General features: G+C 66.9%; 51 protein-coding genes (1 of these 51 only partly in view). 29 read left to right on the top strand and 22 right to left on the bottom strand.

Annotated features, from left to right (window positions below):
• The first annotated feature begins 373 nt into the window (after positions 1–373).
• From LMI96_RS11520 to LMI96_RS11505, 4 genes are all read left to right on the top strand, one after another.
• Complete coding sequence (locus LMI96_RS11520; RefSeq protein WP_228361568.1) at positions 374–955, top strand: hypothetical protein; 582 nt, start codon at positions 374–376, stop codon at positions 953–955.
• Between the two features lie 275 nt (positions 956–1230).
• A complete protein-coding gene (locus LMI96_RS11515) occupies positions 1231–1632 on the top strand; it encodes a hypothetical protein (RefSeq protein WP_228361567.1) in 402 nt (133 codons plus the stop codon).
• A gap of 46 nt (positions 1633–1678) precedes the next feature.
• Positions 1679–3979 (top strand): efflux RND transporter permease subunit, encoded by a 2301-nt coding sequence (locus LMI96_RS11510; RefSeq protein WP_228361566.1) that lies wholly within the window; start codon positions 1679–1681, stop codon positions 3977–3979.
• A complete protein-coding gene (locus tag LMI96_RS11505) occupies positions 3976–4554 on the top strand; it encodes an isochorismatase family protein (RefSeq protein ID WP_228361565.1) in 579 nt (192 codons plus the stop codon). The genes LMI96_RS11510 and LMI96_RS11505 overlap by 4 nt, the downstream gene beginning before the upstream one ends.
• Before the next feature lie 9 nt (positions 4555–4563).
• Here the strand turns inward: LMI96_RS11505 and nhaA are convergent, their stop codons facing one another.
• From nhaA to LMI96_RS11490, 3 genes are read right to left on the bottom strand one after another with little or no spacing between them, the layout of a single operon-like run.
• Entirely contained in the window at positions 4564–6378 is a 1815-nt protein-coding gene (gene nhaA, locus LMI96_RS11500; protein ID WP_223722867.1) for a Na+/H+ antiporter NhaA, read from the bottom strand.
• 45 nt (positions 6379–6423) lie between these two features.
• Positions 6424–7227, bottom strand: a complete 804-nt coding sequence (locus LMI96_RS16350; protein ID WP_228361564.1) for an MOSC domain-containing protein — start codon at positions 7225–7227, stop codon at positions 6424–6426.
• Between the two features lie 21 nt (positions 7228–7248).
• Positions 7249–7440 (bottom strand): hypothetical protein, encoded by a 192-nt coding sequence (locus tag LMI96_RS11490; protein ID WP_228361563.1) that lies wholly within the window; start codon positions 7438–7440, stop codon positions 7249–7251.
• 198 nt (positions 7441–7638) lie between these two features.
• Between LMI96_RS11490 and LMI96_RS11485 the strand changes: the two genes are divergently transcribed.
• From LMI96_RS11485 to LMI96_RS11470, 4 genes are all read left to right on the top strand, one after another.
• Positions 7639–9309 (top strand): MFS transporter, encoded by a 1671-nt coding sequence (locus LMI96_RS11485; protein ID WP_228361562.1) that lies wholly within the window; start codon positions 7639–7641, stop codon positions 9307–9309.
• A gap of 122 nt (positions 9310–9431) precedes the next feature.
• A complete protein-coding gene (locus LMI96_RS11480) occupies positions 9432–10403 on the top strand; it encodes a Dyp-type peroxidase (protein WP_228361561.1) in 972 nt (323 codons plus the stop codon).
• A complete protein-coding gene (locus tag LMI96_RS11475; RefSeq protein WP_228361560.1) occupies positions 10400–11611 on the top strand; it encodes an MFS transporter in 1212 nt (403 codons plus the stop codon). Before LMI96_RS11480 ends, LMI96_RS11475 begins: the two co-directional genes overlap by 4 nt.
• Positions 11608–11961: a UBP-type zinc finger domain-containing protein gene (locus LMI96_RS11470; protein ID WP_228361559.1), complete on the top strand. Its 354-nt coding sequence runs from the start codon at positions 11608–11610 to the stop codon at positions 11959–11961. Before LMI96_RS11475 ends, LMI96_RS11470 begins: the two co-directional genes overlap by 4 nt.
• Before the next feature lie 625 nt (positions 11962–12586).
• Here LMI96_RS11470 and LMI96_RS11465 read toward each other — a convergent pair.
• From LMI96_RS11465 to LMI96_RS11455, 3 genes are all read right to left on the bottom strand, one after another.
• Positions 12587–13795, bottom strand: coding sequence for an alpha/beta fold hydrolase (locus tag LMI96_RS11465; RefSeq protein WP_228361558.1), 1209 nt, complete (start codon positions 13793–13795; stop codon positions 12587–12589).
• Positions 13796–13946: 151 nt separating this feature from the next.
• Positions 13947–14651, bottom strand: a complete 705-nt coding sequence (deoD, locus tag LMI96_RS11460; RefSeq protein WP_223722875.1) for a purine-nucleoside phosphorylase — start codon at positions 14649–14651, stop codon at positions 13947–13949.
• Positions 14648–15403, bottom strand: a complete 756-nt coding sequence (locus tag LMI96_RS11455; RefSeq protein WP_228361557.1) for a glutamine amidotransferase — start codon at positions 15401–15403, stop codon at positions 14648–14650. The genes deoD and LMI96_RS11455 overlap by 4 nt, the downstream gene beginning before the upstream one ends.
• 134 nt (positions 15404–15537) lie before the next feature.
• Here LMI96_RS11455 and LMI96_RS11450 point away from each other — a divergent pair, with 134 nt between their 5' ends.
• Complete coding sequence (locus LMI96_RS11450; RefSeq protein ID WP_228361556.1) at positions 15538–16530, top strand: nucleoside hydrolase; 993 nt, start codon at positions 15538–15540, stop codon at positions 16528–16530.
• 51 nt (positions 16531–16581) lie between these two features.
• Here LMI96_RS11450 and LMI96_RS11445 read toward each other — a convergent pair whose 3' ends face one another.
• Complete coding sequence (locus tag LMI96_RS11445; protein ID WP_228361555.1) at positions 16582–17451, bottom strand: nucleoside hydrolase; 870 nt, start codon at positions 17449–17451, stop codon at positions 16582–16584.
• 33 nt (positions 17452–17484) lie between these two features.
• Between LMI96_RS11445 and LMI96_RS11440 the strand changes: the two genes are divergently transcribed.
• From LMI96_RS11440 to LMI96_RS11430, 3 genes are read left to right on the top strand one after another with little or no spacing between them, the layout of a single operon-like run.
• Positions 17485–18507, top strand: coding sequence for an ADP-ribosylglycohydrolase family protein (locus LMI96_RS11440; RefSeq protein ID WP_223722879.1), 1023 nt, complete (start codon positions 17485–17487; stop codon positions 18505–18507).
• Positions 18497–19582, top strand: a complete 1086-nt coding sequence (locus tag LMI96_RS11435) for an ADP-ribosylglycohydrolase family protein (protein WP_228361554.1) — start codon at positions 18497–18499, stop codon at positions 19580–19582. The genes LMI96_RS11440 and LMI96_RS11435 overlap by 11 nt, the downstream gene beginning before the upstream one ends.
• Positions 19579–20718, top strand: a complete 1140-nt coding sequence (locus LMI96_RS11430; RefSeq protein WP_228361553.1) for an adenosine deaminase family protein — start codon at positions 19579–19581, stop codon at positions 20716–20718. The genes LMI96_RS11435 and LMI96_RS11430 overlap by 4 nt, the downstream gene beginning before the upstream one ends.
• Before the next feature lie 33 nt (positions 20719–20751).
• Here LMI96_RS11430 and LMI96_RS11425 read toward each other — a convergent pair whose 3' ends face one another.
• The 6 genes from LMI96_RS11425 to LMI96_RS11400 form a co-directional block, all read right to left on the bottom strand.
• The gene (locus LMI96_RS11425) at positions 20752–21333 is read right to left on the bottom strand and encodes a hypothetical protein (protein ID WP_223722882.1); all 582 of its coding nucleotides are present in this window, start codon (positions 21331–21333) and stop codon (positions 20752–20754) included.
• A gap of 61 nt (positions 21334–21394) precedes the next feature.
• Positions 21395–22714 (bottom strand): amidohydrolase family protein, encoded by a 1320-nt coding sequence (locus LMI96_RS11420; RefSeq protein WP_228361552.1) that lies wholly within the window; start codon positions 22712–22714, stop codon positions 21395–21397.
• Positions 22711–24282, bottom strand: a complete 1572-nt coding sequence (locus LMI96_RS11415) for an ABC transporter ATP-binding protein (RefSeq protein ID WP_223722884.1) — start codon at positions 24280–24282, stop codon at positions 22711–22713. Before LMI96_RS11415 ends, LMI96_RS11420 begins: the two co-directional genes overlap by 4 nt.
• Positions 24283–24357: 75 nt before the next feature.
• Positions 24358–25440 (bottom strand): BMP family ABC transporter substrate-binding protein, encoded by a 1083-nt coding sequence (locus tag LMI96_RS11410; RefSeq protein ID WP_223722885.1) that lies wholly within the window; start codon positions 25438–25440, stop codon positions 24358–24360.
• Between the two features lie 65 nt (positions 25441–25505).
• Positions 25506–26456 (bottom strand): ABC transporter permease, encoded by a 951-nt coding sequence (locus LMI96_RS11405; protein ID WP_228361551.1) that lies wholly within the window; start codon positions 26454–26456, stop codon positions 25506–25508.
• Positions 26456–27640, bottom strand: coding sequence for an ABC transporter permease (locus LMI96_RS11400; RefSeq protein WP_228361550.1), 1185 nt, complete (start codon positions 27638–27640; stop codon positions 26456–26458). Before LMI96_RS11400 ends, LMI96_RS11405 begins: the two co-directional genes overlap by 1 nt.
• A gap of 72 nt (positions 27641–27712) precedes the next feature.
• On the opposite strand from LMI96_RS11400, the gene LMI96_RS11395 reads away from it, so the two are divergent.
• Together LMI96_RS11395 and LMI96_RS11390 are read left to right on the top strand one after the other, a co-directional pair.
• Positions 27713–28876 carry a LacI family DNA-binding transcriptional regulator gene (locus LMI96_RS11395; protein ID WP_308015766.1) on the top strand — a complete coding sequence of 388 codons (1164 nt, stop codon included), beginning with the start codon at positions 27713–27715 and terminating at the stop codon, positions 28874–28876.
• 106 nt (positions 28877–28982) lie between these two features.
• On the top strand, positions 28983–29576 hold the full coding sequence (locus tag LMI96_RS11390; protein ID WP_228361548.1) for a helix-turn-helix domain-containing protein: 594 nt from the start codon (positions 28983–28985) through the stop codon (positions 29574–29576).
• Here the strand turns inward: LMI96_RS11390 and LMI96_RS11385 are convergent.
• Positions 29557–30225 (bottom strand): DUF1028 domain-containing protein, encoded by a 669-nt coding sequence (locus tag LMI96_RS11385; protein ID WP_228361547.1) that lies wholly within the window; start codon positions 30223–30225, stop codon positions 29557–29559. The two genes, LMI96_RS11390 and LMI96_RS11385, sit on opposite strands and share 20 nt — an antisense overlap.
• Before the next feature lie 164 nt (positions 30226–30389).
• Between LMI96_RS11385 and LMI96_RS11380 the strand changes: the two genes are divergently transcribed.
• The 9 genes from LMI96_RS11380 to LMI96_RS11340 all read left to right on the top strand — a co-directional run bounded on the left by LMI96_RS11380 (position 30390) and on the right by LMI96_RS11340 (position 39961).
• Positions 30390–31919, top strand: a complete 1530-nt coding sequence (locus tag LMI96_RS11380) for an ABC transporter substrate-binding protein (RefSeq protein WP_228361546.1) — start codon at positions 30390–30392, stop codon at positions 31917–31919.
• 26 nt (positions 31920–31945) lie between these two features.
• Complete coding sequence (locus LMI96_RS11375; RefSeq protein ID WP_228361545.1) at positions 31946–32911, top strand: ABC transporter permease; 966 nt, start codon at positions 31946–31948, stop codon at positions 32909–32911.
• A gap of 7 nt (positions 32912–32918) precedes the next feature.
• Positions 32919–33821 carry an ABC transporter permease gene (locus tag LMI96_RS11370; protein WP_228361544.1) on the top strand — a complete coding sequence of 301 codons (903 nt, stop codon included), beginning with the start codon at positions 32919–32921 and terminating at the stop codon, positions 33819–33821.
• Entirely contained in the window at positions 33818–35434 is a 1617-nt protein-coding gene (locus tag LMI96_RS11365) for an ABC transporter ATP-binding protein (RefSeq protein WP_228361543.1), read from the top strand. Before LMI96_RS11370 ends, LMI96_RS11365 begins: the two co-directional genes overlap by 4 nt.
• A gap of 265 nt (positions 35435–35699) precedes the next feature.
• Positions 35700–37004, top strand: coding sequence for an N-methyl-L-tryptophan oxidase (solA, locus tag LMI96_RS11360; protein ID WP_228361542.1), 1305 nt, complete (start codon positions 35700–35702; stop codon positions 37002–37004).
• 2 nt (positions 37005–37006) lie between these two features.
• Positions 37007–37780, top strand: coding sequence for an amino acid ABC transporter ATP-binding protein (locus LMI96_RS11355; RefSeq protein ID WP_308015765.1), 774 nt, complete (start codon positions 37007–37009; stop codon positions 37778–37780).
• Positions 37777–38418, top strand: a complete 642-nt coding sequence (locus LMI96_RS11350; RefSeq protein WP_228361541.1) for an amino acid ABC transporter permease — start codon at positions 37777–37779, stop codon at positions 38416–38418. Before LMI96_RS11355 ends, LMI96_RS11350 begins: the two co-directional genes overlap by 4 nt.
• The gene (locus tag LMI96_RS11345; RefSeq protein WP_228361540.1) at positions 38418–39062 is read left to right on the top strand and encodes an amino acid ABC transporter permease; all 645 of its coding nucleotides are present in this window, start codon (positions 38418–38420) and stop codon (positions 39060–39062) included. The genes LMI96_RS11350 and LMI96_RS11345 overlap by 1 nt, the downstream gene beginning before the upstream one ends.
• A gap of 50 nt (positions 39063–39112) precedes the next feature.
• A complete protein-coding gene (locus tag LMI96_RS11340; protein ID WP_228361539.1) occupies positions 39113–39961 on the top strand; it encodes an ABC transporter substrate-binding protein in 849 nt (282 codons plus the stop codon).
• A gap of 198 nt (positions 39962–40159) precedes the next feature.
• On the opposite strand, the gene LMI96_RS11335 is transcribed toward LMI96_RS11340, so the two are convergent.
• The 3 genes from LMI96_RS11335 to LMI96_RS11325 form a co-directional block, all read right to left on the bottom strand.
• Positions 40160–40810 carry a hypothetical protein gene (locus LMI96_RS11335; RefSeq protein ID WP_228361538.1) on the bottom strand — a complete coding sequence of 217 codons (651 nt, stop codon included), beginning with the start codon at positions 40808–40810 and terminating at the stop codon, positions 40160–40162.
• Positions 40811–40891: 81 nt separating this feature from the next.
• A complete protein-coding gene (pdxA, locus tag LMI96_RS11330) occupies positions 40892–41881 on the bottom strand; it encodes a 4-hydroxythreonine-4-phosphate dehydrogenase PdxA (protein ID WP_228361537.1) in 990 nt (329 codons plus the stop codon).
• Between the two features lie 55 nt (positions 41882–41936).
• Entirely contained in the window at positions 41937–43190 is a 1254-nt protein-coding gene (locus LMI96_RS11325; RefSeq protein ID WP_228361536.1) for a four-carbon acid sugar kinase family protein, read from the bottom strand.
• 33 nt (positions 43191–43223) lie between these two features.
• Between LMI96_RS11325 and LMI96_RS11320 the strand changes: the two genes are divergently transcribed.
• Entirely contained in the window at positions 43224–44186 is a 963-nt protein-coding gene (locus tag LMI96_RS11320; RefSeq protein ID WP_228361535.1) for a LysR family transcriptional regulator, read from the top strand.
• On the opposite strand, the gene LMI96_RS11315 is transcribed toward LMI96_RS11320, so the two are convergent.
• Positions 44183–45397 (bottom strand): CdaR family transcriptional regulator, encoded by a 1215-nt coding sequence (locus LMI96_RS11315; RefSeq protein WP_228361534.1) that lies wholly within the window; start codon positions 45395–45397, stop codon positions 44183–44185. The genes LMI96_RS11320 and LMI96_RS11315 overlap by 4 nt on opposite strands.
• Positions 45398–45499: 102 nt before the next feature.
• Between LMI96_RS11315 and solA (LMI96_RS11310) the strand changes: the two genes are divergently transcribed.
• The gene (gene solA, locus LMI96_RS11310) at positions 45500–46780 is read left to right on the top strand and encodes an N-methyl-L-tryptophan oxidase (protein WP_228361533.1); all 1281 of its coding nucleotides are present in this window, start codon (positions 45500–45502) and stop codon (positions 46778–46780) included.
• A 49-nt stretch (positions 46781–46829) separates the two neighbouring features.
• A complete protein-coding gene (locus LMI96_RS11305; RefSeq protein WP_228361532.1) occupies positions 46830–47273 on the top strand; it encodes an Lrp/AsnC family transcriptional regulator in 444 nt (147 codons plus the stop codon).
• 29 nt (positions 47274–47302) lie between these two features.
• Here the strand turns inward: LMI96_RS11305 and LMI96_RS11300 are convergent, their stop codons facing one another.
• Both LMI96_RS11300 and LMI96_RS11295 read right to left on the bottom strand, forming a co-directional pair.
• On the bottom strand, positions 47303–48706 hold the full coding sequence (locus LMI96_RS11300) for an aldehyde dehydrogenase family protein (RefSeq protein WP_228361531.1): 1404 nt from the start codon (positions 48704–48706) through the stop codon (positions 47303–47305).
• The gene (locus LMI96_RS11295; protein ID WP_228361530.1) at positions 48699–49745 is read right to left on the bottom strand and encodes a homoserine dehydrogenase; all 1047 of its coding nucleotides are present in this window, start codon (positions 49743–49745) and stop codon (positions 48699–48701) included. The genes LMI96_RS11300 and LMI96_RS11295 overlap by 8 nt, the downstream gene beginning before the upstream one ends.
• A gap of 379 nt (positions 49746–50124) precedes the next feature.
• Between LMI96_RS11295 and LMI96_RS11290 the strand changes: the two genes are divergently transcribed.
• Both LMI96_RS11290 and LMI96_RS11285 read left to right on the top strand, forming a co-directional pair.
• Positions 50125–51042: a hypothetical protein gene (locus LMI96_RS11290; protein WP_228361529.1), complete on the top strand. Its 918-nt coding sequence runs from the start codon at positions 50125–50127 to the stop codon at positions 51040–51042.
• Entirely contained in the window at positions 51042–51392 is a 351-nt protein-coding gene (locus LMI96_RS11285) for a GntR family transcriptional regulator (RefSeq protein ID WP_228361528.1), read from the top strand. The genes LMI96_RS11290 and LMI96_RS11285 overlap by 1 nt, the downstream gene beginning before the upstream one ends.
• A 1574-nt stretch (positions 51393–52966) precedes the next feature.
• Here the strand turns inward: LMI96_RS11285 and LMI96_RS11280 are convergent.
• Positions 52967–53488, bottom strand: coding sequence for a DUF2087 domain-containing protein (locus LMI96_RS11280; protein WP_228361527.1), 522 nt, complete (start codon positions 53486–53488; stop codon positions 52967–52969).
• A gap of 186 nt (positions 53489–53674) precedes the next feature.
• Between LMI96_RS11280 and LMI96_RS11275 the strand changes: the two genes are divergently transcribed.
• Positions 53675–54265: a hypothetical protein gene (locus LMI96_RS11275; protein WP_228361526.1), complete on the top strand. Its 591-nt coding sequence runs from the start codon at positions 53675–53677 to the stop codon at positions 54263–54265.
• Between the two features lie 806 nt (positions 54266–55071).
• Here LMI96_RS11275 and LMI96_RS11270 read toward each other — a convergent pair.
• Positions 55072–57671 carry the 3' portion of a lipopolysaccharide assembly protein LapB gene (locus tag LMI96_RS11270; protein WP_228361525.1) on the bottom strand. Its footprint extends 907 nt past the window's final position, so only the last 2600 of its 3507 coding nucleotides appear in the window; its start codon lies off the right edge, out of view — the gene reads right to left on this strand; its stop codon occupies positions 55072–55074.

Raw genomic sequence — 57671 nt, 5'->3', positions numbered from 1 at the left:
CCTCGGTGTCCCCTCGCTGACTTATACGGATGCGTCACGTTTGTGGCCCCGCTCGATCACTCTAAAGGGCGCACCGCTCGTGCCATGCTTCCGATTCCGGATAGTCGTCCACCGGGCATGACGCGCACGCGGCGTCGTCATCGATGCACCGTTCTAGCTGGCCGAACCCCGCTGTGTTCCACGAGGCAGCGCGACCTCTAGGAGGGTTTGTGAAGCACAGCGGCGAGATTGAGAGCTGCCGCCCGTCGTGTAGGAAGCTTCCAGCGCGCATTGTGTATCTAAGACTGCTGCTGCTCTCCACCACGCCGGGGCGTGCTCCTGTAGAGCGGCGCGCCGCGATGCACTGTCGTCCATCCGCTGGTAACGATGGACCATGCGTAGGGGGATGCAAGTGATATTCGGCGGTCTGCTGATGCTGGCAATCGTTGCAGGGGCGGCATGGGGAGTCTGGGCGCTGGTCTCGTGGTTTCTGACGCTTCCCAGCGGGACTCAGACCGCGACCGCAGCCCTTATAGGTGTGGTGTCTGTACCGCTCATCACGTACTTCACGTCGCGAGCACTGGAGCGGAGGCGATCCCGTGAGACAGCCATTCGAGAGAAGAAGACAGAGTTGTACGACGGCATGATCGTCGGCTTCATGAGGATGCTCAACCTCCAGCGACAGCAGGGCGGAGCGATGCCCGCAGCGGAGATGTTGACATTCTTCGCTGACCTGACTCCGAAGCTACTCACGTACGGCGACCGGCGCGTGATCTTGGCGTGGACAAAGTTCCGTCGAATCAGCGGGACCCCGAACGTGGACCCCCTCACCAGCATCCTGGCGTTCGATGACATGCTCAAAGCTGTGCGGGGTGACCTCGGCCATCCCACACTGATGGCAGGAAAGGGCGAACTGGTACGGACATTCGTCATAGACCTGGACGTCATGATGCAGAAGCGCAACCCCCAGAAGTGAGACATCCCGTGTCCCTGACGTGTCCCCGCAGTTTGAAAATCCGGCAATCTGTGAGGACCCTGCGACGAGTGGGACGCGAGAAGCCGTACCCCGCCATAGCCTGGTGGCACTCGTAATGAATAGGTCAAGGGTTCGATTCCCTTAGGTGGCTCCGAACGAAGAGGCCCGGTTTTCCGGGCCTCTTCTGTTTTCCCCGACGCGCCTCGGTGCCCGGGAGTTTGAGGCGGACCGGAGCGGTAGGGGATACTGCAGGGGAGGCTGCGAGGGGCGGACGAATGGGAAGCACTCTCGAGATCCTGTTCGAGACGTTCACGTGGATCGGCCTGGCCGCGGGCGTTCTGCTCGCGCTCGTCGCCCTCATCCTGACTCTCGCCGACGGTACGTGGCTCTCGGCATCCGCGGTGCTGGAACCGTCCGATCACGGTCGGATCGCGCGCTGGTTCACCCATGACGGGGGAGTGGGCGTGGCGGTGCTCTCGCCCCACGATGACGCGCACGCGGGACCGGGCGACACCGTCGAGCTGTTCTACCGCCGCGGATCGAACCGCGTTCGCCTCACCGCGCACTGGCCCCTCGCGAGACTCGCCTGGTGGCTCGCGGCCGGCTTTTTCGCGCTGGGTGTGCTGTCTTTTCTCGTGCCGCTCGTGATGATGCTGGCGGGGGAATCGCCCGGGTGATCAAACTCGGGATGCGGAAACGGAGATAGCTAGATAATCTAGCTACATGGCTTCGTCTTCTCCGAGCGATTCCGCTCCCTCGCGCTGGTTGCGTCTCGGCATCCCGGTGCTGCTCGTGTTGATCTGGGTCGCAGGCGGCTCGATCGGCGGCCCGTACTTCGGCAAGGTCGACGAGGTCTCCACGAACGACCAGTCCTCGTTCCTGCCGCAGAGCGCTGCGGCCACGCAGGTGAACGAGCGGCTGACCGACTTCCTCGGTGATGACAGCATCCCGGCGGTCGTGGTCATCGAGGGCGGTGCGGCGCTCGATGACACGCAGCTCGCCGACCTGCAGACCGTGGCCGACGACATCGCGAGCCTCGGCGGAGTGCTCGACGGCGTGTCCCCGCCGATCGCCTCCGACGACGGCGACGCCGCGCAGATCTTCGTGCCGGTGGACAGCTCCGGCGAAGTACGGGAGATCGTGGAGTCGATCCGGGAGATTCTGCGGAGCGACCTGCCGGCCGGGCTCGAGGGGTGGGTGACGGGTCCCGCGGGCTTCACCGCGGACCTGACTGAGGGGTTCCTCGGGATCGACGGGCTTCTGCTCCTGGTGGCGCTCGGAGCGGTCTTCGTGATTCTGATCATCGTCTACCGGTCGCCGCTTCTGCCGGTGCTCGTGCTGATGACCTCGCTGTTCGCGCTGTGCGTCGCGCTTCTGACGGTGTGGTGGCTCGCGAAGGCCGAGATCTTCGTGCTGAACGGACAGGTGCAGGGCATCCTGTTCATCCTCGTGATCGGTGCCGCGACGGACTACGCGCTGCTCTACGTGGCCCGATATCGGGAGGCGATCGCGGCCGGTGCGCGGCGATGGGAGGCGACCGTGCGCTCGTGGCGCGGCGCTTTCGAGCCGATCCTCGCCTCCGGTGGCACCGTGATCGCGGGTCTGCTCTGCCTGCTCCTGTCGGACCTCGCGAGCAACCGCGCGCTCGGCCCGATCGCCGCCATCGGCATCGCCTTCGCGATGCTCTCGGCGCTGACATTCCTGCCGGCGCTTCTCGCCCTCGTCGGGCGCGCGGCATTCTGGCCCTTCATCCCGAAGGCGCCGGCCGCGGAGGTCTCCGATGATGCGGACCGGCCCGTGCGCGGACTCTGGCCGCGCGTGGCGCGCTTCGTCGCGCGCCACGCCCGACCGGTGTGGATCATCAGCACGATCGTGCTGCTCGTCGGCACCGCCGGGATCACGCAGCTCAAGGCCGACGGCGTTCCCTCGAGCGACCTGGTGCTCGGGGCGTCGGAGGCGCGTGACGGACAGGACGTGCTCGCTGCCCACTTCCCCGCCGGGTCCGGGAGCCCGGTCTACGTGCTGGTCAAGGAGGCGGACGTCGCTGATGCGGCGACCGTGCTGACGGATGCGGACGGCATCGACAGTGTGTCGGTCGCTTCCGGTGATGCGCCGAGCGGCCAGGCGACCGTGACCGTGACGGATGGTGCTCTCGTGCTCGCCGCCGCGGGCCCGCCGGGAACGCCCGCCCCGACGCCGACCGTCTCGAACGGCGACGTGTTGCTGACTGCGACGTTGACGGACGCCGCAGATTCGCTGGCGGCCGAAGACAGCATCCGGGACCTCCGGGCGACGCTCGACGCGGACCTCGGCGCCGGCACCGCGCTGGTCGGCGGGCAGACTGCCATCGACCTCGACACGAACGACACGTCGATCCGTGACCGCACGGTCATCATCCCGACGATCCTCGCGGTGGTGCTGATCATTCTCATGCTGCTGCTGCGGTCCGTGCTGGCGCCGGTGCTGCTCATCGTCAGCACCGTGGTCTCTTTCGGTACCGCGATGGGAGTCAGCGCGCTCGTCTTCAACAACGTGTTCGGTTTCCCCGGCGCTGACCCGGCGGTGCCGCTCTACGGCTTCGTGTTCCTCGTGGCGCTCGGCATCGACTACAACATCTTCCTGATGTCGCGGGTGCGCGAGGAGTCGCTGCGACACGGCACGCGGATCGGCATCCGGCGCGGTCTGGTCTCGACGGGTGGAGTCATCACGTCGGCGGGTCTCGTGCTGGCAGCGACGTTCGCCGCGCTCGGCGTCATCCCGATCCTGTTCCTCGCGCAGCTCGCGTTCATCGTGGCGTTCGGTGTGCTGCTCGACACGTTCATCGTGCGCTCGCTGCTCGTACCCGCGCTCGCCTACGACATCGGTCGTGCCATCTGGTGGCCCTCGAAACTGTGGCGCGCGGGCCCCGAGGTCGACGGATACCGCGGTCCCGGCGGGCCGCAGAGCGAGGGCGCTGACGCGGACGCCGATTCGTCGGGGGCGACAGTGACCCGGGCGGAGTACCGGCGTACGCTCGAACCATGAGCAAAGCGCTGTTCATCGTCGACGTCCAGAACGATTTCACCGAACGCGGAGCCCTCGCGGTGACCGGTGGCGACGCCGTGGCCGAGCGCATCTCGCAGTACGTGAGCGATCACGCGGCCGACTACGCGATCATCGTGGCCTCGCGCGACTGGCACGACGGCGAGAACGACAACGGCGGGCACTTCGCGGCCGAACCCGACTTCGTCGACACCTGGCCCGTGCACTGCGTCGGGGGCACCTTCGGCGCGGAGTACGACGAGGTCTTCGACACCTCGCGGGTGACGCACCACCTGAAGAAGGGGCAGGGCAAGCCCGCGTACTCGCTGTTCGAGGGAACATCGGACGACGGGCGGACCGCGCCCCAGATCCTCGCCGAGCACGGCATCCTCGACATCGACGTGGTCGGCATCGCCACGGACTACTGCGTTCGCGCGTCGGCTCTCGATGCGATCGCCGCCGGCCGGCACGTGCGCGTCTTCACGGATCTCATCGCCGGCGTGCATCCCGACTCGAGCGAGAAGGCGCTCGCCGAGATCGCGCACGCGGGCGCCGAGTTGCGCCCCTCCACCCTCTGACGCGCGCGCTCAGCGGGGCGCGGGGGAGGGCGACGGGGCGGACGCCTCCAGGGCGCGGATGAGGTTCGCGGAGTCCCAGGGCCCGCGGTGACGGTGGCTGCCGATGAAGAACGTCGGCGTCGAATGCAGATCCATCAGTTCGGCGTCCAGCCGGTCGTCCTGGATGCGGCGCAGCGTCTGGGGTGAGCGGAAGTCCTCGGCGAACCGGTCCATGTCGAGCCCGATCTCCTCCGCGTAACGGAACAGGTCGTCCGTCTCCAGGTCAAGCTGGTGCGCGAAGAGCTTCCTCGACATGTCGATGAAGCGCCCCTGGCGGGAGGCGGCTTCGTAAGCCTGCGCCGCCTGCTGGGCGTGCGGGTGCGGCTGATCGAGCGGAAGGTGCCGCCAGACCCACCTCAGCCGCGTGCCGAAGTACGCGAAGACCTCGTCGATCGACCCCGTCGCGCGCCCGCAGTAGGGGCATTCGAAGTCGCCGTACTCGACGATCGTGAACTCCGCATCCACGGGCCCCTTGATGTGGTCGCGGGTCGGATCGACCGGGCGATTCAGGGTGGCCCCGACGGCCATCGGGGGGCGGATGCGGTCGCCGATGGCGATGATCGCCCAGCCCAGGCCGAACGCGAGCACCGAGGCTACCAGGATGCCGACACGCGCCAGGTCCTGAGTCTCCTCATCCGGGATCGCGATGGGCACGAGGAAGAGAGCGATCGTGAAACCGATGCCCGAGAGGGCGGCGCCGCCGGCGATCCGCTGCATCCCGAGCCCCGGGGCGAGTTGGCCCTTGCCGGCCGCTCGGAGAGCCCAGGTCGCGCCGGTGATCCCGATGAACTTGCCCGCGACGAGGGCGATGATGACGCCCCAGGTGACGGGACTCGAGATCGCGGTCGCGAGTGTCGCCGGGTCGAGGTGCACGCCGGCATTCGCGAGCGCGAAGATCGGCAGCACGCCGAACGAGATGTAGGGGCGCCAGGCGGCGTCGATCCGTTCGTTGATGGACAGCGACTCGCGAAGGCTGCGTGACACCGCCGCGGCGTAGACCGTGTTGGGTGATTCGCGGAAGGCGCGGGAGAGCTCGGCGGTGCGCTCGACGTCGGCGCGCCGCGGCGGGAAGACGGGGATGAGGAGGGCGATCGCCACGCCGGCGAGGGTCGGGTGGATTCCCGACAGCAGGGTCGCGACCCAGAGCGCGATGCCGAGAACGCCGTAGGAGAAGCCTCGGCCGAACGGCAGGAAGCGGACGGCCGCGATGGCCGCCATGAGCAGGATCGCCACGATGAACGGTGTCGGGTCGATGCCGCTGCTGTAGAAGAGGCCGATGGCGAGGAGCGCGCCGATGTCATCGACGACCGCGAGGGTCAGCAGGAACGTGCGAAGGCGCGCCGGGAACTTCGGCCCGATGATGGCGAGCGCGCCGATGAGGAACGCCGTGTCGGTGGAGATCACGACACCCCACGCCTGGGCGTTGCCGGAGGAAGCGGTGATGAGCGCGAAGATCGCCGCGGGCACGATGAGCCCGGCGATCGCCGCGGTGATGGGCACGAGTGCGCGGGTGCGGTCGGTGAGCTCCCCGATCGTGAGCTCGCGTTTCACCTCGAGTCCGACCAGGAAGAAGAAGAGCGTCATCAAGCCGTCGTTGACCAGCGAATGCAGCGTCGAGTGCAGCTGCATGTCGCCGATGCCGATCGTGACCGGCATGGACCACAGGTGCTCGTAGCCGTCTCCCCAGGGAGAGTTCGCCCACACGATCGCCAGCACGGTCGCGGCGAGCATGAGCGCCGCCGCGCGCCGGTCGGGATCCGCGAGTCCTCGTTTAGGGGTGCCCATGGGTCCATCCTGGCCCGGAAATCGGGCGGGCGGACGCCCGTGTCGTCAGGAGGCGACGATCGCGACCTCGTCGCCGACCCGGATGCTGCCCGCCGACCCGCCCGCGGGCAGCAGCAGAATGCCCAGAGTCGGCTCCGCCTGCGCGAACGTGCTCGTGAGCACGCGCAGAAGCCGCGCGTCGCGTTCGCCCGAGTCGGGGTTCGCCATGATCGCGGCGCACCGGCCGATCGGCCGCTGCACCTCGAACACCACATCGCCGACCTTCACGCGCCCGGCCCAGCGCAGTTCCGCCCAGGCCTCCGTTCCGGAGATGACGATGTTCGAGCGGAAGCGGCGGTCATCGACGGGTGCGTCGACCGCCGCGTCGACCGCGGCGACGGATGCGGCGCCGTGCAACGAGACGTAGCCTCGGGGCCGATCCTGGAACCGCGACGTGCGTCCATCGCCGACGAGTCGGAGCGGCAGCTTTCCGGAGCCTTCGAGCCGCCGCGAATCGCTCGTGCCCGCGAGGAACGTGGCCGCCACCTCTTCGAGAGCGCGGCGGCCCGCATCATCCAGGCCAGCCTCGATCAGGGTGCGCCCGCCATCCGACAGGCGAACCGTGCCGGTCGCGTCGTCGAATGCCATCCGGAGACGCGCGAGCGTCGGAAAATCCATCAGCGAGAGCCCGTGGCTCTTCGGCCAGTAATCGTCGCCGTCGCGCTCCTGTGGCTCGGCCGCATCCGCGAATCGGAACGCCAGCACCCGGTCGCCCTCGATCCGGCCGTCGGCCTGCACGACGAGCTCGTCACGGGGCTCGGGCGTGAAGCCCTTGATCGGGTAGCGGAAGAGCGCGGCGACGTGAGGCACGCCTCATCCTCGCATCACGGATCAGTAGTCGGTGCGGGCCTCGATGCCGATGTCGAGCGTCGTCTCGTCGCCGGCCCACGCGTTGAGCGCGGCGATGAGCTGCCGGTGCAACCAATCTGCCGGCAGAGGGACGGTGAGCGCCGCGAGCTGCGCGCGGCGTTCGTCCGCGGTTCCGACGAGGTCGTCGGGGGTCGGGGGGAGCGAATCGGTCATCGCGGGTCCTTTCGAGGGCGACCGTGCGGCACGCGTCCGTGTCGAGGTGTGCCGGGAACACTAAGTGCGCCCGGCGAGATCGGTGTCCGACACGAGTCGAGACAACCGGCGCGGGGAGGTCACCGTGCGGCCGTCTCGACGTTCGTCCGTCGCGCGGTCGCCGCTGCCGCACTAACGTTGCGCGCGGAGGCGATGCCGATGACCGTCCCCGTACCGGCCACGCACGATCCGGCCGCGCAGGATTCGAGCGTGACGCGTTCGCGGGCGACCGCGTTCGCGCCGTTCACGGTGCGCATCTTCCGCATCCTGTGGCTCGCATCTCTCGTCAGCAACATCGGCGGGTGGATGCAGTCCGTCGGTGCGCAGTGGTTCCTCATCGAGGGTGACAGCTCGCCGGCCCTGGTCGCGCTGGTCCAGACGGCGGCAGCTGCCCCGGTCATTCTGCTGGCGATCCCCGCGGGCGTTCTCGGTGAGCTGTTGAACCGGCGCCGGGTGCTGATCGCGACGCAGCTCGTGCAGGTGGGAGTGGTCGCGGTGCTGGTCGGGCTCACCTGGCAAGACGCGCTCACCCCCGGGTCGCTGCTCGCCGCCACACTGGCGCTCGGGGTGGTGTCGGCCATCCAACTGCCGGCGTACGAGGCGATCGTTCCCGACATCGTGCCGAAGCCGATGATCGCGGATGCGGCGGCACTCTCGTCGACCGGGATCAACCTGGCTAGAGCCGTGGGTCCCGCACTCGCCGGTCTCGTCGCTGCCCAGGTCGGATTGGCGGCCGTGTTCGCACTCAACGCCCTGTCGTTCGTGTTCTTTCTGATCGTGCTGGTCGCCTGGCGCGGCTACCGCCCGCCGCCGGTGCGAGCCGAACCGTTCCTCGATGCGAGCCGCGCGGGACTCCGTTACGTTCGTCATTCCGCGATCGTCCGGAAGATCCTGGTGCGGTTCTGCTTGTTCCTGCTCCCCGCGAACGCGCTCTGGGCACTGCTGCCCGTCGTCGCTGCCGGCACCCTGGGGCTGTCGGCCGCCGGCTACGGTCTGCTGCTGGGCGCGCTCGGCGTCGGTTCGCTGCTCGGTGCGACGGTTCTCGGGAAGGCGCGCGCGCGGCTCGGCGTCAACGGAACGGTGATGTGGGGGAGTGCGGCATACGGCGCGGGGCTCATCCTCGTCGTCGTCTGGCCGACGCTCTGGGTCACGATTCCCGTTCTGCTCGTGACGGGTGCTGCCTGGATCGCGGTTGTCGCGACCGTCAACGGCACGATCCAGGCATTCCTCCCGGTGTGGGTGCGCACTCGCGGTCTCTCCATCTACCAGCTCGCCTTCTACGGACCGACCGCCGTGAGTGCCGTCGTGTTGGGCGTGCTCGCGGATCGCTGGGGGAGCGAGGCCGTGATGGTCGTCGCCGGCGGCCTGACCGTGCTCCTCGCCGTATCGCAGGTGATCTGGCGGCTCCCCGAGACGCAGGGCATCGGTCGGGAGATCGTCCCTATCCCCGGCGAGACGATCGAGCACCTCAGCGACGAGGATGACGCCGTCCTGGTGCTCGTGCATTACACGGTGGCGCCGACGGACCGCGCGGAGTTCGTGCGGACGATGGCGTGGGTCGAGCAGGCCCGCCTGCGTACCGGCGCACGCGCCTGGCGGCTCTACCGCGACCCCGCGCGCGACGACCGACTGGTCGAGGCGTTCACGGTGGGAAGCTGGCGCGAGCACCTGAGTCAGCACGAGGCGCGCACCACCGAATACGACGGCGATTTGCTGGACCGCGCACGGGCGCTGAGCGTGGGTGTGCCGACCGTCGATCACCTCGTCGTCATGCCCCGCCCGCACCATCCTCGACACCCGTCGAACCCCACCGACCGGCCGCCGCTCTAGATTTGTGAACGCTCCCAGACATCGGAGGACACCATGACGTTGCGCTCGCGTTCGCTCTGCCCGACGCTTCTCGGGAGGAGCGGCCCCGCCCGAATCGCTGCGGCGCTCGCTCCGGGGGCGTCATGACTTCCGCATCCGGTGCACGCGTGCCCATCGAGCCGCAGAGCGTGGATGCGCCGCTCACCGGCTCGGCGGTCTTCCTCGTGCTCACGGTTCGTGAGGGCGCCGAAGCGATCGATACGGTTCGTCAGACGCTCGGCGCGCTGGGCGAGGTCGTCAAGAACGTCGCCTTCCGCGATCTGACCGCCGCTCTGGCGTGCACGGTCGGCATCGGCGCCGCGGTGTGGCCCGCCCTGACGGAGAGCCCGCTGCCCGCGGAGCTCCATCCGTTCCCGCCCGTCGTCGGCGCTCATCACACCGCGATCTCGACCCCGGGCGACCTCTTGTTCCATATCCGATCGGACCGGCGCGACCTCTGCTTCGAACTCGAACGCCAACTCCTCGACCTCCTCGCCGGCAGCGTCGACGTCGTCGATGAGACCGTCGGGTTCCGCTACTTCGACATCCGCGATCTCCTCGGATTCGTCGACGGCACGGCGAACCCGGTCGGCCCGGCCCTCCCCGACGACACGCTCGTGGGCGACGAGGACCCGGCCTACGCGGGCGGAAGCTACGTCGTCGTGCAGAAGTACACGCATCCGATCGACAAATGGCATGCGCTCACAACCGAGCAGCAGGAAGCCATCATGGGCCGCACGAAGGCCGACAATATCGAGCTCGATGATGCCGACTCCGGACAGAAGTCGCACAAGACGCTGTCGACGATCGTGGTCGACGGGGTGGAGCACGACATCCTTCGCGACAACATGCCCTTCGGCAGTCCCGGCAGCGGCACGTTCGGCACGCACTTCATCGGATACTCGCGGCACCTGTGGGTCATCGAGAAGATGCTCGAGCGCATGTTCATCGGCGACCCGCCGGGCCTGCACGATCGTTTGCTCGACTTCTCCACCCCGCTCACCGGCTCGACCTACTTCGTGCCGGCGGCGCCGTTCCTGGACGGCCTCGCCGACCTCGGCGGCGACGATCAATGACGGCGACCTCGGCGGTGGGTCGTTCGGGCATCTCGCACGGTGCCGGATTCTGGGTGGTCGCGGGGACCTTCCTGCTGGTCATGGCCTACTCGACGGTGCCGACACCGCTCTATCCGCTTTATCAGGAGCGCGACGGGTTCCCCGTCTGGATGATCACCGTCATCTTCGCGGCCTACGCGGTGGGCGTCGTGTTCAGCCTGTTCTTCGTCGGGCACATCAGCGACTGGGCGGGGCGGAGACGGATGCTGCTCATCGCGGTGCTGATCTCCGTCCTGTCGGCTGTCCTGTTCCTGGTGTGGACCACGCCCGAGGGGTTGATCGTCGCGCGTCTCGTGAACGGCGTCAGCGTGGGCGTCCTCACCGCGACGGCCACGGCGCACCTCGGTGAGCTGCGGGCGGCGGCGCGCCCGGACGAGAACACCATCCTGGCCGCATCCGTCGCCGGTGCCGCGAATCTCGGCGGGCTCGCGATCGGTCCGCTGGCCGGCGGACTGTTCGCCGAGTTCCTGCCCGATCCGCTCGTGCTCCCGCACGTGGTGTTCCTGATCGTTCTCGTCATCGCGGGGATCGCGGTGACCGCCGTGCCGGAGACGGTGACACCACCCGCGACGGTGCGCTACCGGCCGCAGCGACTCGCCGTGCCGCCCGCGTCGCGGGGCGCATTCGTCGCCGCCGGATTCGGGGCCTTCGCCGCGTTCGCCCTACTGGGATTGTTCACCTCGCTCGCACCGACCATCCTCGGCTCCACGTTCGGGGTGACCGACCACCTCGTCGCCGGCGCGACCACGTTCGGCGTGTTCGGGGCGGCGGCCGCCGGGCAGGTGCTGCTCGCGAGAGTGGCGCTGCGCCGTCAGCTCATCGTGGCGACCCTCAGCTGCGGCATCGGACTCGTCGCCGTCGCGACCGGCGCGCTCGCCCCTCAGCTCGCCGTTTTCATCCTCGGCGGAATCGTCGCCGGCCTCGGCGTCGGCGTGCTCTTCAAATCATCGATCGCGACCGCGGCAGGACTGTCGGACCCCGCGCGGCGCGGCGAGACCCTCGCCTTCATCTTCCTGATCGCCTACTGCGGGCTGGCGCTCCCGGTGCTTGTGGTCGGGGCTGCGCTCACCGTGATCCCCGAGAACGTCGTGCTCGTGGTGTTCGTGGCATTCGTGCTCACCTGCACCGTCTCGGCCGGCATCGTCATGACGCGAAAGGCGAAGAAATGACCACCATCGCTGACAGCATCTGCCCCGATGTTCCCCCGTCCGGTCCGGGATGCGTCGAATGCGACGCCACGGGCAGTTGGTGGCTGCACCTCCGGCGTTGCGCCTTCTGCGGGCACATCGGATGCTGCGACGACTCGGTCGACAAGCACTCCACCGCGCACGCGCAGGCGACCGGACACGACGTGATCCAGAGTTACGAGCCGGGGGAGGACTGGTTCTGGAGCTTCTCCGCCGCGAGCTACGTGGAAGACGGCCCCGAGCTCGCTCCGCCGCGTAGTCACCCGCGCGGTCAGACGACCCCCGGGCCCGCCGGGCGCGTGCCCGCGAACTGGCGCGACCTGATCGGGTAGGGGTTCGGGGGTGCGGGCCGGGCGTGGGGTGCGGGGGTTGTGCCGCATCCCCCCCCCGGATGGTGTGACGTGGCGGGTATGAGGCGGCGTAGAGCCTGCCGAGGTGAGGGCGATCAGCCCAGACGAGGATGATTCGGCTCCAAATCCCCTCGGCTCGGCGGATGATCCTTGTCTCGGCAGGGTGGAGCTGGGCGGGGTGGGTGAGACCTGCCCAGCGGCCAGGCGCATCGCGCGGGGTTTGTGCCGCATCCGCCCCCCGGGTGGTGTGGCGTGGCAGGTGTGAGGCGGCGGGGAACCTGCCGAGATGAGGGTGTTCAGCCCAGGTGAGGGTGATTTGGTTTCAGATCCCCTCGTCTCGGCAGATGGTCCTCGTTTCGGTGGGGCGGAGCGGAGCTTGGCCGCATCCGCTCCTCGGATGGTGTGAGGCGGCGGGGGAGCCCTGCCGAGATGAGGGTGATCAGCCCAGGTGAGGGTGATTCGGCTTCAGATCCCCTCGTCTGGGCGGATGGTCCTCGTCTCGGCGGGCCGGGTAGACCATCCCCGTTCGGCGGATCGACCGACACCACGCGCGGATGCGGGTGCAGACACCAGGCCCGGATGCGGGTGGATGGTGCACGCCGCAGAGTCAGCAGTTGTTCGGGCGTTGCCCGGCCTCGACCTCCGCGAACCACTCGAGAACTGCGGGCAGCGACGCGTAGGCCGCCAGAGCGTGCGTGACATCGGGGAAGGTGTGGAAGGTCACGTCGGTCTGCTGCGCGCAGAGCAGTCGCACGTACCCCTCGGTCGCGGACGGGATGACGAGCGTGTCAGCGAGTCCCTGCCCGACGAAGACGGGCACCGTAAGGGGTTGCCCACCGGCACTGTTCTCGTGCAGCAGGGTCTGCCACGGTTCGGTCGTCGCCGGGTCCGATGAGACGTAGGCGCCCACGAGCGGATCGGCGATGCCGTGGATCTCCTTCGCCTGCGTGAGGCAGAGGGCGGCCATCTCGGGGGTCGCCTTCGCGCCGGCGGGTGTCAGGATGGCGGTGATCTCGCCCCCCGGATAGCGGTCGGCGTACGCCGCTTCGTACGCGGGGATGGCGAAAGACGCGATCGTGGTTCCCGACAGGTTGACGATGTCATCGGTCATGAGAGCGGCGAGGTCGGCCGCCGGCGCAGCCACGGCGACACCCTCGAGCGTCAGTTCGGGGGCGTACGCGGCCGCACGCTCGGCCGCGAAGAGGGCTGCCTGGCCGCCCTGCGAATGTCCCCACAGCAGCAGCCGGTCTCCGATGTGCGCCTCGTCGATGGAGCGAGCGGCCCGCGCGGCGTCGAGGACGCGATGGGCAGCAGGAACGCCGAGGAGGTACGACGAGTCGATCGCGACACCGAGCCCCGGGTAGTCGGTCGCCACGATCGCGTAGCCGGCGGCGAGGAGTTCGTGCAGGCCCTCGATCAGCTGGAACGGGTCGACGGCGAGCGAGGGAGCGCACGGCGGTGCCGCTCCCGTCGTGGGATGCGCCCACGACACGATCGTCCGGCCGCCTGGGGGAGCCGCGCCGTCGGGCACGATCAGCACGCCGGAGACGGGGATGTCCGCTCCCGCGAGATCCTGCGAGTGGTACAGCAGCCGCCACGCGGTGGTCCCCGCGGGTGCGCTCGCGATGGGCTCGCTGCGGATCACCGTGCCGGGGGCCGCCGTCGGCATGGGCGAGGGCGGCGCGTAGAACGCTGCATCCGTCGCCTTCTCGGCTTCGCCCTCGGTCACTCGGCGGATGGCGTCAGCGGCAATCAGCACGACCAGGATGGCGGCCGCGGCGCCGAGGGCGAGAGTGACCGGGTGTCTGGATCGCACAGCGCTCCTCACCGCCGGAAGAGGGAGCGGCGGCAGTGGCTTCACCGTAGCGTCGCGACACCGGTGCGTCTACGGCGATGCCCCGCGCCGCGACACCGGGTGGCGTGCCTGCCGGCCGCGACACCCGGCGATGCCCCGCCCGCCGCGAGAATCAGCGCAGGGCCGCCAACGCCAGCTCGAGCGCGGCATCGAACGACGTCTCGCGTTCGTGCGACGAGAGCGAGACCCCGGTCGCCGGCACGTCGGTGACCGTCAGTACGGTCAGGGTTCGCACGTGCTCGGCGGCGCCGACCGCGTAGAGTCCCGCGGCCTCCATCTCGACCGCGAGAGCGCCGTGGGCGGCCAGGCGGTCGAACATCCCTTCCGGGGTGGCGTAGAAGTGATCGGAGGTGAACACGGCCCCCGTGTGGACGGTCGCCTCGACGCTCTCCGATGCGCCGACCGCGGCGCTCGCGAGCGTGAAGTCGGGCACGTGGCTGAACACGATTCCCGGGATTCGGGAGGCGCTCATCGCCGAGTCGGTGTGCGCGGCCGTGGCGATGACGATGTCGCGCACCTCGACCGAGGGATGGATGCCGCCGGCCGTGCCGACGCGCACGATGTCGCGCACGCCGTAGAACCGGGCGAGCTCGGTCGCGTAGATCGTCATCGACGGCGATCCCATGCCCGACGCCATCACCGTGAGCGGCTCGCCGCGGTAGGTACCCGTGTACCCGAGAATGCCGCGAACATCGGTGACGAGCGTCGGGTCGTCGAGGCGCGTTTCGGCGATGCGCCGCGCACGATAGGGGTCGCCGGGCATGATCACTTTCGGGGCGATCTGCCCGGGCAGGGCGGCGATGTGTGCAGTGCTCATGCGAGTTCCTCCTGTGAGAGCCACCGGACGAGCCGGTCGAACAACTCGCCGTAGCCGGGCCAGGCGAGAAACGCGGGCGTGGCCCAGTGCGGGGCCAGGTCGGAGCTGAACGCCGCGGTGCGCCCCGCCCCATGGGTGCCGACGACGAGGAGCGGATGCTCCCCCGCGGTCGCGAGCACGTCTGCATCCGGCTTCGCGATGAGTTCGTTCAGCCCGAGGAGCAGCGGCCAGCGCGGGTCGAGCGGATCGACGATCGGATGCGGCTGCGAGACGAGCGGGTCGACGCCCGAGGGAAGCTCGATCCGGTCGTCGCGGTCGAGGATTCGAACCGGCAGCACGTCGGCCAGCGCGGTTCGTCCCCATCGTGCCTTCGCGTCGATCCCGGAGAAGCTCAGGTAGCCGCCGATCATCACGAGGCCGCCGCCCGCGGCGGTGAACTCCGTGAGCGCGCCGATGGCGTCGTCGACGGGACGGGAGTGCGAGAAGACGGCGGGCGGCAACTGGAACGTGTTCGCCCCGACGTCGGAGATGACGATGACATCGGCGAGGCCGGCCAGCTCTGCGGCGCTCGCCGGCAGGTCGAACTCGATCCGGTGCGAGGGGATGCGGGTGACGTCGTGGCCCCGCTCTTCGAGCGCCGCGACGAACTCCGCGCCGCCTTCTTCGTACTCGGACGACGTGAACGTGTCGAAGCCCTTCTGATGGATCGAGTGCACGAACCAGGACTCTCCGACGAGCAGAACGCGTGACATGTATGCCATGCAAATGCATTTGCAACATCCGCGCCAGCCTCTCCGGTTACGTGCGCGTAAAATCTGCCGCACGGGGCCGCTCCACGGTGCGCCGAACGCCTTCGCCCCACGGCGCGCTCGGATAGTCTCGCCCGATGATTCCTCTCGTTGTCGACACCGACACCGCCGCCGACGACTGCTTCGCTCTGCTGGTCGCCCTGCTCGATCCGCGCGCCGATCTGAAGGCCGTGACCATGGTCGCCGGCAACGTCGGGTTCGCCCAGCAGGTGCACAACGCGCTCCTGACGATCGCCCTCGCGGGGCGTGCCGGAGAGGTGCCCGTGCATCTGGGCGCTGACCGCCCGCTCCTTCGCGACTGGGTCGACGCGGTCGACGTGCACGGCGATGGTGTCGGCGGCATCCGTCGCCCCGCGGACGGCCAGGCCACGTCGCCCGAGCACGCGGCGCAGGCGCTCATTCGGCTCTCCCGCGAGTACGAGGGCCGGCTGCGGATCGTCGCGATCGGGCCTCTCACGAACATCGCGCTCGCGGTGCGACTGGACTCCGGGTTCGCCGCGCGCATCGACCGGCTCACCGTCATGGGCGGATCGATCAACGGCCGCGGCAACATCACCCCGGCTGCGGAGTTCAACATCTACGTCGACCCGGAAGCGGCAGAGATCACCGCGCGTGCCGGGTTCGGTGACCTTCGTTTCCTCACCTGGGATCCGGTGACCCTCCGCGATGCGGTGTTCGACCAGGCGCGCGTCGACGAGATCGCCGCTCTCGGCACGCCGCTTTCCCGCTTCTTCGTGCGGGCCAATCAGGCGACGTTCGACTTCGACATCCGCGCGGGGATCAACGGGTCGACGCACCCCGACTCGCTGTCGGTCGCCCTCTCGCTCGACGAAGACATCGTGCTCGAGTCGGCACCCTTCGAGGTCACGGTCGAGACCGCCGGGCACTCGACGCGTGGCGCCACCGTCTTCGACTGGCGGTCCAGCACCCCCAACGCGACCGCGCCGACCCGCATCGACGGCGACCGCTTCTTCGCCTATCTCGCGGGCATTCTCGCCCTCGCCCCGCCGACACCGGATGCGGTCGTCGCCGCGGTCGACGCTCTGCCCGCCGCGCCTGCGGAGCGGTAGGCGCCGGGGTTCGTGCTCGCGCCGCTCCGCCCCGGGCCCGCCCCGCGCCGCTCAGCCCTGCGCCGCGACCACGCCGTCCACGATCGCGCGGGCCACGGCGCCCTCCTCGAGCTCGACGATCCACCGGGTGGTGCCGGCCGCATCCGGGACGAAGGTCGAGACGCCGGATGCGGACACCGTCACGTTCCCCGGCGCGGACAGCGTGAACAACTCGGGCCGGGTGAGCGCGAGCACCGTCACCGGGTCGTGCGGCACGTTCCACGTCTCGTTCCAGAACGCCCACCACTGGTGGATGTCGCGCTGCAGCGCGGTGCCGAGCGGCCCGCTACCGGCGATCTCGTCTATCTGTTCGGCGCGCAGCTGCACCCGCCGGGTGGCATCGAGCGTCGCGATCGTCGTCGGGATGCGGGCGCCGAGTACCCGCTGCGTGGCGGTGACGTCGCTGCGGAAGTTGTGCTCCGGCTCATCGCTGGCGAATCCGCCGCCCATGAGCCAGAGGTGCCGCACCGCTCCGGCGAAGTCGCCATGCCGTTCGATCGCGGCGGCGATGTTGGTGAGGGGTCCGACCGCGACGACGTCGATCTCGCCGGGGTTCGCGAGCACGGTCTCGATCAGAACGTCGACGGCATCGCCCGGCGCTACGGGTTCTTCTTCGAGATGCTCGTGCAGCGTGCCCTCGTGACCGGCCCACCACACCTCTCGTCCCGAGAGCGTGAGGCCGGTGCCGGCGTACGCCCGCACCTCGCGACCGGCCAGCCGTGCGTAGCGAGATGCGAGGCGGGCCCGCAGCAGGGTGTCGCCGTAGACGGTGGTTACGGCGCGGAGGTCGACCGACGGTTCTCCGAAGAGCACGGCCAGCGCGAGGGCGTCGTCCACGTCCGTGCCGAGGTCGGTGTCGAAGATCACGGATCGAGTTCGCATGGTTCATTATGTCGACCCAAAACGATTTGTCGTATGCTCGCACCAACGTCACGACCGATCGATCTCGGAGCCCGCCCGATGACCTACGCCGACCGCACCCGCGCGTGCCTGCTCGCGCTCGCCGCGGGCGATGCACTGGGCGCGCCGACCGAGGGGATGAGCCGGGAGCAGATCGCCGAGACCTTCGGCTTCGTCGACACGTTCCTCACGGCCGACGCTGCGGGCACCGACGACACCGAGTACGCGGTGCTGACGGCGATGGCGGCGCTCGCGCACGGACGCTCGATGACCTCCGGTGATGTCGCCGACCTGTGGCTCGATGCCCTCGCCGTGCAGGACGGCGGGTTCTCTGGTGCGGGCTTCTCGGAGATCGTCGCGCTCGCGGGTCTGTCGGCGGGTCTTCGTCCGCCCGACAGCGGGATACGCAGCTACGAGCGGTGGAGCGACGGCGCCGCGATGCGCATCGCCCCGCTCGGGCTGCTGTGCCCCGGTGACCCGGCGGAAGCGGCGCGGCTCGCCGCGGTCGACGCCACCGTGAGCCACTCGGGTGACGGGGTGCTCGCCGCGCAGGCGGTCGCCGCATCCGTCGCCGCGGGTGCGGGCGGCGCATCGTGGGACGCGGCGCTCGCTGCCGGTGTCGCGGCGATCCCCGCCGACTCGTGGACGGCAAGGACCATCGCGCGTGCGCTCGACCTGGTAGCGGCGGCACCGGACGCGGAGCGCGCCGAGCAGGCTCTGTCAGCGGCCTTGCCGCTCCGGCATTACCCGTGGGCGGATGCGGCGCCCGAAGCGGTCGCGTTCACCTTCGGGCTGATCGCCGCCCACGAGGGCCATCTGCGACGCACGGTGCTCGCGGGCGTGAACATGGGTCGCGACTCCGACACGATCGCTGCGATGGCCGGAGCGATCTGCGGGGCGATCCACGGCATGGCCGCGGTTCCCGAGGAATGGCCCGCTCGAGTCCGCCGCGTCGCCGGCGTGTGCATCACGGCGACGCGCGGCGCCGACCTGTTCGACCTGGCCGACCGGCTCGCGGAGGCAGCGCATGCTCGATGAAGCGATGGTCCACGCGCGCGCCAGGGACACCCTGTTCGGGCTCGCGATCGGCGACGCGCTGGGCGCCCCCGCCGACGTGCACCGGAGCGTTCGCACGCCGTGGGTGCGGGGCCGCCTGTGGGCCGGCAGCGCCGACCTCGACCTGCAGCGGGTGAGCCGGCCGCTGCTGCCGTTCACCCCGACGCTCGACAACGCGCGCGGGGTCTCGCCGACCGACGACACGGAAGAGGCGGTGGCCGCGGCGCGGAGTCTCCTCGCCGTCCAGGACGCAGACCCGGACGGTCGCGACACGGAGCTGTTCGCGCAGTGGCTCGCGTTCCACGCGGGCGAAGATGCGTGGCTCGGGGTGGCCGCGAGAAGCGCTGAGCGCAACGCGGCCTGGGGTCTTACCCCGCCGCGCACCGGGAACGACAACCCGGCGGCCGACGATGACGCGGCGGTTCCGGCCGGAATATCCTTTGGGATCGCGTACGCGGGGGATGCGGTGGCCGCGGCGGATGCGGCACGGAGCTATGCCCGCATCACGCACGCAGGAGACGGGGCGGATGCGGCGGCGTTCGCGGCGGTCGTCGTGGCGATGGCCGTCACGGGTTCTGCCTTCGAGACCGCGGTGGATGTCGCGCGGCGGCAGATCGCGTCGGGAAGCTGGCTCGCGGCGGGGCTGGCGACCGCGCAGGAGATCGCGCGTGAGGCCACGAGCGGGTTCGATGCGATCCCCGCGCTCGTCGACGCGCTGAGTCCGAGGCTCTACTCGCACGCGGGAACGGCCGCGGAGACGCTTCCGCTCGCCGTGGCGATCACGATGCTCGCGGGCGGCGCGGCCGCGCAGGGCATTCCGCTGTCGCTGACGATCTCGCGCAAGGCCGACTCTCTGCCGTCGTTCGTCGGCGCGTTCTGCGGCGCCCTCGGCGGCGGGGCGTCCATCGACCGGTGGTCGGGCCTCGACGCGGTGCAGGGCCATCTCCTTCCCGCCGTTGCCGGTCAGTCGCTCACCGCGGTCGCGGCCGACCTCGCGGGCCACGCGATCCGCCGTTCGCACATCGGGCCGGTATCCCCGGGATCGGAGAACAGATGAGCCACCCGACGACCTGGATCGACGCGAACGATCCGCTGGTCACGCTCCCGAAGATCGCCCTGCACGACCATCTCGACGGCTCCCTGCGGCCGGAGACCCTGATCGAGCTCGCGACCGACGCGGGCGTGCCCCTGCCGCGCACGGAGCCGGGCGAGCTCCAGTACTGGCTGCGCAACTTCGGCACGGTCGAGCCGGGTCGCGATTGGGAGGATCTGTTCGGGCTCAGCACGTCGGTCATGCAGACGAGCGCGCAGCTGCGCCGCGTCGCCCGCGAGTACGTGCACACGCTCGCCGCCGATGGCGTCGTCTATGCCGAGACCCGGTGGGCGCCGGAAAAGCACCGCGCGGCGGGCCTCCGTATGGATGAGGCCGTCGCGGCGGTCTGGGACGGCCTCGAACTCGGAATGCGCGACGTGCGCGCGCTCGGCCACTCCGTCGAGGTGCGTCAGATCCTGTCGATCATGCGCACCGGTGCGGTCGGCGACGAGGTGGTCGACGCAGCCGCAGCCGGCGCCGATCTCGGCGTCGTGGGCATCGATCTCGCCGGCCACGAAGAAGGACACCCCGCCCGCGATCACGCGGACGCGTTCCAGCGCGCCGCGGCGCGCGGCATCCGGCGCACCGTTCATGCGGGCGAGGCCGACGGCGCCGCGAGTATCGCGGACGCCATCGCGACGTGCGCGGCGGAGCGGATCGGGCACGGCGCGCGGCTGGTCGAAGACATCGCCGTCGCGGGCGAGGCACGCGACGTGCACACCGCGGTCGCCGCGTGGCGGGCGGATGGTGCAGACCCCGCGTCGCTCGCGCTCGGCCCGGTCGCGACGCGCATCCGCGACGCGGGCATCGTGCTGGAGGTGTGCCCGACCTCGAACTCCGAGGGGTCGGTGGTGGCGAGCCTCGCGCAGCATCCCGTGGCGCTGCTGGCGGCGGCGGGCATCCGGGTGTCGTTGCACCCCGACAACCGCATGCTCAGCGAGACGAGCGTGACGGGGGAGATGCGCGCTGTCGTGCGGGAGTTCGGCTGGACGCACGCGCAGCTGAGGGCGTCGACCGTCAACGCCCTCGAGGCCGCCTTCGGCCCCCGAGAGCTTCTGGAGCGGATTCGCGTCGAGACGCTCATCCCCGGGTGGGACTGACGCTCGTCGGCATCAGCCCACCCGGGGTGTGGTTCAGCCGCGCCAGGTGCCGGCCGCGCGGATGCGGATGATCTCGTCCCGGATGCGGGTGTCCCGTCCGACACGTTCGTTCTCGAGCTTCGATCCGTCGGCCCAGAATCCGTCCACGTCGCGCCCCGCTTCCTGGCCGCGGCGCGTGTGCACGTCGAGCGCGTACTCGGGGATCTCGAACGGGTGCTCCTCGGCGTCGATGAGGTGCAGCACGAGGTTGGCCCACTCGTCGGAAGTGCGGTCCTTGACCCGGTCGGCGAGGAAACGGATCGCGTGCACCGCGAACAGCCAGCGGTCGCCGGCGGCGCGTTCCATGCGCTCGTGCATCTGGAACAGGGCGTTGATGACGACCGGTTCCTGGTAGCTGCCGTCGCCGACGTCTTCGGCGGAGATCACCGACAGGCGCGACCACATGACGGCCTCGAGCTCGGCGCTCGTCTCGTACATCTCGCGGCCGACGAGCATCGCCAGGCGCGCGTCGCCGCGACGGATCGACTTCTGCAGCGTGGAGATGAGCTCGTCGGCGGCGTAGCCGCGAACGGAGGTGACGCGGGTCCAGGGGTCCTGTGCGTGGGGAACGGGCATGGTGTTGCTCCTCTTCTGGGGGTATTCGCCGGGGCTCGCCCGACGCGATGCTCGGGGTGGGTCAGGCCGCCGCGACGACGCGGGCCATGAGGGTGTCGAAGTCGATCTGCCGCTGGGCGAGCGCCGCAGGCAGGTCGATCGTCACCAGCTCGCCGTCACGCTTGAGCCAGCGCCCCGCCGTCATGACGTGGGTCGTGTCGAAGCCGGATGCGCCGTAGACGAGCGCCGAGTGCACGGATTGAGCGCCGACGGGTCCGCGATGCAGCGCCGCGACGGGCAGCGCGATCAGGTCGGCGATCGCGCCGGGGGTGATCGTGCCGTCTCCGGCCGCTCCGCCCATCGCATCGCGCGCGCGCCAGGTGGCCATCCCGAGCAGTTCGATCGGTGTGATCGGGTTGGGGCGCTGTTCGGCGAAGGCGGCGAGTTTGCCGAGCGTGCGTAGTTCTTCGAACATGTCGGCGTTGTTGTTTCCGCAGACGTTGTCGGTGCCGATCACGACGTTCACCCCCGCGTCGAGCGCAGCCCGAACCGGCGCGGCGTGTGCCGCGCTGATCATGGCGACGCTCGCGGCGATGACGAGGCTCGCCTTCGTGCCCGCGAGCAGCTCGAGGTCGTCCCGCCGGACGTCGTTCGCGTGGGCGAGGAGCACGGGCACGTCGGCGATGCCGAGTTCCCGCAGCATCCCGAGCGCGGAACGGTCGAACTGCTGCTCGCAGACGTCGTCTTCCTCGGTGGAGGTCGCGTAGTGCGCGTGCAGCCCGACGCCGTATCGGCGCCCGAGCGCGAACTCGGCGCGCACTGTGTCGATCCGGTTGTCGACGAAGAAGGCGTGCGGGCCGATCCAACGGTCGACCAGGTCGGTGCCCGGTTCGGCGACGAACGCCTCTGCCGCGACGAGCGACCGGTCGCGGCGCTCATCGTCGCCCATGTCGACGATGCCGTAGGCCACGGTGGCGCGCACTCCGGTGGATTCGACCGCCCCGACGTATGACTCCGCGAACAGGTACTGGTCGGCGAACGAGGTCGTTCCCGAGCCGATCATCTCGGCGCAGCCGACGAGCGCGGATGCGGTGAGCATGGCGGGAGTCAGATGCAGCTCCTTTGCACGGATCGCGCCGAGCCATCCTTCCCAGGTGAGTAGGGAGTGCCCTTCCGAGACCCCGCGCAACAGCATCATCGGGGCGTGGGCATGCGCGTTCACGAGGCCGGGCAGGAGAACACTCGCGCCGAGGTCGACGACCTCGGGTCCACGGGGACGTGCACCGGTGACGCGCTCGACCGAAACGATCACGCCGGCGTCGACGACGACGACTCCGGGCTCGAGAACGTCCGCTGTCGTGCCCCCGACGACCACGTGGTCGGCGACGATGGTCGTCGTCACGGGGCGACCGCCTCGGTGGCGTCGAGCAGGTCGCCGCCGTCGTGGGCGTCTCCCGTGCTCTGGCCGGCCATGAGCGCGCCGATCTCGACGTTGCTGAGCTCGCCGCGGGCGAACGGTCCGGTGATCGCCCCGTCGTAGATGACGAAGATCCGGTCGGCGAGCGTCATGATCTCGTCGAGCTCGGCCGACACGAGCAGCACTCCGGCGCCGCGCCGTCGCGCATCCAGCAACGCCTGGTGCACGAACTCGATACTTCCGACGTCCAAGCCGCGGGTCGGTTGATTCGCGATGATCAGTGCCGGGTTCCCGTCGAGCTCGCGGCCGATCACGATCTTCTGCAGGTTGCCGCCGGAGAGGCTGCCGATCACCCGCCGTGGCGCGCCGCCTCGCACGATGTAGTCCTCGATGACCTCGCGGGCGAACTCGTAGATCGCCCGGCCGCGGAGAAACCCGAAGCGCGAGAAGCGTTCCGAGCGGTAGGCCACCGAGACGGCGTTCTCCGACAGCGTCGCCTCGCGGTTGAGTCCGACGTGCATGCGGTCCTCGGCGATGTGGGCGAGGCCCGCGGCGCGCGCGAACCTCGGCCCGCGGTTTGTCACCGTTTTGCCGGCGATCGTGACGGCACCGGAATCGACCTTCCGAAGGCCGGCGATCGCGTCGACGAGGTTTCCCTGTCCGTTGCCGCTCACGCCGGCGATGCCGACGATCTCCCGTTCGCGTACGTCCAGACTCACCCCGGCGAGACCGGAGTCGCCGGCGCTCACCTGGTGGGCGACGAGGCTGTCGGCGACCAGCACGGCGTCACCGGCCACCACCTCGGCGATCTCGGCACGCAGGAGAACCTCGCGGCCCACCATGAGCCGCGCGATCTTGGCGGGCGTGGCATCGGCGACGGCCATGTCGCCGACGACGTGACCGCGGCGCATGACGACGACCCGGTCGGCGACGGCCATGACCTCGGGGAGCTTGTGGCTGATGAAGACGACCGCGGTGCCGGAGCGGGCGAGGTGGCGGACGGCGACAATGAGCTCCTGCGCCTCTGCCGGAGTGAGTACCGCGGTCGGTTCGTCCAGGATCAGCAGACGAGTGTCGCCCGCGAGAGCCTTCAGGATCTCGACGCGCTGCTGCAGACCGATCGGAAGTGTCGCGACCACGTCGGTCGGTTCGATCGGGAAGCCGAGACGCCGCCCGAGTTCGCGCACCGACTCTTCGGCGGCCTTGTCATCGACGCGGCCGCCTTTCGTGAGCTCCCGGCCGAGGAGCACGTTCTGGGCGACGGTGAAGCTCGGCACGAGGGCGAAGTGCTGCTGCACCATGCCGATTCCGCGCGAGATCGCATCCTGCGCGCCGCGGATCTGCACCTCCTCGCCGTCGATGAGGATGCGGCCCGCATCCAGAGGGAAGGCTCCGAAGAGCAGGTTCATGAGCGTTGTCTTGCCCGTACCGTTCTCACCGACGAGCGCGACGACCTCGCCCGCGTTGACGGACAGCGAGACGTCGGCGACGGCCAGCACCCCCGACGATGCGAAGTACTTCCGCAATCCTTCGAGTCTCAGGAACTCACTCATGTCTGCACTCTCTCCCTCGGTTCGACATGGTCACCGGGGTGATCGACGCGCGGCGCCGACCACCCCGGTGTGCGATCAGCTGATCGAGGCGCACGCCTCGGAGTCGGGCGCGTTCAGTGCGTCGCAGACCTCGTACGAACCGTCGAGGATCGTCGCACGGTACTCCGCGACGATCGCTTCGGCCGCGGCGATCTGGTCGGCCAGCTCGGGGTGCGCGTCGGCGAAGGTGGTGGAACCCTCGTCCCACGACAGTCCGGTCGCGCCCTCGGAGAGGCCCACGAGCTTGACGCCGGAGGTGAACTCGCCCGCCTGCGCGGCCTTGATCATCTCGAGCACGCTCGCATCGACGTGCTTCATCATCGACGTGATGACGGTGCCGGGGGCGACGTCATCCTGGTTGCTGTCGACGCCGATCGCGTAGACGCCCTGCTCTTCCGCGGCCTCGATGACGCCGGTGCCGGTGCCGCCCGCGACCTGGTAGATGACGTCGACGCCGTCGCTGATCATGTCGAGCGCGGTCGCCTTGCCGAGCGCCGGGTCGTCGAACACGAAGTTGAGGTAGCTCGTCTGTACGGTGCAGTCGTCGCACGCGGCCTTGACGCCCTGCTCGTAGGCGTAAGCGAACTGGTTCAGCGCGGGCGAGTCGCCGCCGACGACCTGACCGACCTTCTTCGAGGTCGACATCGTGCCGGCAACGAGACCCGCGAGGAAGCTGCCCTCGTGGGTGTTGATGGCGTAGAGCTCGAGGTTGTCGGGGATGTCCTTGTCCTCGTTCGACTGGTCGGGCATGCCGATCAGCTGGTCGGGGTACTGCTCGGCGATGGAGATGACCGTGTCGAGCGGCAGCGTGATGCTCAGCAGCAGGTCGGGGGAGGTCTGGATCGCCGAGCGCAGCAGCGTCTCGCCCTGTGCGGGATCCGGGGCTTCGATGTGGTTCGTCTTCACGCCGAGCTCGTCGGCCGCCAGCTGCAGGCCGGAGATCGCCGAGTCGGTGTACGAGAGGTCTCCCGCGACGCCGCCGACGAGGGTGGCGAGGTAGTCGCCCGATCCGCTGTCGGTCGTGGCTCCGCCGGAGGACGATCCGCTGCACGCGGTCAGGGTGAGGGCGAGCGCCGCGGCGCCTGCCGCGATCGTGACGATTTTTCTGCTGTGCTTCATTCCGAACTCCTCGGGTGGTGTGGTGCGGGATGGACTCGTGCGGGGATGGAACAGGATCGGGGCGCTCACGCCGTCTTGACGCGGAGCTTTCGGATGGTGCGCGAGGCACGGTAGGTCTGCGCGCGACGCACCCCGCGGTAGCCGACGATGCCGAGCACCGCGAGCGTGGCGATCATCGGGATGCCTTGGACCACGGCGTTGGGCAGGTCGGTCGTGCTCTGCAGGCGGATGGCGACCGCATCCGAGAATCCGAAGAGGAGAGCCGCAGGAACGATGAAGATCGGTCGATTCATGGCGAGCAGAGCGGCCGTGATCGCGATCCAGCCCGCCCCTTCGGTCATGTCGCGGGCGAACAGGCCGAGCTCGCCGACCGTCAGGAACGCGCCGCCGAGCGCCGCGATCGCGCCCGCGCCGACGAGGCTCCAGGTCTGCACCTTCGTCACCGAGACGCCCGCGCTCAGGGCGGCCGCGGGCGACTCGCCGACGGCGAGCAGGTGCCGGCCCGAGCGGAACTTGAAGAGCAGTCCGTAGACGATCGCGAGCAGGAACGCGAGGTAGACCAGCCCGTTGTAGCCGCTGAACATCGTGCTGATGACCGGGATGTCGGAGAGGATCGGGATCTGGATGTTCGGCAGCGTGGACACGTCGGGCTTCCACACGCCGGTGCCGCCGAAGAGCACGCGCATGAGGAACACCGACAGCTCGAGGAAGAGCATGTTCAGCCCGATCGCGAAGATGATGAGGTCTACGCCGATGCGGTGGGCGCCCGCCATCATGGCGCCGGTAAGGCCGCCGGCGAAGGCTGCGGCGATCACCGCGACGATCGACGATCCCGACATCGATAGCGCGATCAGGCCGACGAAGGCGCCGACGAGCATCTTCGCCTCGATCGCGAGGTTCAGCACGCCCGCGCGCGAGCTGAGAGCGGACGCGATCGCCCCGAAGAGGATCGGCGTCGTGAGGCGCACGCCGTTCGAGAACATCTCGGGCGTGAGGAAGGAGGAGAGGAAGTCCATCAGCGAGCTCCATCCGAGATCGATTCGGGGGCGGTGGATGCGGACACCGGCGGTGTCTCTGCACCGTCATCCGGCTCGTCGATCGGTGGTTTCTCCGCCGCCCGTCGCTCGATCTCCTTCGCGCCGCGTCGTTTGCTCAGCCATAGCTCGAGCCGGTGCGCGAGCGGAGTCTGCACGGCGACGAGCACGATCATGAAGGCGAGGATCACCGAACCGATCTCGCGCGGGATGCCCATCAGGATCTGCAGGCCGTTGATCGCGCCGATCGAGATCGAGGCGAAGACGATCGCCGCGATGCCGGACCCGATGACGGTCGTTCCGCCGAGGATCGCCGCGGTGAGGCCGTTGAAGCCGGTGCCGTCCATGAACCCGTCGATGACGCGGTAGTTCATGCCGAGCACCTGGATGCCGCCGCCGATGCCGGCGAGCGCGCCGCCCAGCGCTGCGGCGCGGATCACGGCCGTGCGCGTTCGCATCCCGGAGTACCTCGCGAACACGGGCGCCTCGCCCGCCATCCGCTGTTCATAGCCCCAGGTCGTGCGGCTCATGTAGATGTAGGTGAGCACGACGAAGACGAGCGCGATGACGATGTTCATGCCCAGCTTCGTGGCCGGGTCGAAGATCGCGAGTCGTGCGGTCTCATCGATCTGCGGGGTGAACGAGGTGCTCGCTCCGGCCTCGCGCATCGGGTAGTTCACGAGGAACGACAGCAGCAGCGCGATCATCGAGTTGACGATGATGCTGACGATCAGCTCGTTCGCGCCGAGGTAGACCCGGAACAGTGCCGGAACGATGCCCACGAGAGCGCCGGCGATCGCGCCGCCGAGCAGCGCCACGATGGGGTGGATGACGCCGGGCAGCGGAACCATGTAGCCGATCGCGACGGCGACGAGGCCGCCCATCGCGTACTGGCCCTCCTGGCCGATGCTGAACAGCCCCGCGCGAAGCACCATCACGGCGCCGAGGGCGGTCATGATCAGCGGCGCCGCCGTGGTCAGCACGGTCGCGAAGTTGCAGAACTGCGGCGCGCAGGTGAAGGCCGCCTGCCCGATCGCGCCGATCGCCTCGACGGGGGAGGCACCGGACACGGCGATCAGCGCCGCACCGATGATCAAGGCCACGATCACCGCAACGACCGGCACCGATACGCGCTGTGCCGCGCGGGCCAAATCCAGATCTTTCATCGCACTTCCCGGTATGCCAAACGATTTGCACTTGATGACAAGAGGGTCACGCGACCGATCATATGGACCGGGATGCGGGCGCATGCGCCGCGAAACAGTAACTTCCACCCGGTGAAATGCGGGGGAAACACCACGCGCCCGCAAGAGCCGGAGGATCGTCGATCCCGCCGGATAGACTCGGTGTGCAAACGGATTGCACGATCAGCCAGTGGGGGCGAGATGGACGCGCAACGAAAACGCCGACCGACGATGCAGCAGATCGCGCGCATCGCCGGGGTGAGTGTGACGACGGTGTCTCACGTTCTGTCCGGCAACCGACCCGTCAGCCCGCGCACGGCAGAGCGGGTGAACGCCGTGATCCAGCGCTACGACTACGTTCCGGTGTCGGCCGCGCGGCGGCTGAAGAACGGTCGCGGCGGACTCATCGCCCTCGTCGTTCCCGACCTCACGATCTCCTACTTCGCGCACGTCGCGAAGGGGGTCGAGCGGGCGGCCGAGGCGGCCGGGCTCGGCGTCATCATCTGCAGCGTGTCGCTGAACGCTCCGCGCCGTCACCTGGATCTCGTGCGCGAGGGCACGGTCGACGGCATCGTGCACCTCGCCTACAACCAGCAGCTCGACCGCGAGATCGTCGCGCTCTCGGCCGACTACCCGGTCGTCATCGCCGACGAGGAGCTGCCCGACACGACCACCATCCCGACGGTCACCGCCGACAACCTGCACGGCGGGCGGCTCATCGGCGAGCACCTCGCGTCTCTGGGGCACCGGAGGGCGCTCGTCATCGCCGGGCCGGAATCGCTGGTGTCGTCGTCGCAGCGGGTCGTCGGCGTGCGGGAGAAGCTGCCGAAGGCGCTCGTTCTCCGGGGAGAATTCACGGCTGACGCCGGCTACCGGCTCGTCGACGAAGCGCTCGCGAGCGGGCTGCGGTTCACGTGCATCGCCGCGGCCAACGACGACCAGGCCCTGGGAGCCCTGCGGCGCCTGCGGGAAGCGGGGATCGATGTGCCGGGCGACATGTCGATAACTGGATTCGACGATGGAGCAGTGGCGGATGCGGTGGGCCTCACCACGGTTCGCCAGCCCGCGGTCGACATGGGTGTGCGCGCCTGCGAGCTGCTGATCGAGAAGATTCAGGAGATGAGCTCCGCATCCGAGAAGCCGATGCCCTCGGCGATCGAGATGCTCCCAGTCGAGTTGATCGTGCGCCGCACGACGGGCCCGGCCCCGAAGCAGTAGCGCGCGGGGGAGGGATGCGGTGGGCTTCGCGCGCACCCGCGCCGGACCGTCGTGATGTCACGCGAGTTGCCACGCATCCCCGGATGGCGTGGATATCGTTGCGGATATGGCCCGACACACCGACCCCGACGAGGCGCGCGCCGTCGAGACCCTCGGCGCGGCGGTCCGCGAGGCGCGCCGTCGCCTCGGTCTGAGCGTGCAGGCGCTCTCGGAGAAGGCGGGCGTGAGCTTCGGACTCGTGAGCCAGCTCGAGCGCGGCATGGGCAATCCCTCGCTGCAGTCCATTCATCGGCTCGCTGCTGCCCTCGGCGTTCCGGCCGGGCAGCTGCTGGACGAACCCGTGGGTGAGCTCGCGGTCGTGACGGCAGCCAAACGCCATGTCATGCCGCCCGCCGCCGACATCCCGCTCTCGGCCCAGGCGACGCGAGAGCTGCTGACCCCGCGGGGTGAGTCGATGCTGCAGCTCATCCGCTCCACTCTTCCGCCGGGCTTCAGCAATGAGCCGCATCCGTTCCGTCACATCGGCACCGAGACGGTGACGGTGGAAAGCGGCGTGCTGATCGTTGCGCAGGGCGATCGGCGTGTGGAGCTGAACGCGGGCGATACCGTGACGTACGGATGCTCGGAGGCCCACTGGTGGGCGAACGGCTCCGACGGCGTCACGGTCGTGGTGGGCGCCGTCACTCCGTTCGAGCGCTGATCCGCTCCGCGAGATCGAGTCCGCGAAGGGCGACCAGTCGGGTCAGCTCGGGCAGCGGGTCGAGATGATCGTCGACGCGCAGATCGACGCTCAGGTCGTCCGTGTGGTCGACGGCGGCCACGAGTACCGCGGCGCTCTGTCGTCCGCGGGCGTCTCCTCCGGCGCGTTCCCCTGATGTGAGAGCCGCGACGAGTTCGCGGGCGAACAGGACTGCCCGCTCGGGATCGCCGCCGTCGATCTCCGGTATCTGCGCCAGGCGGGCGATCATCGCCGGCAGCACGCCCGGCCCCGACAGGAAGTTCCCGGCCACGACGATGTCGGTGCCCACGATGTGGCCCGCCCATTCGGTGACGTCTCGACCCGACCGCGCCGCTCCCGATCCGGTCGCGGGAAGCGCCGCGACCTGGCGGAGCTCGGCGCGCTCATCCCACGCGGGGATGCGTTCGACGGCATCCGGTGCGCTCGTCCCGGCGGCGAGTTCGTCGAGCAGCAGACCACGGAGCGAGCGATTGGTCCACGCCTGGCTGGCCACCGCTCCGACTCCGGGGCGGATCGCGAGCACGGCGTTGCCGGCGGCGAGCGATCTACTCGCGGTGGCTGCCCCGAGAAGACCGGAGTTGCGGTCGCGGGCCAGGACGGTGAAGGTCATGCTGCTCCTCTGCGGTGCCGCCCGGCAGCTCACCGGAGTCGCGGCGGGCGTTTGTGAAGATTCTGTTTCGAGATGACCGTGGGCTTGTCTCGCCTCCCATGCTCGCACATACTGATCGAATCATCATCTAAATGATGGTCGGTTCACCCCATGAGAGGCACACCATGTCCCAGCGCACCGCCTTCGGAGCGGCGATTCTCGTCGTCTCCCTCGCCCTCGCCGGCTGCTCCGCGGGAGAGGGTGTCGATATCGGCGGCTCGACCGGTGCCTCCGGTGACCGGACTCTCGTGGCCGCTATCGGCGGCGAGCCCGACCAGCTCGACCCGCAGAAGACCAGCTCCTACTTCTCATTCGAGGTGCTCGAGAACGTCTTCGACACGCTCGTCGAGCCCGACGAGAACCTCGAGATGCAGCCCGCGCTCGCCGAGAGCTGGGAGGTGAGCGACGATCAGCTCACCTGGACCTTCACTCTCCGCACCGGCGTGACCTTCCACGACGGATCCGCCTTCACCAGTGAGGACGTCGTCTACTCCTACGACCGCATCATCGACGAGCAGCTCTCCAATGCCTGGAAGTTCAGCTCCGTCACCGACGTGGCCGCGCCCGACGACAGCACGGTCGTCATCACCGTCGCACAGCCCACGCCCAACCTGCTGTCGAACCTCGGCGGGTTCAAGGGGATGGCGATCGTGGAGCAGGCCAACGTCGAGTCCGGCGACATCACCACAGCTCCCGTCGGCACCGGCCCCTTCTCCGTGTCGGAGTACACCTCCGGCGATCACATCACGTTGACGGCGAACCCCGACTACTGGGGTGGTGCGCCGGCACTCGGCGGGGTCGAGTACCGCTTCATCTCGGAGCCCGCGACGGCGATCGCGGCGCTGAAAGCGGGCGACATCGACTGGACCGATGTCGTGCCGGCACAGCAGGTCACTGATCTCGAGAGCGACGATGCGTTGAACCTCGGGGTGACGCCATCCAGCGACTACTGGTACCTGGCGCTCAACGAGGCGAAGGCGCCGTGGAACGACGTGCGAGTGCGTCAGGCGATCGCCTACGCCATCGATCGGGATGCCATCCTTCAGGCCGTCAGCTACGGCACCGCCGCGGAGAACCAGCTGGCGATCCCCGAACAGAGCGTCTGGTACACGTCCTACGACGGGTACTCGACCGACCTCGACAAGGCGAAGGCGCTCCTCGACGAAGCCGGCTTCACCGGGGGAACCCTCGACATGCTCGCCACGAGCGACTACCCCGAGACGGTCACGGCCGCGCAGATCATCGCCGCGAACCTCGAGCCCCTGGGAATCTCGGTCGAGATCCGCCAGCCCGATTTCTCGACCTGGCTCGACGAGCAGAACAGCGGCAATTTCGACATGCTCATGATGGGATGGCTCGGCAACATCGATCCCGACGACTTCTACTACTCGCAGCACCACACCGACGGAACGAGCAACGCGCAGAAGTACTCGAACCCCGAGGTGGACGAGCTGCTGGACTCCGCTCGCGTGGAGACCGACCAGGCCACCCGCAAGGATCTCTACGGGCAGGCGGCGACGATCATCGCGGACGAGGCCAGCTACATCTACCTCTACAACCCGTCCGTCATTCAGGCCTGGTCCCCGAGCGTGACCGGCTACGAGACGCGCGCGGACCGAGCGATCCGGTTCCGTGAGACCACCCTGGCCGACTGACCATCGTTGACGAGAGCAGACCACGCATGAGGATTCAGCCCGCACGCATCGCGCGGTTTCTCGGCGTTCGTCTGCTCTCGTCGGCGATCGTCCTGTTGGGGGTGCTGGTGGTCGTCTTCGCCCTCATACAGCTCGTCCCGGGTGATCCGGTCCGGCTCGCGTTGGGCACCCGCTACACGCCGGAGGCGTACGAGGCGCTGCGTGCAGCATCCGGACTCGACCGTCCGCTCTGGGAGCAGTTCTTCGGGTACCTCGGCAGCGCCGTCACCGGAGATCTGGGCGTGAGTTTCCGCAACGGCCAGCCGGTCACCACGACCCTGCTCGAACGTCTTCCCGCGACGGTGTCGCTCGCGGTGGTCGGACTCCTGATCGCCCTGGTGATCGCGATTCCCGCGGGAATCTGGTCGGCGTTGCGCGAGGGGCGCGTGAGCGACCTGGTGGTGCGGCTGACCAGTCAGTTCGGTGTCTCCATCCCGGACTTCTGGCTCGGGATGCTGCTGATCTCGCTGTTCTCGGTGACCCTCGGTTGGCTTCCGGCCAGCGGTTACGCGCCGCTCACTGAGGACCCCGCCCGATGGCTGCGACAGGTGACGCTCCCGGGGCTGACGGTCGGACTGGTGGCGGGGGCGATCATGACCCGTTACATTCGCGCAGCCGTCATCGATGTCGCCTCGTCGGGATACGTGCGCACCGCGGTGTCCAAAGGGCTTTCTCCCCGCGTGGTCACGTTCCGCCACATCGTTCGCGGGGCTCTGGTTCCCGTTCTCACGATCGCGGGTATTCAGCTGGCGACGATCCTCGGTGGCGTCGTCGTGGTCGAGGTCGTATTCGCCTGGCCGGGGCTCGGTCGCCTCGTCTACGAGGCGGTCGCCGCGCGCGACTACCCGCTCATCCAGGGCGCGGTCTTACTGGTCGCCGTCATGTTCATCGTCGTGAACCTCGTTGTCGATGCGCTCTACGCGGTCGCCGACCCGAGGATCCGGGTTTCGTGAGGTACCTATGACCGTCGACCCGATCGCCCTCCCCACCGCGGAGCGCCCGCGTTCCCGGATGTCCACCGGGCGCTTGTTCCTGTCCAACCCGATCTCCGTCGTCAGCGCCTCGGTGCTGGCACTCATCGTCATCGCTTCCGTTCTCGCGCCGTGGATCGCGCCCTACGGGATCAATGAGATCGACGTCGCGGGCGCTCTCGCACCGCCGAGCGGCGCGCACTGGTTCGGTACCGACGAACTCGGGCGAGATGTCTTCTCTCGCGTGCTCGCCGCCGGCTCGACGTCGCTGTCCATCGCGGCGGTCGCGGTGCTCTTCGCGCTCGTCGTGGGGGTGGGGCTGGGGGCTGTTGCCGGCTACCGCGGCGGATGGACGGATGCCGCCATCATGCGCGTCGTCGATGTCATGTTCGCGTTCCCGGTGCTTCTGCTGGCGCTCGCGATCGTCGCGATCTTCCAACCCGGTCAGCTGACGACCATGATCGCGATCGGCGTGGTCTACACGCCGATCTTCGCCCGCGTCTCGCGCGCCAGCGCACTCTCGGTGCGCACGTCGCCCTTCGTCCAGGTCTCGCAGACGATGGGGACCCCCGCTGCGTGGATCCTCTACCGTCACGTGCTGCCGAACATCGCGGGCCCGATCGTGGTGCAGACGTCGCTGTCGCTCGCTTTCGCGATCCTGTCCGAGGCGGCGTTGTCCTTCCTCGGCCTCGGTATCCAGCCGCCGTCGCCGTCGTGGGGCGGCATGCTCTTCACCGCGCAGGGGTTTCTCACGCAGGCGTGGTGGATGAGCGTCTTCCCCGGGGCGGCGATCTTCGTCACCGCTCTCGCGTTCAATCTCGTGGGCGACGGGTTGCGGGACGTGCTCGATCCGCGTCAGCGGACCCTCATCGAAGCGAAGAGGACCAGATGACTCTCCTCAGCATCCGGGACCTGAAGGTGGCCGTCGGGTCGCGCGAGATCGTGCACGGCGTGGATTTCGCCGTCGAGCGCGAGCAGACGCTGGGTATTGTCGGCGAGTCCGGTTCGGGTAAGACGATGACCGTGCTGGCCGCGACGGGCCTTCTCGACGTTCCGGGCGCGCGTGCCACCGGCAGTAGCCTTCTCGGCCCCGGTGTCGACGAACCGGGGGCGCCGCCGCTGGATCTGGTGAGTGCGTCGGCGATACAGTTGCGCCGGGTGCACGGCGGCCGGGTCGGCTTCGTCTTCCAGGACCCGTCCACGTCGCTGAACCCGTACCTGACGATCGGGCGCCAGATCTCCGAGTCGCTCGAGACTCATCGTCGCCTCGGTCGGCATGCGGCGCGGATGCGCGCGGTCGAATTGCTCGAGGCGGTCGGTCTCCCGAACCCGGACGAGCGGGTGGACTCGTACCCGCACCAGCTCTCGGGCGGGCAGCGCCAGCGCGCGATGATCGCGATCGCGCTCTCCTGCGACCCCGATCTGCTCGTCGCGGACGAACCGACGACGGCTCTCGATGTGACGACGCAGGCGCAGATCCTCTCCCTGGTCCGAGATCTCCAGCGGGACCGCGGCACGGCGGTCGTGTGGATCAGTCACGACCTCGGCGTCATCGGCCAAGTCGCCGACGACGTGCTGGTCTTGCGCGACGGGCGGGCGGTCGAGCAACGCTCGATCGGCGCTCTCTATGCCGCGCCGGATCACGCGTACACCCGCGAGCTTCTCGAAGCGCGGCCTCGGATCGTCGCTGGAGCCGGTCGGCAGGCCCCATCTGACGCGCTCCCGTTGCTGGAGGTCGACGCCCTCGATGTGCGTTTCACCACGAGCACGCCCACGGGCCGCCGCACCGTCCATGCCGTCGACGACGTGTCTTTCACGGTCCGGCGGGGCACGACTTTGGCGCTGGTGGGCGAGTCGGGCTCCGGAAAATCCACTATTGCCAACGCGTTGACGGGGCTCGTGCCGCCGCACAGTGGGTCTGCGACGCTCGGCGGGTCCGACCTGCTGCGCGCGCGCAGACGCGACCGCCGCCGGATCGCGATGGTCTTTCAGGATCCGTTCGCGTCACTCGACCCGCGTCGGAGCGTCGGTGACGCCATCGCCGAACCTCTGCGCGTGCATCGCCTCGGCGGAGCGAGTGCCGCGTCGCGCGGGCGTCGCGTCGGCGAACTGCTGGAGTTGGTCGATCTGCCGGCCGACTTCGTCGGTCGATTCCCGCATGAACTCTCCGGGGGCCAACGCCAGCGGGTATCGATCGCTCGGGCATTGGCTCTCGAGCCGGAACTCATCATCCTCGACGAGGCCACGGCGTCCCTCGACGTCTCGGTGCAAGCACGGGTGCTGCGTTTGCTGCGGCGTCTGCAGGACGAGCAGCAGCTCACGTACCTGTTCATCGCGCATGACCTGGCGATCGTGCAGCAGATGAGCCACGACGTCGTCGTGCTGCGAGGGGGGCGGATCGTGGAGGCGGCACCGGCCGCCGACGTCTTCCGTGCGCCCCGCGATCCGTACACCGTGCAGTTGTTGGATGCCGTGCCGCCAGAGACGCCGCGCGCCGCGCGCTGACCCGCACCGCCGCGCGCGAACCATCGTCCCGTCACGAGACGCGGCGTTCGCCGAGGCTTTGACGGCTTGGCTGCGCCTAACCGCTCAGCGATCTGCGCCTTCGGGTTCACTTCCGCAGCCAGCCTGCGGATCAACGCCCAATCCTCCCGAGCGATCACTCTTCAATCGTCGAGTGTTCACTTCTCAAACGCCGCTATTGACCAGCTCTCAAGAGCCGCTGACATCGTCCGAGCGTCTTGGACACACGCGGAAACCTCGGTGAAATGTGGACTACGCCGAGCCCGACATTTGTCGAACTGACCTCCTTCAAGACGCCGCACTTGCAGCTAGAAGCGACCCACGCCACGCGGTGGAATGGGCAAAGCAGTTCGGATTCACGACGGGAGCAAAGATGGCAGACCGGGTACAAACCATCGTCGTCGGCGCTGGGGCCATCGGCTCAGCAGCCGCCTACTGGCTGGCCGCGCGAGGGCAAACCGATGTCCTCGTTCTCGAACAGTTCGACCTGGCCCATGGCCGAGGGAGCGCCGATGATCACTCGAGAATCATCCGACACAGCTATCACAACAGCCACTACGGACGGCTCACTTCCGCAGCGTATGGGGCGCTCGAAGCTGTGGAGCGTGAGAGCGGCCAGCAGCTCGTTTTTGAGACGGGTGGCCTGGATCTCGCCGAGGTAGGGACCGTGGGAGCGAACGAGCTCGCCAACTATCGGTCAACCCTGGCAGAGAATGGCCACACCTTCGAAGAACTGAATGCGGATGCCGTCCGCCGTCGCTTTCCGCAGTGGAACATCACGGACAGCACGGTGGGGCTCTACTCCTCCGACTCCGGAATCCTGGACATCCGACGCTCCAGAGCCACCCACATCTCCCTCGCCCGTGCCCGAGGGGTGACATTCGCACCGAATACCGCAGTCCGGCGGATCGAGTCCATCGCTGATGGTGTGAGGGTCTTCACCGACGGCGAAGTTTACGAGGCAGACCACGTCGTTCTCTGCACCGCTTCCTGGACCGAAACGCTGACGAAGGAGCTGGGCCAGGAGTGGAAGATCTGGGTGACTCAGGAGCAGGTTTCGTACTTCGCCACGCCGAACGTACGAGACTTCTCGATCGGGCAGTTTCCTCTCTTCATGTGGCACGGGGACGTCCCTTTCTACGGGTTTCCGATCTACGGCGAAGTCGGGGTGAAGGTATCGCGAGACGTCGCAGGCAAGTACGTCAGTGCCGATACGCGAAGCTTCGACCCGGATCCGGCAGAGACGGAGCTCTTCCTGTCGTTCCTGCGCGATCATCTCCCAGGTGCCATAGGTCCTGAGATCTATAGCAAGACCTGCATCTATGACATGCCGGTCGATCGGGACTTCATCATCGACACCGTGCCCGGACACCCGCGCGTCGTGCTCGGACTGGGTGCGGGTCACGCAGCGAAATTCTCTGGATTGATCGGGGAGATCGTTTCGGACCTGGTTGTGGATGGCGCGACTCGCCACCCCATCGCCGCGTTCCGCGCCGACCGCCCGACGCTGTCGGACCCCACGCTCGAGCCGAGCTTTCGGCAGAAGGGTTGACCATGTCTCCTGAAAGTCCGTCCGCATCGCCCTTGTTGTCGCTTGAGAACATCAGCATCAGCTACCACGGCCACGAGGTCGTCCATGATGTGTCACTCGAGGTTGCAGCCGGAGAGGTGATCGCGCTCATCGGCCCATCGGGTGCAGGTAAAAGCAGCCTCCTACGAACCGTCAACTACCTCGAGCGACCCTCCAAGGGCACCATTCGAGTCGCGGGCCACACGATAAGCGCGAACGGATCGACGCCGACGACTACTCAACTGGTGGCGTTGAGAAAAGACGTCGGCATGGTGTTCCAAGGCTTCAACCTTTTCCCTCATCTCACCGCCCTGCAGAACATCGAGCTTGCTCAAACGGTCTCACTCAGGCGAAACAAGACAGCAGCCCGCGCTCGAGGTCTCGCCGAACTCGCGCACGTGGGGCTATCGGACTTCGCCGATCGCCTCCCGGGTAAGTGCTCCGGGGGCCAACAACAACGCATTGCGATCGCTCGGGCGCTCGCGCTCGATCCGCAGCTGATGCTGTTCGATGAACCGACTTCGGCGCTCGATCCCGAACTCGGCGTCGAGGTTCTGAACATCATGCGGCGGCTGGCTGGCGAGGGGATGACGATGGTGATCGTCACCCATGAGATGCACTTTGCTGAAGACGTGGCCGACCGGGTCGTCTTCATGGCCGACGGCGCCGTCGTCGAAGAAGGAGCGTCGAAGCAGGTGCTGCGCGACCCGCAGCACGAGCGCACCCAGAAGTTCCTGCGGGCGGTGCTTGATCGATGATCGAGATCCTGGGCGGGCTCTCCCGAGGTATCGGGACGACAGTCGCGATCACTCTGCTCTCCTTCGCCCTGGGCTCGATCCTGGCCATCCCTCTCGTCGCGCTGCGACGCTCACCCAAGCGCGTTCTTCGGTGGACAGGCGCGGCGGCGATCGAGGTCATCCGATCGATCCCGCCAATCGTCTGGCTCATGTTCATCTTTCTCGGCGTCGGTTCGGATCTCGTGCGGTTGGATACCTTCCAAGCGGCCGTGGCCGGATTCTCGATCATCTCCGCCGCGTACATCGCCGAGATCTACCGGTCCGCGATTGATGCGGTCCCCGCCGGACAGTGGGAGGCGGCGAAGGCTCTCAGCCTGCGAACGCTTCCCACATATGTGCGAGTGATCCTGCCCCAGGCCGTTCTGCTGATGATTCCCGCCTCTGCGACGTATCTCATCGGTCTGTTCAAGGACTCGGCCATCGCGTCTGTGATCGGGGCACAGGACATCACATTCTTCGCTTTTCAGTCCGCCCGGATCACCGGTGAAGGGCTGACAGTGTTCTTGCTGGCAGCTGCGATGTACCTGGTGCTCAGCATCCCAGTCGCCATCATCGCGCGGGCGAGCGGCGCGTGGGTCGAGAGGAAGTTGGTTCGCTGATGGAAATCTTCTCGGACTGGCCAGACAACTTTCTGCTGTTCCTTCCGGGGCTCGGCGTCACGCTCGCTCTGACGTTCTGGTCGTTGGCGTTCGGCCTGCCACTCGGAGTGCTCCTTGCTCTGTCGAGTCTCAGTAAGCGCGCCGTCGTGAGGACGGCCACGATGGCAATCGTGGAGTTCGGACGGGGTGTGCCCGCGCTGGTACTGCTCTACCTGATCTACTTCGGGCTCCCTCAGGTCGACATCGTGCTGCCGGCCTTCGCCGCCGCAGTCGTCGGACTGGGATTCAGCACCGGCGCGTACACGAGCGAGATCGTTCGCGGCGGAATCCGGTCTATCTCCTCCACTCAGGGGGAGGCGGCCTTCGCCCTCGCGATGACACCACGTCAGGCCATGGCGCGAGTGATTCTTCCGCAAGCGTTACGCCACGTGATTCCGCCGCTCGTCGGCTTCTCGGTGCTCCTGTACCAAGCGACTTCGCTTGCCTACGCGATCTCGGTCCCGGAGCTTCTGAGCAAGGCCTACTCGGTCGCCTCGATCACTTTCGCGTTCGCATCCTGCTTCCTCCTGGCTGGCGTCATGTACGCCGTGCTGTCGATCACTGTCTCGGTACTTGTCAACGGAAGAGCAGCCAAACGCGCCTAGTCCTCACCTCACCGCACCACTCACCGCACGCCCCTACAAGAAGGACGACCATGCACCACATCAAGATCACCCGCGCTGTCGCCGTCTCCGCGATTGCATTCCTTGCGCTCACTGGCTGTGCGGCGACGGGCGGTGACACCGCAGATGTTGCCGACGATTGCGCTCCGGTTCATCCCGATGTCGCGACCATCACGCCCGGAGTCCTCACGACCTCGGTCTTCGTTACTCCTCCTTACACGGCGGAGGACTCGACCGGGGGTTACCTCGGTGGAACCGAGGGTGCCATTCTGTCGAAGATCGCTGAGATGGAATGCCTCACGATCGATGCGAGTTCCCTCGCCGTCCCCGCGATGTGGGCGAGCATCGAGTCGGGGCGCGCAGACGTCGCGATCGCCGGAAACTACTACACCGACGAGCGCGCCGCGAAGTACAATCTGAGCTCCGCGATGTACCGCGACGGAATGAACGTCGTCTCCACGGCAGGCTACGACAGCGTCGAAGACCTCGAGGGGAAGAAGACCGGTGTCATTCAGGGATACCTGTGGAACGAGGATCTTGTCGCCACTCTCGGCACCGACAACGTGATTCAGTATCAGGATCCCACCAGCATGATGTCGGACCTCGAAGCGGGCCGGATCGACGCCGCCATCACGACCTCGGCGGAAGCGGCATACCGCATCAGTCTGAGTGACGCCGACCTGAAAGCTCCTCTTTTCACTGCGGACGAACGCGTGAAGGCATCGACTGAACCGGGTCGCGTCGTGATCGGCATCACCAAAGGCAATAGCAGCCTGACCGATGCGATCGATGCCGACATTCAGACGCTGATTGAAGACGGCACTATCGCCGAGATTCTCGAAGCCAACGGGATCGACGGGAGCCTGGCCGGAGACCAGTAAACCTTGCCGCAGAGCACCTGCACTACAAGGATGCCCTGCCACCACTACCCGCCGGTCACTCGGTTCGGTTGTGGTGGCAGGGCAACTTTGCGCTGCAGGAGTGGCAGGAGCGATCGGCTCCTGACACGCAACAGCGCCAAGAAGCCCGCGGTCTCTCCACGTCGTGCGAGAGACCGCGGGCTTCGTGCGGTAGGTGAACTACTTCGCCGCTTCAAGGATGGCGCGCAACTGCGCGACGAGGGAACCGCTCCGGGGGGCGAAGTCGCCAGTCATCGCGGCGGCGCCCACTGTGAATGCATCAGCACCGGCTTCGCGGATCTCCTCGATCTGTGCGACGTTGCGAATGCTCCCCGCCACGACGACCGTTCCCGCAGTCCCGCGTCGTGCCGCGCGGACGAGATCGACAGGATCCGCGTCGGCGGCACGGTATGCAAGAAGATCCACTCCCGCACAGCCCGCCGCGGAGTATGCTGCGGTGTGCCTCTCGATCTCGGCGTCGTCTCCGTACAGCACGGTCGGGTGCCCGATCGGAGTACCCGGAAACGGCAGGTACGCGATCCCGGTCCCTTCGAGAATCGGCAGGATGTCGTCGGCCCACGTGCCCCCGAGGAGCACATCGACCCCCAATTCCACCGCCATTCTGGCTGACGCAAGCGCGTCCTCCTTGGTTGTACTGACGACTTCGAGATAGCTCGTCGCGCCCTGAGCCTTGATGCGCGAGTGCAACTCGCGCAGGGTGTCGAGGGGGACGCCGACGTCTTTGAAGCCGATGTGTTCGAGGTGAACGGAGGCGATCGAGTCGACGACATCGAGGCAGTCGATGACTGTCTGGTCGTCGCGGGTGAGCATGAAGATGAAGTCCACGTGAGGGCCTTTCAAGTGAGGAGTGGCGTCTGGGAAACAGGTGCGCAGTCGGTGGGCAAAGTGAAGTCAACGATGGGCGCCGGCGGCGCCGGCCATCTGTTCGGCGTAGTGCAAGGCCTCGAGCAAGCTGGCGTGATCAGCGAGACCTTTTCCTGCGAGATCGAAAGCAGTGCCGTGATCAACGCTGGTGCGGATGAAGGGCAGTCCGAGCGTGATGTTCACGCCGAGCTCGATGCCGAGATACTTCACGGGGATGAGGCCCTGATCGTGGTACTGGGCGATGACCACGTCGAACTCTCCGCGTCTCGCTCGCATGAAGACCGTGTCGGCCGGGAACGGGCCCGATACGTCCATGCCGGCGTCTCGGCAAGCGGCGACGACCGGAGCGATGATCTCGATTTCTTCAGAGCCCATGAGGCCGTTCTCGCCCGCGTGCGGATTCACACCAGCCACGGCGATGCGGGGCCGCGTGAAACCCGCGGCGATCAGAGCATCCGAAGCGAGGCGGATCGTCGTCCAGACACTGTCGCGCGTGATGTTGTCCAATGCTGAACGCAACGACTCGTGCACGGTGACGAGCACGATCCGCAATTCACGGTTCGCCATCATCATCGCGTACTCCGACACGCCCGCAAGTTCGGCCAGGATCTCCGTATGGCCGATGTGATGAATGCCCCCGAGGCGCAGAGCTTCCTTGTTCACCGGAGCCGTGATGATACCTGACACCTCTCCAGCGATTGCGAGGCTCACGGCCCGAGCCACATAGTCGTAGGACGCGCGCCCAGCTTCGGCATCGAGTCGCCCCCAGCCGGTGCCCGGATCGATTTCCGTGACGGGAATCACCTCGAGAACTCCCGGGCTCTCGGTCACTTCACTCGGGTGAGCGATTTCGCGAACTACGAGGCCGGTTCCGGTGATGCGATTGGCTTCGCGGAGCACTCCTGCGTCTCCGATAACGACCACTGCCGCAGTTCTGGCCGCGTCGGCGATGGTCTTGACGACGATCTCGGGACCGACCCCTTTTGGATCTCCCATTGTGATCGCGAAGGGCTTCATTTCAGGCCCTCCTCTCTGTGTGGTGGGTGAGTTCTTCTGAAATGACATCGGGTGGCTATGGCAGGAGGTAGGCGCGCTCGGCAAGTCGGAGCAGGGTACCGTCATCGCCGAACCCACCCGCTTTGAGGATCACCGGAAGAGAGTGGGCGGTTCCGCTCGGATAGAGCAGGACGATGCCGGGCTCGAGTTCGTCGGCGAGTTCGGCGATGTGTATGTCGAGTCGTTCGAAGATCTGACGGGCCGTACGCCCTCCGGAGATGATGAGTGCTCCGACGTTGCCGTGCGACCACAGCGTTCCCACGGCCGACGAGATGCCACCGGAGACGGCGGCCGAGTCGGAGAGCGTGGTGGTCGGTCCATGAAGCACGACGGTGCCGCCGGTACGCAATGAACGATCTGCGGTTCGCAGCGACAGGTCGGAGCCAGCAGAGTCGGTGTCGATCTCTATGTCTGTCCCCTGTCCGCCAGCGAGCAGTTGTGCCGCCTGGCGAACGTTCGCTGAGTGCTTGCTGCCGATCGCGACAAGAGTTCCGCGGGGACGATTTGTGGGGACAGGCCGGGTGACTTCCGCATCGACAGGGGCCACCGCTCTGACGTCGTCCGCGTGCTCGGGTGACGAGTACGCCCGAGCAAGAGCGGAGGCAAGACCCGGTGACCCCACCCACAGCACGTCACGGAAGTCGGGCACGGACGCGACGACTGCGTCCAGGTCTTCATCGGTTGTCGCGTCGGCGATGAGGATGGAGGCGTCAGGATCGCCATGCGATGAGGACAACATCCGGCTGCCGGGAAAAACCTCGAGAAGGTCGGAACGCTGGGCGGGGTGCGCGGGGTCGAACCCATACTCTGTCTGGTCGACAGGTGTGCCGTTGGCGTACTGCCGGCCTGCGATGGTGACTCTCCCTGCTGCCGGAAACGCGGGCGCGATGATCGCGCGCGATCGACCGCTCGCGGCGAGAGCCGCGCGCGTCTCATCTGTCAAATTGCCGCGGAGGGTGGAGTCGATCGTCTTGAAAAGGATGTCGCGGTCATTCACGCTCAAGACTGCTATCGCGGTTCGCGCCGCCGCGGTCGCAACATCCATCTCTCGACTGTTCGTGTCGATGGAGATCACGCGCGCAATCCTCACCGACGGAGAGAACTGCGGGTCTCCGGCATCGAGAACGGCCGCCGATCCGACTACCACGAACGAGGTGGCGCCGCAGGCTCTCCATGGTGCTGCCCCGTCGGCCGCACTAGTGAGGTCGTCGGCGATGATTGCAATGCGCGGAGGGGAGATGGTCGTAACCTTCCTGTTCTTAGAATTCATCTTTCATGGGCGCGGTGCCAAGAACAAGCGACGATGTCGCACAGCATCTGTGCAATTGTGGAACATGTGAATGACGCATCGATCCCCTCCTTGTCTGCCCTGGTTGCGGTGTCCGAAACGATTCACCGGGGGAGTGTCACGGCCGCAGCCGAGAAGCTCCAATTGACGCACAGCGCTGTCAGCCGACAGATCATGCAGGTGGAAGCCGCTGTCGGACGTCCGCTCTTCCGACGGGAACACCGACGGATGGTTCCCGCGGAAGGTGCAGTCGAGCTTGCCAAGGCAGTCGACGAATCGATACAGGTCCTTCGCCGCGCCCTCGCGGCCGCGTCGCTGCAGTCAACGAGCGCAGCGCTTGTGCTCTCGTGCGAGCCGACCCTGCTCATGAGGTGGTTGATTCCTCGGATCGCAGGACTCAACGATGCGAGGATTCTCGATGCTCCGCTGGGCCCCGCGGGCGGCAGGGAGGTTCCGCGTGTCCATCTCTCAGCTGCGGGAGGTCCGGTCGACTTCCGCCGCGAAGGCATCGATCTGGCGATTCGGCGCAACGACTTCGACATGCCGCCCGACGTCTACGAGTACCCGTTGTTCGTTGAGCAAGTGGGTCCGGTTTGTGCTCCCGCAGTAGCTGCGTCGTTGCCCACCGTGGCCGATCTGTGGCAATCCGGCATCCCTTTGATTCATACGACCACCCGTTCGTCGGCGTGGAAAGCCTGGAGTGAGTCGCGCGGCGAGATCTCACCCCGAGAAGGGGGCCTGGAGTTCGAACACTTCTACCTTTCGCTTTCGGCTGCCGCTGCGGGCCTGGGGGTCGCGATTGGCCCCGAGCCGCTGGTGCGTGACGATGTCGCCGCGGGAAGGTTAGTTGCGCCATTCGGGTTCGTCCCGAGCGGTGCCGCCTACGTCTTGCTCAGCGCGCAGCCGGTAGAGGCGGACCCGCGATATCTTGCGTTGGCGACCTGGCTGGCGGGGCAGGGGGCAGAGTTCGATCGTTAGTCGTCTTCAGGGGACTCGTTGAAGTAATCACGCGATGTGAACCAGTAGTGCAGTGCGAGTCGAGTGAGGCCGTCCTCTAAGTCGAGGCCGACGGACTCCTGGAACTTCGCCACGCGGTAGTAGACGGTCGTACGGTGCATGTGGAGCGCGGCGGCTGTTTTCACCACGTTCCCCGCGTTGTCGAGGAATACTCTGATCACTCGGAGGGTCTCCGGGGTTTGAGTAGTCTCGAGATCGCGGAGCAGTGAGGGAAGCACTTCCGGGTTCAGAGAATCCACGACGGTGGCAGCGAAAATGGATGTCAGGCCGAGGTCGGCCCATAAGACCACGGGTGAGCTGCGTATTGCACCTTCCCTTGCGGCTACGACCGCTTGCTCGTACGAGACCGAGGAGCGCAGCGCCGAGTTCTGGGGCCCCCCGACGCCGACGACGAGGTGAGCCGCATCGCGCCCGAGCATCCGCTTTAATTCGACGGCCATCTGCCCGGCCAATGCTTCGATGTTCTCGCGCTGAGGCATGGTAGACCATGAGACGACGATGACGCTTTCGGCCCGGCCGACCGCGAGTGCGTAAGTGCTGCGCAAACGAGTCGCCAGTGCATGGCCCAAGGCGCGTCGCATCGCGGCGATGATCTCTGGGTCGGGCTGCACGTCGGTGCGCGAAGTGTTCTTCACGACGAACACCGACACGGTCGACGTCTCCACGAGCACCCCCTGATCGTTGAGGTCGCGAACGGCGCTCACGCGGTCAGCGCGGTCGCCTGCGACGAGCGCGAGAACCAGGCCTTCGCGCTCGCGTAGTTCGGACATCGATCGCTGCTGGCGGCGCAGCAGGATAGGTGTGAGTCGAGAAGCGGTGTCGGCGACGGCCGCTCGCTCGAGCTCGGTCATACTCCCGTCATCAATGACCCACATGAATCCAAACAGCTCGCCCTGCGCTCGAAGCGGATAGCCGTAGCGGCCTGACATGCCGATAGCATCGCTCGCCCCGACGTATCGAGGGTCATTCCAGCTGCGAACTCCTAGTCGGATGAAGTGTTCGTCTGCTGGCGGCGGCATCCTTCGATTCAGCAGCGACGCGATACGAAGCGGATCTTCGTCGCCAAAATGCGTGCTGTACACGAGCAACCGCAGGTCTGAATCGTCGACGGTCACCGACCGTTGCAACAAGTTGGCGAGGGCCTCTACGTGTTCCAGAAGCTCCGCGATCATCTGAGCGCATCCTTTCCCCTGGTAGCACTAGCTCCCCTGGTAGCACTAGCGATCATGCCACGCGCCGGCGCCCGCGTTGAGCGAGCGTAGCGACCCCGTCGGATGTCGAAACGATCGCCCGATGATTTCGACATTTCACACCAGGCGGTGAGCAAGAAGCCGAGCACTATGGAAAATGCTCACACCGCCAACGAAGGATGCCTTCAGATGCCCCACTCCTACTCGCACATTGTCATCGGTGCCGGCGCGATCGGTTCGGCGGTGGCCTACTGGCTGACTCAGCGCGGCGCCGAGAGCGTGCTCGTCCTCGAGCAGCATCCTCTGGGCCATGCCCTGGGATCGTCGGGTGATCACTCCAGGATGATCCGCCACTCGTACCACAGCACCGCTTACACAGCGCTCACGCGCGATATGTACAGCTGCTGGGATCGCATCGAAGAGGAGTCCGGCCTCCAGGTCCTCTACCGCGTGGGCGGGCTCGACATGGCACCCCGCAGCAATGTCGGGTTCGCCGACATCGTGAACTATCGCCAAGCGATGACTGCCCAGAACCTGCCTTACGAGAACCTCACGGCCGATCAGATCATGCAGCTTTGGCCGCAGTGGCGGATCGAGGACGATGTCGAGGGTATCTACCAGCCCGAGGGCGGTTTTGTGGACATCCGCAAGACCGTCTCGGCCCATCTCGCGCTCGCACTCGCACACGGCGTCGACGTGCGTGCGAACACCTCTGTCACTGGAGTGACGATTCACGCGGACAGCGTCACTGTGACAACAGCGGATGAGACCTTCACCGGAGGCCACCTGATGCTCGCGACCGGATCGTGGCTCGGCGATTTCATGGCCGACATCGGGCTCTCGTTCGCGCTGACACTCACCCAGGAGCAGGTCGGATACTTCGCCAGTAAGCACTTGGCGGATTACTCGATGGAGAAGATGGGGGTCTGGTCTTATCACGGGGATGGCGTCTACTACGGGTTCCCTGTGTACGGCGAGGCGGGAGTAAAACTCGCGCAAGATATGCGATCGAGGTTCATCCGGTCGGAGGATCGGAGCCCCGAACCGATCGCCTCCGAGACCCGGCATCTGCAGACCTTCCTCTCGCAGTACCTCCCCAGCGCGCTGGGGCCCCAGCTGGTGGGGAAGGGATGTGTCTACGACATGCCGGCCGACCGAGACTTCGTCCTGGATACGCTGCCTGGGCATCCGCACGTGGCCACGTTCAATGGCGCCGGGCACGGTGGAAAGTTCGCCAGCCTCGTCGGCAAGATCGTGGCAGAACTGCTGACATCCGGATCCACCGATCACCCGATCGACGCATTCAGCCTGACGCGCCCCGCAATCGTCGACCCCGACTTCATTCCTGCGTTCCGACTCGTGTAGGAACGAGCTCTCACCGAGCGGCCGCGCTCATCCAAGCCAGGAGCACATTGTGCGGGAGACCGATCTCATCGACCAACGCATCCTCGCCGAGATGCGCACGAATGCGCGAATTAGTCATGCGCGTCTCGGAGAAATCGTTCGTCTTTCTCGCACGGCCGTGCGACAACGGATCGGCCGCTTGGAGCGGGATGGGTTGATCCGGGGGTACACGCTCGTGGAGAGCTTCTCTGACCCTGCGACACGGGTCCGTGCGACTCTCCTGGTCTATCGCTATGACCGGATGCGGGGCTCCGATGTCGTCCTCGCCTTGAGCTCGATACCTGAAGTAGTCCGGTGTGACGTCGTCACGGGCGAGTACGACCTCATCGTGCAGGTGGAGGCGAAGGACTCGGAGCGTATTCGCGATGTGTGGCAGCACGTCGCAAATCTCACAGGGGTGAGAGACATCACGACAGTGATAACGCTCTCGACCGTCATCGAGCGGTCCCGGTAACGGTGATGACCGTCCTTTCAGGACGGTCATCACCGCGCGATCGCCACGACCTTCGTCTGCGTCATCTCTTCGTAGGCGAACCGGACGCCCTCGCGACCCATCGAACCGTACTTGCTGCCGCCGAAGGGCATCGAGTCAAGCCGATAGTCCGACGAATCGTTGATCATTACCCCGCCGGCGTCGATGCTCTCTGAGACCCTCAGCGCGCGATTGAGATCACTAGTGAATACTCCTGCCTGCAACGCGAACTCGGAGTCGTTGGCAACCGCGACCGCTGCCTCTTCCGTATCGAACGGTTCGATGATCACGACCGGAGCGAACACTTCCTCGTTCCACAGGCGGCACGTGTGCGGAACGTCGGTGACGACGGCGGGTGTCAAGAAAGGACCGGACTGCTCACCGCCGGTGAGTAATGTCGCTCCCTGCGCGACTGCTTCGAGGAGCTTCTCCCGAACGCTAACGGCAGCGTGCGCACCGATCATCGGACCCACGTCAGTTGTCTCCTCGCGAGGGTCGCCTACGATCAGCGCCGACACGGACGAGACGAAATCGTTGAGGAACCGCTCGTACACGGCCTGGTGTACAAGCACACGTTGCGCACCAATGCAGTTCTGGCCCGCAGCCCAGAACGCGCCTGACACACACGCATCCACTGCGAGGTCCAGGTCGGCGTCGTCAAAGACAAGCACCGGGGAATTACCGCCCAGTTCCATCGTGAGTCGCTTGATGCCGGCTGCAGCCGCGATCGCCTCACCGGTCGCGAACCCGCCGGTGAAAGAGACCATGCGCACGTGCCGCGATTGCACGAGAGTCTCTCCCACCGCGTGATCGCCGATCACTATGGTGACCATGTGGTTCGGGAGGCCGGCCTCGATCAACAGAGCGACGAGCAATCGCGCGGTGAGCGGTGTCTGCTGTGCCGGTTTGAGGATGACGGTGTTGCCGCCGGCGATGGCAGGTCCGAGCTTGTGTGCGACCAAATTGAGAGCATCGTTGTAGGGCGTGATCGCGACGATCAGACCGAGCGGCTCGCGTGTGTACCACCCGCGACGACTTTCGCCTCCGGGGAACGCATCGAACGGGATCACCTCGCCCGCGTTGCGCACCGCTTCGCCCGCCGATAGTCGCAGGGTGTTGACCGCACGTGCGACTTCTTTGCGCGCCTGACGGATGGTCTTCCCGGCCTCCGAGACGATGAGGCTCGCGACGTTCGCCCCACGTTCGTCTAAAAGAGCGGCTGCTCTCTCGAGAACCGCGGCACGCTGATGGCGGGGGAGGGGCTCGTGATGGCTCGCCTCAGCAGCCTGGGCGACAATCGCTTGCGTTTCTACGACAGAGTGCTGCGGAAGGTGAGCAATCGGCAGGCCTGTGTACTTGTCGTAGACGACCAGCGCATCGTGCTGGGTGGGTGCCGACGGATCGACGTCAGCCATTGACCTTCGCCCCCTCAAACGCGTGGACCGCCAGGATGTCGGCGAGGAGCGCGAACGCCGTTTCGGTGCGCCCCGCACCTGGGCCGGCGATCGTCACGATGCCGAGCAGGTCGGTATCGAACGACACGGCGTTGGTGACGCCTGAGATGTTGGCAAGCGGGTGGTCAGCTGTGAGGGCAACCGGCGCGACTTCAGCCACGATCGTTCCGTCATCGTTGCGGTAGGCCGACCCGATGAGCTTGAACCGCTTGTTCTGCTGCGCAGCGGCAGCGATCTTCTCCGCAGTGACCCCGACGATTCCTGTCGTGGCCACATCGGCTGGCGAGAGACTGGCGCCGAGCAGCTCGTTCGCCAAGATGGATAGTTTCAGTTGCACATCGGACCCCCCGATGTCTGCGCCTGGGTCGGCCTCGGCGAAACCGAGATTCTGGGCGGCCGCTACTGCATCCTCCAGGCTCACGCCGGTCTCCATCCGGCCGAGAACGTAGTTGCTGGTGCCGTTGAGAATGCCCTGCACCCCGAGGACCGTGAGCCCGGTGAGTAGGTTGCGGGCGAGGCCAATGACGGGGGTCCCGCTCATCACCGCACCTTCGAACGCGAAGTGCACTCCGTTCTCGGCGGCACACTGCTTCAGCGACTCACCGTAGAGGGCGATTGGCCCCTTATTTGTGGTGATGACATGCTTTCCGGATTCGAGCGCCCACCGCACGTGTGACGCAGCAGGTTCACCGTCCAGAGGATTTGTGAACGTCGCCTCCGCGATGATGTCGGCGTTGCTCGTTCGGATGATCGCCTCGTTGTCGGCGACCCCCGACCCCCCTGACAGTCCGGCGAATGTCGAGCCGCGCGGAAGCGCCAGCACGGCCGCGAGATCAATTCCCTCGGGCTCAACGAGCGAGCCCATCGCTAGATCGGAGATCGCCACGACCCGTAGACCGATGCCTTGGCTCGCTATCCGGTGTGGATCCTCGACGATCAGCTGTGCCAGTGCGCGCGTGACGCCACCGAATCCGATGATTGCCAGGTTGTATGTGTTCATCTCGAGGTGCTCCAATCTGCGGGGACAGCGGGGTTCTCCCACTGTCACCCGGGACCTGCGCACCCCAACCCTGTCGTTACGAGCCTGATGGCTATCGAAGCGGCGGTTTTCGGCGGGTAGCTATTTCGGTTTGGAACTCACCGGTTCGGGCATCAAGGATCGTTGCTGGCAGGAGGCCGCGGCAGTTGCACCCACCGGCGTGGATCGAATCGTTTCGGCCTCTCAGGCGTTCGCGGCTCTGAGCGAGATGCGCGCAACGGTCAGTCGCGTGAGGAGGGCGACGACAGCACGACGGAGGGTGGCACGGGGGAGTAGAAATCGTACTTTGTTTCTGACACATTTTGTGTCACCGTGTTGGTACGATCCGAATCGAGACGTCATGATCTTCTACATTGTCCAGTTCGGCCCCGCGGTTGCGGGCCTGATCGTCGGGCTCGTGGTGTGGGCCATTCGGCGGAAGGCATGGGCGACTCTTCCGACGCGGCGACGGCTGTGGACGGCAGGAGGGGTGGGCATCGCGCTGGCGCTGTGGGTTGCCTACAGCTGGTGGAGCGTCTTCCCGTTCTGGCTGCCGTCATTCGGCGAGGACGGGTTCGTCGTCTTCGGATTCCTGCCGCACGTCGTTCCGCTGGTCCTCTGCCTCGTCGCGTTGGCTTTCGCCGGCGTGCCCTCCAGAGTCGCAGGTGCCAAGGGAGCCGCCCAGTTGTCGGCGCGGAACCTCTTCACATTCGCTCCGCGGCCGTGGATGTTTCTGCTCGCGGGAGTGAGTGCGGCCATTGTTGTGCTGACGGTGGTCGCAGGGCTGGCATCGGGCCCCGATGAAGACGGCCGATATCTGATGTACACCGTTCAGATGTCGACGAACAGCTCTGCGGGCACGTCGATCTACGGATGGTTCTACTCCGTGCCGTGTCTGGTGCTCGTCGCGCTCGTGGTGGCGGTCTCTCTGCTCTCGCTGTGGGCGATCGGTCGTCCACCTCTGGCAGCTGACCGAGAGCGGGACAGCGCTCGCAGGGGCGAGCAGGCGAGGGTCGTGCTCGGCGTCGCCAGCGGCGGGCTGTTGCTTCATCTGGGTTCGATCTTGAACTCGCTGTATGGAACGTCGATGCTCCGCGGTGGCCTGGACGCTGGTCTCGCCGGATGGGTAGAGCTGGGGACGGGTTTCGCGGCGATCGGACCGGCGCTGCTCGTTGCGGGATACATCGCGATCGTGGCCGGACTCGCTGCCTGGTGGATGGTGCTTCTCGCAGTGGTCATCGCGGGCCGGCGCCCGGCCGGGCGGGTGCCAGTCCGATGATGATCACCATCACCGAGTCGGGCGCGCCTCCGGCCGACCAGATCGAGGATCAGATCAGGGGGCTGATCACGACGGGGATCGCAGCCGCGAATCAGCGCTTGCCCTCCGTTCGACAGTTGGCGAGCGACCTCGGTGTGGCGCCCGGTACCGTGGCGAAGGCGTACCGATCTCTTGAGCGTGAGGGGTATCTGGTGAGCCGTGTGGGTAGCGGTACTCGAGTGAGCACGACGGTGTCGGCCACACCTCAGGTCGTTCTTGCGGCGGCGACGCGATTCGCCGCGATCAGTCGCCGCGAGTCGATGGATTTGGAAGACGCGGTGCGGGTGCTCCGTGCGCTCTGGTCCGACTGAGGTCCGATTTCCGGTCATCCCACTTACGCCGCGTGAACGTCGACGCCGCGGGTTCTATACACGAGGGGGACTCCTCGAGACTGTCCTCCTCGTCTTTGACAGCGGAAACGAACTTGTCATCCACGCAATGAGGGCCCGTCCTCAGATGTTCGATCTGCTTCCGTGAGCGTGCCTGACGGCGAGAGCTGACACTCGACACGGATGCGGACCGCTTCGGCCCCCCGGAGAGAAGTTACATCCGTCGGTGATCAGGGCCGGAGAGTTGGGGAGCGGCAAACTACGGCGCCGCCGCTCCCCATTCGATCAGTCGAGCCGGTTGCAACTGCGGCAGCGAGGCAGACCGCCCTTCCCTGACGCGCGGTTCGCAGATGAGATCTGCTGACCGTTGGGGCAGTCGCTGTAATCGTGCCAAACGCGCGGGTCGCGCTGGTCGGTCGAGTGGTAAGGCGAGGTACTGATTGCCATGGTGGTTCTCCTGTTGTCATGCGGCGCCGTTGCGCGCCGACGTCGTCACGGTAGTGACCGGTGCGGACATAGCTAGAAGACGCGTGTCGCTGCGGACGAACTCGTTGCAGCTGAACCCTCGGCCCCAGCTGCGCCGCAGGATCCCCGGGGTCCGTCGATGTGCTCCGGGCTTCGCCGACTTCAGAACAACCGGTACTCAAGGTTCAGGGTGTGGAGGCATCATCGATGGCGACGAGGGTGGGCCGGCAGACCCAGCGTGCGCGCGGTGTCAGCGGACAGGCCCGTTATTCAACTCCGAGCAGAGGATGGTCATCTGCTCCTCGGATAGAAGTGTGGGCCACCAGAACTTCATCGGGTCCATAGCCACGAGTGGTAGCCGGGCCGTTGAGCCATCCGCCGCACGAACGTGGGCGTAGATACATCGCGTACGCAGCAGGACGGTGGAGAACTCGCCGATCTCGTAGTGGATTTGCCCTGCCACCGATAAGGCGAGGCGCGGTCGTCTAGCCTCGGTCCAGATCGATAGACGGTCGGGACGCAGTACAGCCTTCATGTTCCGTGGTGCGTGAAACGCAGCGGTCACTTCTCCTGCGCTCCGGAAGACGTCCGCGAACTCGCGCCTGATCTCGATCGGCACAACCGCTGCGCCGGGAAACTTCTCGCTGAGATCACGCAAGCCTCCTCGCCGGCGTTTTCCAAACCACCAGAACGTCCCCACGATCGACAGAGCCCCCAGGAGAAGACCGGCAAGTATTGCGTCACCCGCATTGAGAGCGCTGGCGCCAACAAGCGCGATGATCAGGCGCGCTAGGACGAAGCAACCCAAAGCGGCTACGCCCCATCGTAGAAATGAAGCACGGAATCTCAACAGTCCTCCCGAAGGGCGGCAAGCCGCCGATTTGCGTTGCACGTCCGGCAGTCGGCAATCCCGCCTTCGCCGCTTCTGGGATAGGACGGATCGTACCGTTAGCTCCTCGCATAGTTCGCAGCGGGTTCGTGCTCGGAGCGAGGATCGAGGCCTAGCAGGGACGGGTGGTGGTACGACTCGGCGCGATGTAACGGGCAAGCGAGGGTGAAGACGACCCGATCGAAACGGGTGAGCAACACGCCTAGGGCAGCTCGGATGCCGAGGGTCGAGCGTACTCCGAGCCGGATCGCGTGCGCTCCAGTTCGCCGTAGTCGACGAGATACCGGCGCAAGACCGCGACGTCGTCGGTGAACCGCGACAATCGTTCGTTCACCTCGTGTTCTGTGAGGACCTCGTCCCGGCCGAAGGCTTCTTCGGCGATGTGTGCGAGCAGGTGCCCTCGCTCGGTCAGGTTGGACGGGTAGGAATTGATACGCCCGTCGGCTGTCAGAAATCGTGGGATGCCTTTCGGGCGTGCCGTCGGGGCCGACGCGCTGAGCAGCTCGCGATAGATCTCCGTGTTCAGCGAGAGCGAACCGTCGCTGGAAACGTGCACCATGCGCGCCGTCTGCAACAGCGTCACCACGTGTCGCGCGCGAGACGGCGACAGAGCCGCAAGCGAGTCCGTGGCGCTTCCCGACGAGGCCAGCTCGGCGAACACACGTCGAGCATGGTCGTTTGCGAGGGCGGCGATGACGGGGCGCCACGCAGCGGATTTCGACACCCCGGCTCCTTCGTTGCGAACGAACCTTCAGCGTATGTCGTGGATGCGGCGGAGAAACACGGAGATCGACAGATCGCGGCATCAGGGACATCTTTGCGCGTCGACGCCGAGTCGAGCATCACGACGCCGCACGCCGCACGCCGCACGCCGCGGTTCGACGCATTGCGTGGCGCTAGGGTGCTGGCTATGCAGCGTCGTTCTCTCGTGGTTTCCGGGTCCGTTCTGATCGCCACTCTTGCGCTGGCCGGTTGTGCCTCTGGCGCGAACGCAGCCGGGGACGGAACGAACGACGCGGGGCCGGCTCCCGCCGAATCATCGCAGCCCGCCGCACCGACGACCGAGGATGGGGCGGCGTTGACTCAAGCGCAGGCGTGGCTCGACGCGGCCAACCTCCCGGAAGGCGCCGTTCGCACAGACACCCCATCCGCCAGCTTCAGCTCATACACCGGGTGGCCGTGCGGTCCCTACGAGGAGGTGAAAGGCTACTGGGTGGTCCCTGCCACAAACGTGGCCAATGTCGCCAACTGGCTGATCGAGAATCCCACCGCTGACCTCATCACCACGGCCTTCAGCCCGGTGACGGAGGAATCGGGGCCCACCGATTCGGCGATCGTGGGCTACATTCCCGCTGTCGGCTCGCAAGAAGGGATCGTCTACACGGTCGCGAAAAAGGGAGACGATGTCGCGGTCCGGGCTGAGGTCGCGGCTCAAACGAGTGCGGCGACCTGCCCGCCTCTGCCTGGCGGTGGAATGTACGGAGCGCCCGGCCAGGGCTAGGGACCCCGGCCTTCGAACGCGGGAACTGCCTCCGGCACGTCGACGACCCCGAATGCACCGCGATCGCGCTCGGGAATAGAGATCACGGCATGCAGATTCTGGTGGGCCCCGTGGGGCTCGAACCCACCCAGGCCCCTTTTCGTAGTGATTGAAGCGGCCAACCCGCGTGATTCCGTCGTTCGTGCGCTGTGAACGATTGTGCAGAATCACCTCAATTTCAGCCGGATGTTGTCAAATTGTTGTCACGCTACGTGCGGAGTTGCTCCGGTCAGGCAGGGAGAACCGATGCCGCCAGGCCACCTAACTGACGCTGCACCGTAGGAGCCTCATCGCAATCGACGCGGACCCGCGGCAACGCTGCCCCGCTCGCCCGCTCGCCCGCTCGCCCGGCCGTCGGTCGGGCGAGCTCGCACGGACACGATTCGGCGTCCTCCCCGTCACGCTGGGCAGGGAGCCTTGACCGAGGTGCGTGACTGACAGTTGATGGATGGCATTGCGGTGTTTGCGGGTGGCTGACGAACGGAGAGTTCCGCGGATCACGCGAATTCTTGATTGGCCCCCGGAAGGCCGATGGAGCGCTGGAATGGAGATTCTGCGGACTGGGCGCGGACTGAACTTCGGTCTGCGGTCGCGCACCTGCACGGCGTCGCGACCGGGACCTCGTCGAAGGTGTCCCCATCCGGTTGACCAGTAGCGGCAGCCGGTCGTGGCATGCGGTTCCGAACCCGGCCGAGATAGCTGGGCATTTTGCTCGCGATCTGAGGTGAGCATGACTGGTCGTGTACGTCCCGTAACGACGGGAGCAGTCAGCCTCCGTCCCGCAGAATTATCTCGAGCGCTATTTGGCGTTCATTCGCGGATAGGGCACTTGCCTGGCCAAGCACGAACGCTGCACCGACATCTTGAGTCACGATTCGTCTAATGGCGTCCCAGTGTTCCGCGAGCGCCTTTCGGAGAGCTGGGTACCAGCGATCTGCGGCTTGCTCCCGGAACCCGCGGGCGACGAACGCGAGCTGATGCGGTGCAAGCCACGCCGCAGCAAGTACCGCCCTCAGGAAGATAGCGAGGTTGTTGACAGCCTCGTCGTCGGTAGTAGTCATATCTGCCAGGTACTTCGCGGCTACCTCCCCCCACCCCGATAGCGCGTCAGGGTCATCCACGCTGTGCCTGATCGCCTCGAAAACAAGCTGTAGCTTCTCGGCGACGTTGGTCGCGCCCCCGAACGCAAGGGCCTGAGCCAAGCCCGCAGGCCGGTGAGAGTCCAGCGCGAGGGCAAGTCCCCACGACGTGGATCTAAAACGGACACCGACCAGGTGGGCGTGGACTAAGGCTGCGTCGATTGCGTCTGCGGTGCTAGCGCTCAGGAGTCCGTGGTCGCGGGAGTACTCCACGAGCTCAGGCGTTCCGAACGCGGGGACCCCAAGCGACGTCGCGATGTGGCGTGTTGCTGCGTCGTCGCACCACAACGGAACACCCGCCTCTGCGGCTCGGCTCATAGCTTCTGTCCACGGACCGAAGATGGTGTCGAGGCCTGGCTTGGGAACGGTCAGGCTGCGAGGGTCAGAGCGCTCTGCCTGGCGGATGCGCGTCTGAACATTGTCAAATATTCGGGCTTGTTCAGCCTCCTCGTCGGGCGACAGCTGGTGGAAGCGCGGCCCCCGGTCGTTCGTGCTTGCAAAGAATTCGCCTCGCGACTTTTTCAGCTGAGCCGCTGAATCGTGCACATCACGCAGTTGTCCGTACGTGGCGAGAAGTCGCGCAGGGATCTTTGCCACTGCCTCCCCGGTCTCTTCGGGCAGCATCGCTACAGTCACCGCCGCGCTCGCATCGATAGCTGCGCCCGACTCGATCGCGAGCGCCACAATGTCGTGATTCAACTCCTGATTCTCGGCGGTGCCGGCAAAGCGAGGAGCAAAGCGACGCCGAACGAGGACGTCTGTGTAGTCGCGCTTCGCCCACTTGGCGAGGAGGCCGATCGGGAAGGTGCCGTTTGCGACGCCCTGCTCGATCTCGCCCATGTCCGGACGGTCGCCGGCCGCGCGGTCAAGCGCAGCAATGATCTCGTCCGGGTCTTCGCTTTCGAGTGTCAGTGTCCAGAAGAGCTCAGGCTGGTCCGGGAAGTCCGCGTGATACTCATCGGCGAGATCGGTGACTTGCACACCTACGTCGGAGGTGGAAATCGGAGCGAAAAGCACGGCGCCCACAGCGAGTCGACGTACCTGTTCGTCTTGGGGGAACAGCTTGATGAGAGCGAGAGCCGAGCTCAGCGGCGCCATCTCTGTTCCAAAGCGCTGGAATAGGTGCAACCACAGCGAGGCTTGGCTGACTGTCCTGGGGACTCGGCATGCTGGCAGAGATCTCCAAACGGAAAAAGCTTGTTCATCATCAGCGCTGTGGTGGTGTGCGAAGACCATAGACCACCCTGCATCGTCGGCCTCCGGATCAAGCTCAAGAAGCGTCTGACCTACCGCGACGATGTCCTCCCACCGGCGCAATTCCTGCATCGCGACGATCTGGAGGCGCAGCGCTGATGCTCGATTCCCCCACGCTTCACCGCCGACGCTGAACGCGGTGCGAGCGCGATCGATCGCGTCGAGGTAGCTGCCGTTTCGCAGATGAAATCGCGCCGCCCGCAGCCACTCGTCGGGATCTCCCCATCGCCGAGCCATCTGTTCAGCAAGGCGAAGGCTGTCCCGTTCGCGGTTACTCTCCGAGTAGAACTGAGCGAGCGCGCGGGCGACCCGCGGGTTATCTAATGCCTCCTTCGCTGCCCGGGGCTCGGACCCGGGTAGCTGCCGATTCAACTTTGCAATGACGTCGATCTCTTCGGCAATCTCTTCGTTATGCGGGCGCAGGTCGTCCACAAACGGATGAATTACTCCGCGGCTTGCGAGTAAGAAGCAGATTGTGGCCTTCTCACTCCAGTCGTCCACCGCGTGAACCGCTTCCGACCAAAGCTGGTTCGCCAGGTCATCGTCCCCGCCGAGCTCCGCCTCACGCGCTTTGAGCTGAAGTACCGTCTCCCGGGACGTTTGCTCCGACACTTTGGCAAGCGCCTCAGAGATGTCGCCCAATTGCGCCAGAGCCGAGATGGCTGCTTCTTGCACGTCGGGATGGGCCGCTTCCTCGGGTGCTGCATCGCCGGCGGGGACCGCGGTGAAAAGGGATCGCACCTCGCCAAAGTCCCCGAGGAGCATCGATGCCTGGATGGCGATTCGTATCGATCGCGCGGCGACAGTGCCGGTAATGCGGCGTGCGTCCCGAATACGAAGCGCGAGAGTACGGGCAGAGGCCAGGTCAGACGTTTGCGACTGACGGCCTGGCACCATTGAGCGCTGAATCAGCGCTTGCGCTGCGATGACGCCAGCACCGGCATATCCGTTCACCTCGAACGCTTCTCGACCGC

The organism is Microbacterium sp. cx-59, from assembly GCF_020805625.1.
GTDB lineage: Bacteria > Actinomycetota > Actinomycetes > Actinomycetales > Microbacteriaceae > Microbacterium.
The sequence above is the reverse complement of the archived record's forward strand: the minus strand, read 5'-3'. Positions and strand labels throughout refer to the sequence as shown.

Coding starts and splice junctions, on each gene's coding strand:
- LMI96_RS11520 (WP_228361568.1), top strand. CDS start 374: ATGCGTAGGGGGATGCAAGTGATATTCGGCGGTCTGCTGATGCTGGCA.
- LMI96_RS11515 (WP_228361567.1), top strand. CDS start 1,231: ATGGGAAGCACTCTCGAGATCCTGTTCGAGACGTTCACGTGGATCGGC.
- LMI96_RS11510 (WP_228361566.1), top strand. CDS start 1,679: ATGGCTTCGTCTTCTCCGAGCGATTCCGCTCCCTCGCGCTGGTTGCGT.
- LMI96_RS11505 (WP_228361565.1), top strand. CDS start 3,976: ATGAGCAAAGCGCTGTTCATCGTCGACGTCCAGAACGATTTCACCGAA.
- nhaA (WP_223722867.1), bottom strand. CDS start 6,378: ATGGGCACCCCTAAACGAGGACTCGCGGATCCCGACCGGCGCGCGGCG.
- LMI96_RS11490 (WP_228361563.1), bottom strand. CDS start 7,440: ATGACCGATTCGCTCCCCCCGACCCCCGACGACCTCGTCGGAACCGCG.
- LMI96_RS11485 (WP_228361562.1), top strand. CDS start 7,639: ATGACCGTCCCCGTACCGGCCACGCACGATCCGGCCGCGCAGGATTCG.
- LMI96_RS11480 (WP_228361561.1), top strand. CDS start 9,432: ATGACTTCCGCATCCGGTGCACGCGTGCCCATCGAGCCGCAGAGCGTG.
- LMI96_RS11475 (WP_228361560.1), top strand. CDS start 10,400: ATGACGGCGACCTCGGCGGTGGGTCGTTCGGGCATCTCGCACGGTGCC.
- LMI96_RS11470 (WP_228361559.1), top strand. CDS start 11,608: ATGACCACCATCGCTGACAGCATCTGCCCCGATGTTCCCCCGTCCGGT.
- deoD (WP_223722875.1), bottom strand. CDS start 14,651: ATGAGCACTGCACACATCGCCGCCCTGCCCGGGCAGATCGCCCCGAAA.
- LMI96_RS11455 (WP_228361557.1), bottom strand. CDS start 15,403: ATGTCACGCGTTCTGCTCGTCGGAGAGTCCTGGTTCGTGCACTCGATC.
- LMI96_RS11450 (WP_228361556.1), top strand. CDS start 15,538: ATGATTCCTCTCGTTGTCGACACCGACACCGCCGCCGACGACTGCTTC.
- LMI96_RS11445 (WP_228361555.1), bottom strand. CDS start 17,451: ATGCGAACTCGATCCGTGATCTTCGACACCGACCTCGGCACGGACGTG.
- LMI96_RS11440 (WP_223722879.1), top strand. CDS start 17,485: ATGCTCGCACCAACGTCACGACCGATCGATCTCGGAGCCCGCCCGATG.
- LMI96_RS11435 (WP_228361554.1), top strand. CDS start 18,497: ATGCTCGATGAAGCGATGGTCCACGCGCGCGCCAGGGACACCCTGTTC.
- LMI96_RS11430 (WP_228361553.1), top strand. CDS start 19,579: ATGAGCCACCCGACGACCTGGATCGACGCGAACGATCCGCTGGTCACG.
- LMI96_RS11425 (WP_223722882.1), bottom strand. CDS start 21,333: ATGCCCGTTCCCCACGCACAGGACCCCTGGACCCGCGTCACCTCCGTT.
- LMI96_RS11415 (WP_223722884.1), bottom strand. CDS start 24,282: ATGAGTGAGTTCCTGAGACTCGAAGGATTGCGGAAGTACTTCGCATCG.
- LMI96_RS11410 (WP_223722885.1), bottom strand. CDS start 25,440: ATGAAGCACAGCAGAAAAATCGTCACGATCGCGGCAGGCGCCGCGGCG.
- LMI96_RS11405 (WP_228361551.1), bottom strand. CDS start 26,456: ATGGACTTCCTCTCCTCCTTCCTCACGCCCGAGATGTTCTCGAACGGC.
- LMI96_RS11400 (WP_228361550.1), bottom strand. CDS start 27,640: ATGAAAGATCTGGATTTGGCCCGCGCGGCACAGCGCGTATCGGTGCCG.
- LMI96_RS11395 (WP_308015766.1), top strand. CDS start 27,713: ATGCGGGCGCATGCGCCGCGAAACAGTAACTTCCACCCGGTGAAATGC.
- LMI96_RS11390 (WP_228361548.1), top strand. CDS start 28,983: ATGGCCCGACACACCGACCCCGACGAGGCGCGCGCCGTCGAGACCCTC.
- LMI96_RS11385 (WP_228361547.1), bottom strand. CDS start 30,225: ATGACCTTCACCGTCCTGGCCCGCGACCGCAACTCCGGTCTTCTCGGG.
- LMI96_RS11380 (WP_228361546.1), top strand. CDS start 30,390: ATGTCCCAGCGCACCGCCTTCGGAGCGGCGATTCTCGTCGTCTCCCTC.
- LMI96_RS11375 (WP_228361545.1), top strand. CDS start 31,946: ATGAGGATTCAGCCCGCACGCATCGCGCGGTTTCTCGGCGTTCGTCTG.
- LMI96_RS11370 (WP_228361544.1), top strand. CDS start 32,919: ATGACCGTCGACCCGATCGCCCTCCCCACCGCGGAGCGCCCGCGTTCC.
- LMI96_RS11365 (WP_228361543.1), top strand. CDS start 33,818: ATGACTCTCCTCAGCATCCGGGACCTGAAGGTGGCCGTCGGGTCGCGC.
- LMI96_RS11355 (WP_308015765.1), top strand. CDS start 37,007: ATGTCTCCTGAAAGTCCGTCCGCATCGCCCTTGTTGTCGCTTGAGAAC.
- LMI96_RS11350 (WP_228361541.1), top strand. CDS start 37,777: ATGATCGAGATCCTGGGCGGGCTCTCCCGAGGTATCGGGACGACAGTC.
- LMI96_RS11345 (WP_228361540.1), top strand. CDS start 38,418: ATGGAAATCTTCTCGGACTGGCCAGACAACTTTCTGCTGTTCCTTCCG.
- LMI96_RS11340 (WP_228361539.1), top strand. CDS start 39,113: ATGCACCACATCAAGATCACCCGCGCTGTCGCCGTCTCCGCGATTGCA.
- LMI96_RS11335 (WP_228361538.1), bottom strand. CDS start 40,810: ATGCTCACCCGCGACGACCAGACAGTCATCGACTGCCTCGATGTCGTC.
- pdxA (WP_228361537.1), bottom strand. CDS start 41,881: ATGAAGCCCTTCGCGATCACAATGGGAGATCCAAAAGGGGTCGGTCCC.
- LMI96_RS11325 (WP_228361536.1), bottom strand. CDS start 43,190: ATGAATTCTAAGAACAGGAAGGTTACGACCATCTCCCCTCCGCGCATT.
- LMI96_RS11320 (WP_228361535.1), top strand. CDS start 43,224: ATGTCGCACAGCATCTGTGCAATTGTGGAACATGTGAATGACGCATCG.
- LMI96_RS11315 (WP_228361534.1), bottom strand. CDS start 45,397: ATGATCGCGGAGCTTCTGGAACACGTAGAGGCCCTCGCCAACTTGTTG.
- solA (WP_228361533.1), top strand. CDS start 45,500: ATGTCGAAACGATCGCCCGATGATTTCGACATTTCACACCAGGCGGTG.
- LMI96_RS11300 (WP_228361531.1), bottom strand. CDS start 48,706: ATGGCTGACGTCGATCCGTCGGCACCCACCCAGCACGATGCGCTGGTC.
- LMI96_RS11295 (WP_228361530.1), bottom strand. CDS start 49,745: ATGAACACATACAACCTGGCAATCATCGGATTCGGTGGCGTCACGCGC.
- LMI96_RS11290 (WP_228361529.1), top strand. CDS start 50,125: ATGATCTTCTACATTGTCCAGTTCGGCCCCGCGGTTGCGGGCCTGATC.
- LMI96_RS11285 (WP_228361528.1), top strand. CDS start 51,042: ATGATCACCATCACCGAGTCGGGCGCGCCTCCGGCCGACCAGATCGAG.
- LMI96_RS11275 (WP_228361526.1), top strand. CDS start 53,675: ATGCAGCGTCGTTCTCTCGTGGTTTCCGGGTCCGTTCTGATCGCCACT.